This window comes from Nesterenkonia halophila, from assembly GCF_009467795.1.
GTDB lineage: Bacteria > Actinomycetota > Actinomycetes > Actinomycetales > Micrococcaceae > Nesterenkonia > Nesterenkonia halobia.
The window spans coordinates 1-56,664 of record NZ_WIAX01000018.1 but is presented as its reverse complement, the minus strand read 5'-3'; the positions used below and the strand labels follow the sequence as shown (position 1 = coordinate 56,664).

Genomic DNA, 56,664 nt, shown 5'->3' with positions numbered 1-56,664 from the left:
CGCTGCCCTCGGCGCCGGCGGCCGTCGTGGTGGGCGAGGAGTCCGGGTCCCCGGGGTCCTCGCCGCCGGACCCCGCGCTCTCCGGATCGGTCGCCGAGGTGTCGGATCCTGCCGTCGGCGAGGCGTCGGCGAGATCGGCGTCAGCGGCCGCGCGCACGCGGTCGGCGGAGGTGCGCACCGCCTCGGCGGCGGCGTCGGCGGCCTTCCGCGCGCCGGCGGCGACATCCTGGGCCGTGCGGGCGGCGACGTCGGAGGCGCGGTTCACCTGCTCCTGGACCGTCGGATCGTTCCAAGTCTCCGAGGCGGTGCGGCGGGCCTTCTCCAGGCTCTCGCCGCCGTTCTTCGAGCCGAGCACGTAGCCCACGGCCACGCCGACGCCCAGTGAGAACAGTCCCATGATGTGTTCCATCCTTCCGTCACGACCGTCGTCGGGTCGGTGTGGTCTGCAGCGCGGCCCGCGACCGGCGGGTCCGGGCCGCTGCTGTCGAACCTACGGGGCGACGTCGGCGGTGTCACCAGTGCGGGACCCGGAACCGCCCCTGACCCGTCCCTGAGCGGCCCCTGAGTCGCCCCCGCCCCGCCTCTGAAGGGGCTGCGAACGGTGGGAGATCAGCGAACGGCGGCATCGGCGACGTCGAGGGCGGCGTCGAGGATGTCGAGGCCGGCGTGCGCCTCGTCCTCCGAGACGGTGCACGGCGGCACGACGTGGATCCTGTTGAAGTTGGCGAAGGGCAGCAGGCCGCGCTCCTTGCAGGCCGCGATGACCTGGGCCATCTCCGGGCTGCTGCCGCCGTAGGGCGCCAGCGGCTCCTTCGTCTCCGGGTCCTTGACCAGCTCGACGGCCCAGAACACTCCCGTCCCGCGGACTTCTCCGACCGACGGGTGGCGCTCGGCGATCTCACGCAGCCGCGGGCCGATGGTCTCCTCTCCGAGGCGGGCGGCGTGCTCGACGATGCCTTCGGACTCCATGGCCTCGATGGTCGCCACCGCGGATGCCGTGGCCAGCGGGTGTCCCGAATAGGTCAGTCCGCCGGGATAGGGGCGCTGGTCGAAGGTCTCGGCGATGTGCGGACTGATCGCCACGCCGCCGAGCGGCACGTAGCCGGAGTTCACGCCCTTGGCGAAGGTCAGCAGGTCCGGGACGACATCGAAGTGTTCGACGGAGAACCAGCGGCCGGACCGGCCGAAGCCGGCCATGACCTCGTCGGCGATGAGCACGATGCCGTGGCGGTCGCAGAGCTCGCGGACGCCGCGCATGTAACTCGTCGGCGGGATCATGATCCCGGAGGTGCCGGGGATGGATTCGAGCACCAGCGCGGCGATGTTCTCCGGACCCTCGAGCCGGACGGTCTCCTCGAGGTGCTCCAGCGCGCGCTGGGATTCCTCCTCCTCAGTGGTCGCGTGGAAGCGTGACCGGTAGAGGAAGGGGCCGAAGAAGTGCACCACTCCGGAGTCGCCGTAGTCGTTCGGCCAGCGCCGAGGGTCGCCGGTCAGGTTGACCGCGGTGTCGGTGCCGCCGTGGTACGAGCGATACCGGCTGAGCACCTTGTATCGTCCGGTGTGCAGTCGGGCCATGCGCACCGCGTGCTCATTCGCGTCGGCCCCGCCGTTGGTGAAGAAGATGCGATCCAGGTCGCCGGGCGTGTGCTCGGCGATCAGCTCGGCGGCCCGCGACCGGGCCGGGTTCACATGCTGCGGTGCGACGGTGCAGATGTCGGCGGCCTGCCGCCGGATCGCCTCGACCACCGACGGATGCTGGTGGCCGATGTTGGTGTTGACCAGCTGGGAGGAGAAGTCCAGCAGGCGCCGGCCTTCGCCGTCCCAGATCCAGCTGCCCTCGGTGGCCAGGATGGTCATCGGGTCCAGCGAGCCCTGCGCGGACCACGAATGGAACACATGACGACGGTCCAGTTCATAGGCGTGCCGGCCCGCTTCTACGGCCTCGGCGGAGAACTCGCGGGTCGGGCCGAGGTCTTCGGCTCCGCGACGGGCTGAGGTCTCGGTGGTCATGATGATCTCCTTCGCTGATCGTCCGTTGCGGATCTCGTGCGGATCCCGCGCGGATCAGGTGCTCGGGTCGGGGCCGGTCAGCCGTTCTGCGGGAAGCCGAGCTGCAGGCCGCCGTGACTGGGGTCCAGCCAGCGGCTGGTGACGGCCTTGGTGCGGGTGTAGAAGTGCACGCCGTCGGCGCCGTGGGCGTGGGAGTCGCCGAAGAGCGAGGCCTTCCACCCGCCGAAGCTGTAATAGGCCATCGGCACCGGGATCGGCACGTTGATGCCGACCATGCCGACCTCGACCTCGTTCTGGAACCGCCGGGCCGCGCCGCCGTCGTTGGTGAAGATCGCCGTGCCGTTGCCGTACTTGTTCCGGTTGATCAGCTCCAGGGCCTCGTCGTAGCTCTCCACGCGCAGCACCGAGAGCACGGGGCCGAAGATCTCGTCGGTGTAGATGCTCATCTCCTCGCCGACGTGATCGAAGAGCGTCGGCCCCAGCCAGTAGCCGTGCTCCATGCCCTCTGCGGAGCGCCCGCGCCCGTCGACGACCAGGTGCGCGCCGTCGCGCTCTCCGGCGTCGACGTAGGCGGCGACCTTGTCGCGGTGCTCCTTCGTCACCAGCGGACCCATCCCGGGCTCGTCGGTGCCGCGACCGATGGTGATGCCACGGGTGCGCTCGGCGATCTTGGTCACCAGCTCGTCGGCGGCGTCGCCGACCGCCACGCAGGCGGAGATGGCCATGCACCGCTCGCCGGCCGAGCCGAAGCCTGCCGAGGTCATCGCGTCGGCGGCCAGGTCCAGGTCGGCGTCGGGCAGCACGATCGCGTGGTTCTTCGCCCCGCCGAGGGCCTGCACACGCTTCCCGGCCTCGGTGCCGGTGCGGTACACGTACTCGGCGATGGGCGTGGAGCCGACGAAGCTGACGGCCTTGATCGCCTCATGGGTCAGCAGCTCGTCGACGGCGGTCTTGTCGCCCTGCAGCACATTGAACACGCCGTCGGGCAGACCCGCCTCCTTCCACAGCTCGGCCATCCACAGCGACGCCGAAGGGTCCTTCTCGGAGGGCTTGAGCACCACGGTGTTCCCCGCGGCGATGGCGATCGGGAAGAACCACATCGGGACCATGGCCGGGAAGTTGAAGGGACTGATGATGCCCACCGGGCCCAGCGGCTGGTGGATCGAGTAGGCGTCGATCTTCGTCGAGGCGTTCTCGGTGTGTCCGCCCTTGAGCAGGTGAGCGATGCCGCAGGCGAACTCCACGACCTCCTGGCCGCGGCCCACCTCGCCGAGGGCGTCGGAGACGGTCTTGCCGTGCTCGCGGCTGATGATCTCGGCCAGCTCGGACTTGCGGGCGTTGAGAAGCTCCCGGAAGGCGAAGAGCACCGTCGTGCGGCGGGTCAGCGAGGTGTCGCGCCAGGCGGGGAATGCTTCGCGGGCGGCCTCGATGACTGCGCCGGCGTCGTCGACGTCGGCGAGGGAGACCTCGGCGGTGGCCTCGCCGGTGGCCGGGTCGGTGACCTCGGCGGTGCGGGCGGACCGGCCGGAGAAGGCCTCGCCGGCGCGCCAGTGGGTGACAGGGGTGGGCATGCGCTCTGCTCCTCGTGACTGGGGGCCGTGCCGGGACCCGTCGTGGGGCCTCCCGTGCGGTTCTCCGTCCAGCGTTCCAGGATCCTCGCCATGTGACCGACCGCATCCTGTATGAGCTTGTTGACACAGATTTACACTGTGTCAATGACTGTCACCGTGTCAGAGATTCTGGACCTGGATGTCGTGCAGGCGGGCGATCCGCTGGTGCTCAGCGATGAGGGGGTGGAACGTGCGGTGCGTTGGGTCCACAGCATCGACATCGAGGACGTGACCCATCTGTTGCGCGGCGGCGAGCTGGTCCTCACCACCGGCGTGGCGCTGCGCCGCGACGCCGCACGCCACCTGCGCGGCCTCGCCGAAGCCGGAGCGGTCGGAGTGCTCGTCGAGCGTCCGGTGCCCGAAGGAGGGGATCGGCGTGACGTGATGCCGGACGGGGTGCCGGAGCTGGCCCGTTCCCTGGGGCTGACGCTGGTGGCGCTGCGCCGCGAGGTGCGCTTCGTCGAGATCACCGAGCAGGTGCATCGCCGGCTCGTCGCCCAGCAGTACGAGGAAGTCCAGTTCGCCCGCCGGGTCTACGAGACCTTCACCGATCTGGCCATGCACCGCGAGCCCCCGCGGGGCATCGTCGCCACCTCTGCCGAGCTGCTCGGGGCGCCGGTGGTGCTCGAGGACCCGATGCACCGGGCTGTCGCCGTCGCAGGTGCCGGTCGGCCGCTCGATGATCTCCTGAAGGGCTGGGACGCCACGGCGCGGGAGCAGGACGGGGACGGTCGCAGCAGTTGGGCGTCCGTCGACGTCGGGCCGGTGGAGGAGCCGTGGGCACGCCTGGTCGCGGTGGATGCGGAGCTGCCGTCCGCGCGAGTCGAGATGGTCCTCGGCCGTGCCGCCCAGGCCCTGCACCTGCAGCGCATGCAGGAGTATGGCGGGCAGGAACTGGAGCACCGGGCGCACCGGGACCTCTTCGACGATGTGCTCGAGGGTCGACTGACATCCGGGGAGATAGAGGCGCGCGCCGTCGCACTGGGTATGGCACGTGCTGATCAGTACGTGGCAGTCACAGCAGTGGTGCCAAGCGGCCTGAACAGAGAGCGGCGAGGCATCGACCCGGAGCCCGACGGCGGCCTGAGCCTGCAGCACCGGATGCGCGACGTGCTGGCCGCGACCGTCCGGTCGCAGGGCCACACAGGCCTGGTGTCGCTCGGCAGGGAAGCGCGCGTGGACCTGGTCCTGGCCCTCCAGCACGGGCAGGAGGTGCCGGGCTCCGTGTTGGAGAGGCTGGGGCAGGCTATGCGGACCCAGCTGAGCCGCACCACAGGTCTCGATGGCTTGGTGGCCGGGTTCGCCGACCCCTCCGAGGATGTCTTCCGAGCGGTTCTGGCGACTCGGGTCTCTGCTCAGGCCGCCGCTGCGGCCGCCGCTCTGAGAGCGCCCGATCACGTCTGCTTCTCCTTCTCCGGACTGCGCCTGCGCGGGCTGTCCTCGCTGATTCGCGACGATCCCAGAGTCCAACGTTTCGCGGAGGCTGAGCTGGGCCCGCTGCTGTTGGACGATATTCGTCGTGAAGGGCGGTCGGTCGATGTGCTCCGCGCCTACCTGGAGTGCGGGGGCAACAAGACGGCTGTCGCCCAGCGCCTGCACATGAGCCGGCCCGCTCTCTATGCACACCTGAGACGGATCGTCGAGACGCTGGGCGTCTCCCTGGAAGACGGCGAGTCCCGCGCCTCCCTCCACGTCGCGCTGATGATCATCGATGCACGGTCTGCGCTGGACGGCCATGAACAGTCAGGGGATCTTCTGGCCGACGTGTGACCGTCGCGTTGCCGCATTCGGCGATTCCGTGTGATTCCGGCGTGTCCTTCGTGGGGGGGGCGACCGGCTGCGTGGCAGGGGCAGCGTTCATCGATGCCGTGCCCGGTGTGGAGCGGGCTTTGACATCTTGTAAAGCAGGAGGGTCATCGGGTGACAGTCTGCCCCGGACGCCCGTGAGGCGATGCGGCAGGATGGGCGCAGCAGAATGTGGAGTGAGTCACATCGCTGGACTGTCGATGTGGCCACTCTGCAGGAGTCTGGTCCCGACTATGGAGGTGGTGCAGTCACCATGTTCGGACTGCCGATGAGCACCACGGTGATCATGGGGGTGGTGATGGGCTTCTGGGTCGTCTACACCCTGGTGTTCTACCTGAGTACCCGCAGGTGGGTCGTCGAGGACGCCGATTACGACGACGCGACGTCCGTGGACGGTTCCGACGAGGGAGGCGTGCGACGATGAACATCGAGATCACGTTCCTGATCGTCTACTTCCTCGTTCTGCTGGGCATCGGAGCCTGGGTCTCGCGCATCAGCAGCTCGGATCGTGAAGGATACTTGCTCGGCGGCCGGCGCCTGGGTCCGGCTGTGACTGCTCTGCGTCTCCAGAGCACTTCGATGTCGGGCTACATGTTTCTCGGCGCCGGAGGACTCGGCTACAGCCAGGGCTATTACTCGATGTGGTACGCCCTCGGCGATCTGGGCGGCGGCGTACTCAACCTGTCGGTGCTCGGCCGACGCATGCGCAAGCTCTCGCAGCTGCTCGGCTCGATCACCTCCATCGGCTATCTGGAGCATCGGTACCCCTCGGTCTGGACGCGGGCGGTCGCCGCGCCGATCGCGTTGTTCTGCATGTTCTTCTATGTGCTGGCTCAGCTGCTCGCCGGCGGCCAGGGGTTGGCGATGGTCACCGGTCTGGACCTCGACCTGGCGCTGGTCATCGCCATCGGCGTCATCGTCGGCTACACGCTGATGGGCGGGTACCTGGCGGTCGCCTACACCGACTTCGTGCAGGCGATCATCCTGGTCATCGGGATGCTCTGGATCCTGGTGGCGACGCTGCAGCACGTCGGGGGCCTCACCGCCGGCCACGAGGCGCTGGGCGCCATCAACGAGAACCTGCTGACCATGTGGGGCGCCGACGGAGAGTTCGCCGGCCAGTGGGGGATCATCCTCGGAGCGCTGCTGGTCTTCTCGATCGGATACATGGGCTGGCCCCACGTCAACGTCAGCCACATGTCCATGCGCCGGCCCTCCGTCGCACGCCGCGCGGGTCTCTACGCGACCGGTTTCAACCTGCTCTTCATCCCGGGAGCCTACCTGGTGGGCATGATGGCGCTGCTGATCGTGCCGAACCTGGAAGACCCGGAGATGGCGATCTTCCGGGTCGCCGAGACCGTGCTGCCGGCGTACGCGGTGGGCCTGGTGATGGCCGCCATCATGGCGGCGATCATGTCCACCGCCGACGCCCTGCTGCTGCAAGCAGGCACCATCGCCTCCCAGGACCTCTGGGGCCGTTTCGTGCAGAAGAACATGTCGGAGAAGGCCTCGGTGAGGGTCTCACGGCTGACCATCCTGGTGCTGGCGGTGATCGGCCTGGTGCTGGCGATGGCCCGGCCGCCGGGCGTCTTCGACATCGTCGTCTTCGCCACGTCGGTGCTCGGCGCGGCCTTCGTGCCGGCCTATGTGTGCGCGGTCTGGTGGAAGAGCGCGAACACCGCCGGGGCCATCTCCTCCATGCTCGCTGGGACGGCAGGTGCCGTCTCCGCCGAGCTGATGGGCTCGGCCGACGCCCTCGGCGTCGACGCGATGGTCGTGGGCATCCTGTGCTCGACGGCCACCATCGTGGTGGTCTCGCTGGCCACGCGCCGGATCGCTCCGGTGCCCGAGCGGGTGCGGCGCGCCGTGGAGGAGACTTCCCGGGTCGGCCCGGTGCCGGCGCGGCTCGTGCTCGGCGAGGATCCGACGCTGGCGACCCAGCGGCCGAGTGTCGAGAGCGGGGACGCCCGTGGCTGAGAAGCTGCTGACCGACGCGGCGCCGGCCTCCGGCACGCCGGGTGCCCCGCGGCTGGCCTGGCCGGTCGCCGTCGACGCCGATCAGGCGCGGGAACGGGTGAGGGCGCGGCTCGGCCGGGCCGGCGCCTCCGCGGCCCTGCAGGCCCGGCTCTACCTGCACCCCATGCTCGCCGTCGAGCTCGCATGGCACCGTCGCCGGCGCGAGGGGGCGGCGCATGCCCTGGTCGATCTGGTCGGCGGCCGCGCCTTCGTCGTCGAACCTTGGACGGAGGTGCCCTTCGTCCCGGTCGAGGAGCTCGCGAAGCTCGATGGGTACAGCGCACGCGACGTTCGCGACGGGGCCGCGCGTTTCGGGCCGCCCGTCGCCCGCGTGACGGTGGACGAGGCCGTGGGGACCGCCCGCCGGCTGCTCACCAGCGTGCTGCTGCGGCGTCGCCGGCTCGGATCGGGGTCGTCCTTCGAGCTGCGGCGGGACCCGCTGGTGGTGGGGAAACCGAACTGGTGGGTCACCGGCTCGGTGAGCGGACGGCCGGTGGAGGTCGTCGTCGACGCCGTCTCCGGCCGGCACTACGCCTTCCGGGGCTGAGACGTGCGGCTTCCGGTCGCCCGGTCGGTGCAGAGCGCACCAGCTCGAGATCACCACTGCAGACATCGACGCAGAGACCGACGGAGAGAACGACGCAGAGAACAATACGAGGAGGGCCGAGATATGGCCGGTCGCCGACCGACTCGCACGGCCGTGACCCTGTGGACATGCATCGTGGCGGGTTTCGCCCTGATGGAGTTCCCCGGGGTCCTGTTCTTCCATGACATGGCGGAGCCGAGGATCCTCGGGATGCCGTTCATCTACGGCTTCACTGTGGTGATCTGGTTCCTCATGTGCGTGGTGCTGTACGTCGGCCACCGGACCCGCTGGGGACGCCGAGGGCCGGAGGAGGTCGACGACGTCGGCCCGGACGCGGCGACGAACGGTGGGGGGCGGTCATGACCAGCACGGAGGTCATCGGACTGCTGGTCATCGCCGGCTTCCTGCTCGTGCCCCTCGCGATGGGGGCCGTCGCCTCACGGAAGGCCACGGCCACCGCCGAAGACTTCTTCGTCCAGGGGCGCGGCATGGGATCCGTGGCGGTGTTCTTCACCGTGGCGGCCACCTGGTGGAGCGCGTTCGCCTTCCTCGGCTCGAACGCCAGCTTCTATCTGGACGGGCCGCTGTACTGGACCGCCATCGCGTGGAACATCTTCTTCGGCGTGATGTACTACCTGGTCGGCAAGCGCATCTGGTTCCACGGCAAGCGTGGAGGATACGTCACGCCGCGGGACTTCTTCGTCGGCCTCTACGGATCCCGGAAGCTGGGCACGTACATCGCGGTCATCCTGCTGGTCTTCACCCTGCCGCATCTGCAGATCCAGCTGACCGGAGGGGCCTACCTGATGGAGGTGGCCTCCGACGGAGTCCTGCCGTTCTGGCTGGCGGGCCTGCTGTTCTACCTCGTCATCATCATCTATGTCTGGTCGGGCGGTCTGCGGGCCGTGGCGTGGACGGATGTCTTCTACGGCGTGCTGCTCTTCACCGGAATGATCAGCGCCGGGATCTTCCTGGTCGGCGAAGTCGGCGGGATGGGGACGATGTTCGATCAGATCGAGCAGGTGCGTCCCGAGCACCTCATCCTCGCCGACGGCGATTGGATGGCCTGGATCTCGATGTTCGTCGTCACGCCGCTCGGAGCCTTCATGGGACCGCAGATGTGGACCCGGATGTATGCGACGAAGTCTCCGCGGCTCTTCGACCTCATGCCCTTCCTGCTGGGCCTGGCGGCGATCAGCTACGTGGGATCGATGCTGATCGGCAACGCCGCGGTGGTCCTGGATCCCGACGTCGACCAGGCCGACCAGGTCCTGCCCCGGATGCTGCTGGACTACGCGCCGATCGCGCTGGCGCTGGTGCTCATCGCCTGCGGTGCGGCGGCCGCGATGTCCACGGCCAACTCCCAGGTCCACGCGATGGCGGCGAGCTACACCGTCGACTTCCACGAGAAATACGTGCAGAAGAACCTGCCGGAGAGCCGCCGGGTCTGGGTGGGGCGCTGGGCGATCCTGGTGTTCTCCGCCATCGCCTACGTCATGACCCTCTACGTGCCGGGCCTGCTGGTCACCATCGGCCTCGTCGCCTTCGCCGGCCTCGCCCAGGTCATCGTGCCGACGCTCGGAGCCCTGTTCTGGACGCGCGCCAGCATCTCCGGAGCCGTCTCCGGACTCACGGCCGGCGTGGGATCGCTGATCCTGTTCACCGCGCTTCCGACCATGGTCCCGGCGCCGTTCGCCTCCGGCGGCGCCGGTCTCCTCTCGCTGCTGCTGAACATCGTCGTGTTCGTCGTCGTCAGTCTCCTCACCAGGTCCCGCGACGCGGGGATCATGGCCCGGATCTCTTCCCGGGCCCGAGACTTCGACGACGAACGCTGGGCGGCCGACGACGCCGACGATTCCGACGATGCGGCGGAGCGCTCCGCCGCCGACTGACCGTGCCGGGGCGACCGCGCGCCGCCGCCCCGCCGCCCCCGAGAGAAAGGGCCCGTCCCATGAACGACTCCATCTCCACCCACGAGACCGCCGGACGCGAGGACTCGCCGGCACGCTCCGCATCCGCCTTCCTCCGGGATTTCCACCACACCTCACGCTTCGGCGCGATGTCGGGCGGCGGCATCGACCGCCAGGCGGGCACGCCCGAGCATGGGGCGGTGCGCGACTGGTTCGAGGAGCGGGCGCAGGAGCTCGGATTCACCGTCGCCGCGGACGGGATCGGCACCCTGTTCGCCCGTCGGGAGTGGATCCCCGGAGCACCGTTCGTGCTTGTGGGCTCGCATCTGGACAGCCAACCGCTGGGCGGACGCTTCGACGGCACCTACGGCGTCGTCGCCGCGCTGCATGCGGCTGCCGCGGTCGACGCCGACGTCGCGGCCGGAACGCTGTCGCCTCGGCACAACGTGGCGGTGGTCGACTGGTTCAACGAGGAGGGGTCGCGCTTCGCGCCCTCCATCATGGGCAGCTCGGTCCACGCCGGCCTGCTGGACCTGGACACCGCGCTGCGGACGCGGGACCCGGACGGCACCACGGTGGCCGAGGCCCTGGAGGCGACCGGGCGGCGCGGGAGGACGCCCGGCCCGACGGCGGCGGCCTACGCTGAGATCCACATCGAGCAGGGGCGTCGCCTGGAGCGGTCGGGCATCCCCGTGGGCGTGGTGGACCGCAGCTGGCACACCCAGAAGCTGCTCGTCAGCGTGGTCGGCGAGCAGTCGCACACCGGTGCGACGCTGATGGCCGACCGACGCGACGCGCTGACGGCCGCCGCCCAGGTGGTGCTCGCCGTCGAGTCCGTGGTCGAGTCGTTCCCGCCGGAGAGCATCGTCACGTCGGTCGGGCAGCTCGACGTGGAGCCGAACTCGCCGATCGTCGTGCCGCGACAGGTGGACCTCGTCGTGGACCTGCGGGCGGATCGGGCCGAGGACGTCGACCGTGCACGGCGGCTGCTGCTCGACCGGTTCCGGGAGGTCGCCGCGGACCGCGGCGTGGAGGTCCGCTCGGAGGACTTCGACGTCCGGCCGGTGCAGCGGTTCCCTGCCGCAGGAGTCGACCTCGCGGAGAAGGCAGCTCGGGACGACGGGCTGGAGTCCGCAGTGCTGGCGACGCTGGCGGGGCACGATGCCGTGGCCATGAATCGGGTGGCTCCGTCGGTGATGCTCTTCGTGCCGTCAATCGACGGAGTCTCGCACTGCGAGCGGGAGTGCACCTCCGATGCGGACATGGTGTCCGGCCTGTCCGTGCTCACCGGAGTCCTGCGTCGCCTGGTGGTCGGCGATCTCGACGACGTCGCGCCCGGTGGGAGCGCGACGGCATGAGCGCGGCGACGGACGGAGCGCCCCGGCGACCGGCAGGGACCGGGGCAGGGGGCGAAGGGCTCGAGCGCGCCCCTGCGGTCGAGGTGCTGGGGATGTTCGCCCGCCGTGAGCTGGCACCCAGCGAGTACCTGGATCACCTGATAGCCCGCATCGATGCGGACTCCGACCACCCACGGCCGATCAACGCCTTCATGGAGGTGCTGGGGGAGGAGGCCCGGAGCGCGGCGGCCGCAGCCGACGCCCACTATGCGCGTCTCGGGCGGCGCGGTGCATCGGTGCCGGGGCGCCGACTGCTCGGGCTGCCGGTGGCGACCAAGGAGAAACATGGTCTCGCCGGGCACTCGCACAGCCAGGGGATGCGCGCCCACGCAGACGCCGTCGCCGCGCGGGATCATCCGATCGTGCGGCGCATCCGCGACCACGGAGGGGTCATCCACGGCCGCACGACCTCCCCGGAGTTCTCCTGCGCGACCTTCACACACACCGACCTCTGGGGAACCACCCGCAATCCCTGGGACCGCGGGCTGACTCCCGGAGGATCCTCGGGCGGAGCCGCGGCGGCGCTGGCGGCGGGGATGACCCCGCTGGCCACGGCCTCGGACATCGCCGGCTCCACCCGTCTGCCGGCGGCATTCACCGGCGTCGTCGGCTACAAGGGTCCCTACGGTGCGGTGCCCGGATCCGGCGTCTTCGCCGCCGACTGGTACCGCGGCGACGGAGCCATGGCCCGGACCGTGGCCGACGTCGCCCTGCTCACCGACGTCATCCGCGGCGTCCATCCCGAAGACCACGCCACGGTGCCCACCTCGTCCGTCTCCGTCCCCGGTGGCGAGGCCGCCCTCGAGAGCCTGCGCGGCCGACGGATCGCCTATGCCCCGACCCTGGGCGACTACCCCGTCCAGCGCGGAGTGCGCCGGCAGGTCGATGGTGCCGTCGCGGCGCTCGAGGGGGCCGGCGTCGACGTCGTCGTGGTCGATCTGCCGTGGACGACCGCGGAGATCCGCCGGACCACGATGGCGCACTTCGGCCACCTGCTGGCCGACGGGATGAGCCGGTTGCTGCGCGGTCGGGAGGGAACGGCCGAGGACTACACGCGACAGTTCATCGAGGATGCTCGTGCCCATGCCGCTCGCCTCTCGCTGTTCGAGACGCTCGACCGTGAACAGCGGATGCAGGCCGAACTCGCCGTGGCGATGGACGGGGCGGATGCGCTCCTGACGCCCGTCTCGGCCGTCGCCTCGCTGCCAGCGGGGAGCACGTTCCTCCGGGGACTCGACGTCCATGACGTCGCCGACGGCCCGGACCGGCGCGTGGAGCACTATTGGGAGGCCCATATGACCGTGCCCTTCAACGTGGCCAACCGGTGTCCCGCGCTCTCGATGCCGGCCGGTCTCCACGCGGGGGTCCCGGTCGGGCTGCAGATCGTCGGCCACCCGTATGACGAGGCCACGGTCTTCGCGCTCGGCGCGGCGCTCGAGACGGTTCGCCCGCAGAGTGCCGTCCCTCCCGGCTGAGACGCGACCGGAACGTCGGATCACCCTGCAGGCTGACGTGGACGGCGACGGGCGCGCATAGAATGGCCGGGTCGATCGAGGATCGACGCCGGCTCGTCCGTCGAAGCGTCAGTGAGGTTCAAGCGCAGTGGCCGTAGAGAAGACCGACGAGAGCGACCCCGCCGCCCAGCGGTCGCCCGTCGATCCTGCCGCCCTGGAGGCCCGCGGATTGAACTCGCTGCAGGTGGCGGAGCGCCAGCGGCTCCAGCTGGCCAACGTGCAGCCGCACACCACCTCGCGCTCCGTGCTGGAGATCCTGCGCACCCACCTGATGACCCTGTTCAACCTGATCATCGGCGCCTGCGCGCTGGTGATCATCCTGCTGGGCCGCTGGCTGGACCTGCTCTTCGCGATCTCCGCGGTGGCCAACGTGATCATCGGGCTCTTCCAGGAGTACAGCGCCAAGCGCAAGCTCGACGCCATCGCACTGCTGCACCAGGACGACATCCACGTCCTCCGCGACGGCATGCTGGTGGAGATCCACCGCGAACACATCGTGCTCGACGACGTGGTCGAGCTGCGCCGCGGCGACCAGATCCCCGCCGACGGAGTGATGCTCTCCTCCGCCGGCCTCGACGTCGACGAGTCGATGCTCACCGGCGAGTCCGACGCGGTGCCCAAACGCCGCGACGACCGCGTGCTCTCCGGCACTGCAGTGCTGGCCGGATCCGGGCGCTTCCAGGTCACCGCCGTCGGCGACTCTGCCCACGCGGTGCGGCTGGCCGCCGAGTCGAAGCGCTACCAGAAGATCAACTCCGAGCTGCGCCGGGCGCTGGAACGCGTGGCCTTCTGGCTGTCGATCGTGCTGCTGCCCATCGTCGTCGTCGTGCTCAACGGGCAGATGCAGGCCTTCGGCGGCTGGGGCGAGGCCTGGCGCGACGGCCAGTGGCGCGAGGCGATGGTCACCGCCGTCTCCTCGGTGACGGCGATGATCCCGGCCGGGCTGGCACTGATGACCACCATCGCCTTCGCCGTCGCAGCGGTGAAGCTCGCCCAGTCGCAGGTGCTGATCCAGGAGCAGCCGGCGGTGGAGATCCTCGCCCGGGTCGACGTCGTCGGCCTGGACAAGACCGGCACGCTCACCGACGGGACCATCGCCTTCCACGGCGCCGAGCCGCTCGACGCCGCCGGTCGTCCGGCGCCGGCGACGAAGCGATCGTCGACGGCGCTGGAGGGCACCGAGCCCTGGCAGCAGGTGCTGGCCTGGTTCGGCGCCGACGAGTCCGCCAACGCCACCGCGGCGGCGCTGAGCGGGCCCTTCCGTGCGCTGCCGCGTCACCGGGAGACCTCCCAGGTGCAGTTCTCCTCGGCACGGCGCTGGTCGGCGGTGACCTTCGCCGACGACGCCGGCGAGCTGGCCGGCCACTGGGTGCTCGGCGCGCCCGAGCTGCTGCGCGCGCCGACGACCGCCGCCGGCGTCGCCGTCGACGAGCTGCTGCACCGCACCGAGGAGGTCGCCGACCGCGGACTGCGCACCATGATCCTGGCCCACGCTCCGCTGCACGGTCCGGTGGTGCCCGGCGCGACCGGCGAGCTCGGCCGCGGCGAGCGGCTGCCCGATGAGCTGCGACCGGTGGCGCTGCTGACATTCAAGGAGAACATCCGCCCCGACGCGCGCTCGACGCTGGAGTACTTCTCCCGCCAGCACGTGGAGATGAAGGTGATCTCCGGCGACAGCCCGCGCACTGTCGCCGCCGTCGCCCGCGAAGTCGGCATGGAGGTAGACGGCCACGGCGTCGACGCCTCCGAGCTGCCCGACGACCCCGAAGGGCTGCGCCGCGCGATGGCCGCCCACCAGGTCTTCGGGAGGGTATCTCCGGAGCAGAAGCGCTCGATGGTCCAGGCGCTGCAGGCCAACGGCCACGTGGTCGCGATGACCGGCGACGGTGTCAACGACGCGCTGGCGCTGAAGAGCGCGGATCTGGGCATCTCGATGGGCAGCGGCGCCCCGGCGACCAAGGCCGTCTCGCGCATGGTGCTGCTCGACGGACGCTTCGACCGGCTGCCCGACGTCGTCGCCGAGGGCCGCAAGGTCATCGCCAACACGGAGCGCGTCGCCCATCTGTTCCTGACCAAGACGCTCTACGCGATCCTGCTGGGGCTGTTCTGCGGGCTGCTGTTCTGGGAGTTCCCGTTCCTGCCGCGGCAGTTCTCCACAGTGGACTTCCTGATGATCGGCTGCCCGGCGTTCTTCCTGGCGCTGATGCCCAACACCCGGCGCTACCGTCCCGGATTCCTGCGACGATCAGTGCTGTTCTCGGTGCCGATGGCCGCGGCGATCTGCCTGGGCGTCATCGCCGTCAGCATCGCCGGACGCATGCTCGACGAATCCGCCTCCGCCGTGCAGACGGCCTCGACGTTGGCTCTGACGGTCATCGGACTGTGGGTGCTGGCCGTGGCGCTGCGGCCGATGACCGTTCCGCGGATCGTCCTCGTCGCGGCGATGTACGGGCTGCTGGCGGTGATCCTGCTGCTGCCGGTCTCCCAGCGCTACCACCTGTTCGAGATGCCCGGCCCGGAGCTGCTCGCGGCGGCCTTCGTCGCCTCCATCCTCGGCGCCGGCGTCGTCGAGGGGGCCTGGCGCGTCCACGAGCGGCATGTGGAGCAGGATCCGCTGGACCCGGCGCCCCGGTGAGGGCGACGCTGCGAGGGCGCCGCGCCGTCGACCCGGTCGGACTCAGCCGCCGGTGACCGAGACCAGCAGGTCCTCGCCGCTGGCGCCGACCTCCACGTCCAGGCCGAAGGTCACGTCGTGGCTCTCCTCGATCGTCTCGCCGGAGTAGTAGTCCTGCGCGGTGAAGCTCACCGTCGCGGTCAGCCGGTCCGCGCCCGTCACCGACCAGCCGTCGGGGCCGAAGCTCAGCGTGAGCTCCTGCGCCTTCGGCATGCTCCACTCGATCGTGGAGGCCTCGACGCGGTTGGGCGTCTCGACGCCCATCGGGCAGCCCGAGGGCATCAGGACCTTCTGTTCGGCGCAGGAGGAGAGATACGCCTTCACCTTCTGATGCATCTGCTCGGCCGCAGCCGAGGAGGCCTCCAGCTCGATCTCGATCTCCTCGGACAGCGCCTCCGCGTCGGAGCCGTCCGAGCCCCCGGCGTCCTCCGGGTCGAGGGCGAGCACCCGGTGGGCCGAGCCGGTCAGCCACTCGCTGTCCACGGCGACGTCGAGCACCGAGGGGGCGTAGGCGGCGAGCTCGGCGGCGTCCTCCTGCAGGTTCACCGGCTCGCCGTTGACGTCGACCTGGCCGATGCCGCCGGCGGAGGCGCCGGGGACGGAGAGCGAGACCTCGGCCAGCGTCGCCGGGTCCAGCGCCCACTGGTCGAAGATGCCCCAGGACTCGTCGGTCTTGTCCATCGGCAGCCGGGAGCGGTGCTCCTCGCCGTCGACGGTGAAGACCAGGTCGGCGGCCCCGGAGCGCTCGACGACGCGCAGGTCCTCGATCTGCTCGGCCGAGTGCTCCAGCGTGCCGCCGTCGAGCAGCAGCGTGTCCACCGAGCCGGAGGACAGCCGCGGGTCCTCACCCTCGCCGCTCTCGCCGGCGGCCTCCGGGACGTCGGTGAACTGTCCGAGGAGGACCTCGCCGTCGCCGGCCTGGACGGCCTCCCACCACTGCTCGCCGAGCGCCTCGGTGGTGTAGACCTTCGTGTCCACGAGCCAGACGGCGAAGCCGCCCAGCACCAGGGCGACGATCAGCGCCGACGACCAGGCCGCCCAGGCGATCACGGATCCGCCCGTGCCTCCCGCGGCGTCGTCCGCGCCGTGGGGATCATGCTGTCCGGGAAGGGTCATGTGCTGGTGTGCCGCTCTCGTCGTGCGTGGTCGTCGGCGGCGTCGGCCGCGACGTCGGACCTGCGGCTCAGCCTAGCAACTGCGGGTCGCGGAGCCGGGCGGCGACGCCGTCGGCGGAGCGCCCCTGCTCCGGCTTCTCCGGCCCCCGTCCCGGCCTCACATCAGCAGCGCGGAGACGCCGATCATCGCCGGGATCGCCAGCACAGTGGTCACCAGCACCGTGTCGCGGGCGATGACCTCGCCGGTCTCGTAGCGGATCGCGGAGACCAGCACGTTCTGCGCGCTCGGCAGAGAGGCCATCACGACGGCGGCCAGCAGGTCGTGGCCGTCGAGTCCGAAGACCAGGTGGGCGAAGACCCAGGCCAGCGTCGGGTGCAGCACCAGTTTCAGCAGCGAGGACAGTGCGACGTCGCGGCGGCGTCCGGCCTTCTTGTCCAGGGGGCGGCTGCCGACCAGGGACAGCCCGAAGGAGAGCAGCATCAGCGGGATGGAGGCCCCGGCGACGGTCTCGATGGACTCGCGCACCGGTCCGGGGAAGGACCAGTCCTGCCAGGAGAAGACCACGCCGAGGATGGCGCCGATGATCATCGGGTTCATCAGCGACTGGCCGATGCTGCGCAGCACGGCGGTGCGCGGGGCGGGACGGACCCGGGCGCGGCTGCTCTGGCCGCCGGTCAGCCAGTCCATGGCGATGACGTAGACCGGGGTGTAGAGCGCCAGCTGGAACATCACGATCGGCGCGGCGAAGGCGACGTCGCCGAGGACGTAGGCGGCGATCGGGAAGCCGAGGTTCGCCGAGTTCACCAGCGAGGAGCTCATCCCGCCGATCATCCGCTCGCCGCCGGTGCGGCGCGCGGCGATGAGCCGGTTCAGCAGCAGACCGACGATCAGCGTGGCGAAGGCGCCCAGCGCGGCGATGAGGAACTGCGGCCCCAGCACTTCGTGCAGCGAGGCGTCGGCGACTGTGGTGAACAGCAGGCAGGGCGAGGCCACGAAGAAGGCGACGCGGGAGAGCACCACGCGGGACTCGGCGCCGAGGAGGCCGAAGCGGCCGATCAGGAAGCCCGCGCCGATGATCAGCCAGATGACGATGAAGCCGGAGAAGACGGCCGCCATGCTGCCTGCCTCCTCTCCGCTGCGGGGTGCTCATCGTGCCGGGGCGGCGGGGTGATGACCTCCCGACCCGGGTGATTCTACGCCCGTCGGCGGGCGGGCGGCGTCGATGACGTGGGGCGGAGCGGAGCGGGGCGCGGGCGGATGCGGGGTGTGGTGCGGGGGTGCGGTGCGGGACCGATGGCGCGGGGCGCCGTCCGGTGCCCCATGCACATCGAGTGGGCGATCCGTCGCGGTTCGCCGGTCGTGACCGGCTCAGAACCTCGACAGATCGCCCACTCGATGGAGAAGGGGGAGGGCGGAACCTCAGCTCACTGCTGCTGCTCGCCCTCGGCCTCGGCGGCCGGGGAGAGGAAGTCCTCGCGGATGCGGTCGACGCCCTCGGCCGAGATCTGGAAACCGTGCTCCTGGCCGGCGTCGATGATGATGCCGGCGCCGGAGAGCGACTGCACCACGGCGACGCCGGGCGCGTCGACGGCGTGCGGGGCGTGCTCGGAGTACTCCTCCGGGATGATGTCGGTGGCGCTGAACAGCGCGATCAGCGGGTTGCCCTCGTTGTCCTGCAGGGTCAGCGGGTTCACCGAGCTGGTCTCGTCGGAGATCTCATGGGGGCTCAGGAAGTAGACCGAGCTGGTCAGGAAGGCGCGGATGATGTCGCCGGGCTGGGCCTCGCCGTCCTTGCCGGCGATCAGCACCTCCTGCAGCGACTGCTGGGGGGCGGCGCCCTCGGGGTTCTCGTCGGGAGTCTGGGCGTCGGAGTTCTGGGGAGTCTCGCTCATCCCTCCACGCGATCACGTCGAGCGCCGTGTTGCCAAGTCGGGACGTCCGTGCGACGCCGCCGCGCGGGGCGGCGCTGGTACCCTCGGCCTCGTGCTGCTTTCCGACCGAGACATCCGCGCCGAGCTGGCCGCCGACCGCATCCGCCTGGACCCGCTCGACGAGTCGCTGATCCAGCCCTCCAGCGTCGACGTGCGTCTGGAGCGGATGTTCCGGCTCTTCGACAACCACAAGTACGCCCACATCGACCCCTCGGTGCAGCAGCCCGACCTCACTCGGCTGGTGGAGGTCGATCCCGATGAGCCGTTCATGCTCCACCCCGGCGAGTTCGTCCTGGGCGCGACCTATGAGCAGGTGACCTTGCCCGAGGACGTCGCCGCGCGGCTGGAGGGGAAGTCCTCGCTGGGCCGTCTGGGTCTGCTGACCCACTCGACGGCCGGTTTCATCGATCCCGGGTTCTCCGGCCAGGTCACCTTGGAGCTGTCGAACATGGCCACGCTGCCCATCAAGCTGTGGCCGGGCTCGAAGATCGGCCAGCTCTGCTTCTTCCGGCTGACCTCGCCGGCCGAGCACGGCTACGGCACGCAGGCCCACCAGTCCCGCTACCAGGGCCAGCGCGGCCCGACGGCCTCGCGCAGCCACGAGAACTTCCACCGCGCGATCATCCAGTGAGCCCCGCCGGACGGCGATGACGCCGCGGCACGGGCGGGAATGCGCGCGCTTTCCCACACATGCCGCGGAGTCATCCTGAGGTGGGGGCGGCGGACGGGGAGGCGTGGTCGCGGAGCTTCGCCGGCCCCGTGGGGTTGCGCACCAGCAGCAGCGAGGCGAGCCCGCCCAGCAGCACGAGGAAGACCCCGACGATGATGAACTTCTCGTCGTGGAAGATCCCGACGAAGATGCTGATCATCGCCGGAGTGAGGAACGACGCCGAGCGGCCGGCGGTCGCGTAGAGCCCGAACAGCTCGCCGGCCCGGTCGCCCGGAGCCAGCCGTCCCAGGAAGGCGCGGGAGGCCGCCTGGGCAGGGCCGACGAAGAAGGACAGCCCCAGGCCGAAGATCCAGAAGGCGAGGGTCGGCTGCAGGACGAACCACGGGTCCTCGGCCGGACCCAGCGCCGTCGGCTCGTCCAGGAAGAACATCACCAGCGCGATCGCCGTGAGCATCGTCAGGCACCCCGCCACCACGGCCCGCGGGCCGAGGGCGTCGTCGAGCCAGCCGCCGATGAACGCCCCGACGGCGGCGACCACGTTGGCCGCGATGCCGAAGATGATCACGTCGTCGGCGGCGATCCCGTAGACCGAGACGCCGAGGATCGCCCCGTAGGTGAACACTGCGGAGAGCCCGTCGCGGTAGATCGCCGAGGAGATCAGGAACCACAGGGTGTTCCGATCCCCGCGCCAGAGATCGGCCAGCGTGCCGAACAGCCGTCGATAGGACTCGCGGACCGAGACCTTCTCGATCCGGTCCCGGTCTGCGGTGCGCCGTTTCGAGACCAGCAGCGGGACCGCCCAGACCAGGAACCAGGCCGCGGCGGCGAGCGCGACGGTGCGGATGTTGATCGCCTCGTCCTCGCCGAGGCCGAACCAATGCGGCGGGTCGCCGGCGATGAGGCCCAGATAGACGATCATCAGGATCACGATCCCGCCCAGGTAGCCCGACCCCCACCCGATGCCGGAGATGCGCCCGATCCGCCGGTCGTCGGCGATGTCGACCAGCATGGCGTTGTAGTTCAGCTCGGCGAACTCGTTGACCATCCCCATGCCGGCGATCAGCGTCACCCCGAGCAGCAGATACCCCTCCTCGGGCTTCACGAAGAAGCAGGCGGCCACCAGCCCGGCGACGATGACGGTGTTGATCACCAGCCACAGGTGCCGACGTCCCGAGGAGTCGGCACGCTGGCCGATGACCGGGGCGGTGAGGGCGATGAGCGCCCCGGCGATCGCATTGGCCGCCGTCAGATGCTGAGTGCCCCGGCCGTCGGCTCCGAAGGCCTCGGAGGCGATGTACGTGCCGAAGACGAAAGTCGTCATCACCGCGCTGACCGAGGCGTTGCCCCAGCTCCACAGACACCAGGCGGTGATGGTGCCCGGCATGAGTCGTCGGGGCGTCTCGTCCGCGGAGGGGGAGCTCATGCCCAGCATCGTATCGGCGCGCCCGCGCCCCGCACAGAGCTGTCCCGGAACCGGCGACGACGACGTCGTCCCCCGTCACACCGGGGCTCCGGCACGGAGCCGGCCGCACCGCGCATGTTAAGCTGGGCGAGCTCCTCGCAGTGCGGCTGACGGGGCCCCTGTGGTCGCACGCGTCCCGCCCCCGCGCCGTCGGCGCACGAGCCGAGGAAGGACGCCGCCCATGCTGACCCTGCTCGCCGCGCTGTTCGCCGCGAGCCTCGTGGTCCCCTGGGTCATGCGCCGCCTCGGCCGCGCCACCTTCCATCTGCTGGCCCTGCTGCTCGCCGTCGCGCTGACGGTGCTGCTGGTCCGGACCCTGCCGCAGGCGCTCGACGCCGACCAGGCCGCCGTCGCCGGTCCGCGCGCCCCGCCGGTCGAGGTCACCGAGTGGATCCCCTCCCTCGGCGTGGACATCGCGCTGCGCGCCGACGTGCTGAGCCTGGTCATGACGATGCTGATCCTCGGCGTCGGCGCGCTGGTGATGCTCTACTGCGCCCGCTACTTCAGCGCCGCCGATCGCAGCGCCGGCCCCTTCGCCGCGGAGCTGCTGGCCTTCGCCGCGGCGATGCTCGGGCTGGTGCTCAGCGACGACCTGATCATGCTCTTCGTCTTCTGGGAGCTGACCACGGTGCTGTCCTTCCTGCTGATCGGCCACGCCTCGCACCGGATCGTCGCGCGCCGTTCGGCCATCCAGGCGCTGGTGGTCACCACCTTCGGCGGGCTGGCGATGCTGGTCGGCCTGGTGCTGCTGGGCGAGCTGGCCGGCACCTACCGACTCTCCGAGATCCTCGCCGCCGCCGGGGCCGGACAGGCCGCCGGCGCCGCCCAGCTCTCCGGCGCCGGCGTCGACGTCGCGGTGCTGCTGCTCCTGGTCGGCGCGGTCACCAAGTCTGCACTGGTCCCCTTCCACTTCTGGCTGCCGGCGGCGATGGCCGCCCCCACGCCGGTCTCGGCCTATCTGCACGCCGCGGCGATGGTCAAGGCCGGAGTATTCCTCGTCGCCCGGCTGGCCCCGGGCTTCCACGACACCGCCTTCTGGGACGCCACAGTGATCGGCCTGGGCCTGGCCACGCTGATCATCGGCGCCTGGCGCTCGCTGCGGCAGACGGACCTGAAGCTGGTCCTGGCCTACGGGACCGTCTCCCAGCTGGGCCTGCTGGTGCTGGTCAACGGCCTGGGCACCGCCGAGGCGGCACTGGCGGGGGTCGCGATGCTGCTGGCCCACGGACTGTTCAAGGCCGCGCTGTTCATGGTCGTCGGGATCATCGACCACGAGACCGGCACCCGCGACCTGCGCCAGCTCTCCGGCCTCGGCCGCGGACAGCCGGCGCTGCTGGTGACCGCAGTCCTCGCCGCGGCCTCGATGGCCGGCATCCCGCCGCTGTTCGGCTTCGTCGCCAAGGAATCGGCGCTGGAGTCGATGGTCGCCGTCGGCGGCGGGCTCGGCTGGACGGTCGCCGTCGGCGTCGCGCTGGGGTCAGGTCTGACCGTGGCCTACAGCGCCCGCTTCCTCTGGGGCGCCTTCGCGGCCAAACCCGGGGTGGAGACGACGCCGACCGGCCGACTCGGAGTCGTCTTCCTGGCCGCGCCGGCGGCGCTGGCGCTGCTCGGGCTGCTGCTGGGACCGGTCCCGCAGCCGGTCGGGCTGCTGGGCGGACCGATCAGCGCGCTCTCCGGCGCCGGAGAGGAGGCCACGACCGAGCTGGCGCTGTGGCACGGACTCGCCCCCGGCCTCGGGCTCTCGGCGGCGGCCTGGCTGCTCGGCGCAGTCCTCTTCCTGCTCAGCCGGCGCGACCTCGACTGGCCGGGCCGGGTGCCGCAGCGGCTGGAGGCCGAGCGCCTCTACCGCGGGCTGATCCGTGGGCTGGACGCGCTGGCGGTCCGGCTGACCTCGCAGACCCAGCGCGGCTCGCTGGGCTTCTACCTGTACATCATCCTGACGGTGGCCACTCTGGTGCCGCTGAGCGTGCTGCTGCTGGCCGGCCATCGGGTGCCCGCCGACTGGATCCTGGCGGAGACTCCGCTGCAGGTGGTGCTGGCCGTGGTGGTCCTCGCCGGCGCCGTCGGCGCCGTGCGGGCCCATAAGCGCTTCATGGCGGTGCTTCTCGTCTCGCTCTGCGGCTTCGGCTCGGCCGGGATCTTCGCCCTGCAGGGCTCGCCGGACCTGGCGCTGACCATCCTGCTGGTGGAGTCGGCGGTGCTGGTGGTCTTCGTGCTGGCGCTGCGCATGCTGCCGGCCGGCATCTGGACGCAGAACCCCACCGGCTTCCGCACCGCCCGCGCGCTGCTGGGCGCCGGCTTCGGGCTGGTCATGATGGCCGCCGTCGCCGCCGGCCTCGCCGCGCGCTCGTCCGACCCGGTCTCGGTGGAGTTCCCCTGGCTGGCCCACGACGTCGGCCACGGCGCGAACATCGTCAACGTCACCCTGGTCGACATCCGCGCCTGGGACACCTTCGGCGAGATCACCGTGCTGGCCTCGGCGGCCACCGGCGTGGCCTCGCTGATCTTCGTCCAGCGCCGCGACGTGCGACGGCGCAGCCTCCACGAGGTCCCCACCGGCTCGGTGGGCCGCGTGGTCGACGACGCCGAGCTCTCCCCGCAGCACGTCCAGGAGCTGCGGGTGGCCCGCTCCTTCGCGACCGTCGCCCGCGAGGCCTGGCTGGTGGCCGGCCGCACCGTCGCGCCGGAGCACCGCTCGATCGTCTTCGAAGTGGTCACCCGGCTGCTGTTCCACGCGGTCATCCTGCTCTCGGTCTACCTGCTGCTGGCCGGGCACAACGATCCCGGCGGCGGCTTCGCCGGCGGACTGCTCGTCGGGCTGGCCCTGATGCTGCGTTACCTGGCCGGCGGCCGCTACGAGCTGGAGGCCGCCGTCCCGTTCAGCGCCAGCGCGCTGATGGGCTGGGGGATGACCGTCGCCTGCGCCTCGGGGATGATGCCGCTGCTGGTGGACGGCCAGCTCTTCCAATCGGCCTATGTGGAGCTGACGCTGCCGCTGCTCGGCGAGCATGCCCTGGTCTCCTCGATGATCTTCGACATCGGCGTCTACCTGGTGGTCGCCGGGCTCATCCTGGACATCCTGCGCAGCCTGGGCGCGGAGATCGACGTGCGGTCCGAGCAGCAGAGCCTGGCCGAGGCCTCGCGGCTGCGTCGCCGCGGGCGCATGGCCTCGGCCTGGGCCGGGACGGGGGACTGAGCCATGACGATCAATCTGACGCTGCTGGTGCTGATGGGCGCGCTCTTCGCCGTCGGCGTCCACCTGCTGCTGGAGCGCTCGCTGACCCGCGTGCTGCTGGGCATCATCCTGATCTCCAACGGGGTGAACCTGCTGATCCTGCAGACCGCCGGCCGGGCCGGGCTGGCGCCGATCGTCCGCGACGACGCCGGCTTCGCGGACATGCTGGATCCGCTGCCGCAGGCGCTGGTGCTCACCGCCATCGTGATCTCCTTCGCGCTGACCAGCCTGATGCTGGCGCTGATCTACCGCTCCTGGGCGCTGGCCCGGCAGGACGAGGTCGCCGACGACGAGGAGGACCGCCGCGTGGCCGCCCAGCCCGCCCATGACCCGGAGGAGGACTCCGAGGTGCCCGCCGAGACCAGCGAGTTCTCCGAGGTCGACCCGGCGGATCCGCATCAGGCCCGCCAGCGCGGCCGGCTGCTGAATCCTCAGGCCGGCCGGGACGCGACCGCCGGCGGCGCGGTGGAGGACCAGCTGCGCCGCGGGCTGCACGAGCCCGACGACGACGCGCGGGCCCGCGGGGGATCGGCGGAGCCCGACGCCGGCGAGCACCGCCCGGCCGCCGGCCCTTCCGAGGGCCCGTCCCGACGCGGAAGGAGGCGCTGACATGGACGGCGACCTGGCCTCTCTCATCCCGCTGGCGACGCTGCTGCCGGTGCTCGGCGCGGGCTTCGGCTTCGCCTTCTACCGCCAGCAGGCCACCCAGCGCGCCGTCACGCTGGGCACGCTGACGCTGACCGTGGTGCTGGAGATCGTGCTGCTGGCCGACGTCTGGCACGGCGGGGCGCAGGCGGTCCACCTGGGCGGCTGGCCGGCGCCCTTCGGCATCGCGATGGTCATCGACCGGTTCTCCGCGCTGATGCTGGTGGTCTCGTCGATCATCACGCTGGCGGTGCTGCTCTACGCGGTCGGGCAGGGCGCCGCGGCCGAGGAACGGCGCGACGACGGGCCGGTGTCGATCTTCTACCCGACGTATCTGATCCTGGTCGCCGGCGTCTCCAACGCCTTCCTGGCCGGGGACCTGTTCAACCTCTACGTCGGCTTCGAGATCTTCCTGACCGCCTCCTACGTCCTGCTCACCCTCGGCGGCGGCGAGGCGCGGATCCGCGCCGGAGTGACCTACGTGGTGGTCTCCATCGTCTCCTCGCTGCTCTTCCTGATCACCATCGGGGTCATCTACGCGGCCACCGGCACGGTGAACCTGGCGGATCTGGCGCTGGCGCTGGGCGAGCTGGACCGCGGCATGCAGCTGCTGCTGCATGTGATGCTGCTGGTCGGCTTCGGGATCAAGGCCGCGGTCTTCCCGCTGGCCTTCTGGCTGCCCGACTCCTACCCGACGGCGCCGGCGCCGGTGACCGCAGTCTTCGCCGGCCTGCTGACCAAAGTCGGCATCTACTCGATCATCCGCACCGAGACGCTGCTCTTCCCCGGCGAGCGGCTGAACACCGCATTGATGATCGTCGCGCTGCTGACGATGCTCGTCGGAATCCTGGGCGCGCTGGCGCAGAGCGACGTCAAACGCATGCTGTCCTTCACACTGACCAGCCACATCGGCTATCTGGTCTTCGGGCTCTCGCTGCTGTCGATCACCGGGATGTCGGCGACGATCTACTACGTCGCCCACCACATCACCATCCAGACCACGCTGTTCCTGGTCACCGGGCTGATCGAGCGCCGCTCCGGGACCTCGGCGGTGGACCGGCTGGGCGGGCTGGCGCGGATCTCGCCGGTGCTGGCGGTGCTGTTCTTCCTGCCGGCGATGAACCTGGCCGGCATCCCGCCGTTCAGCGGCTTCATCGGCAAGCTCGGGATGATCCAGGGCGGCGTCGCGGAGGGCACCGTGATCGCCTGGACGCTGGTGGTCGGCTCAGTGGTCACCTCGCTGCTGACGCTGCTGGCGCTGGCCCGCATCTGGTCCCGGGCGTTCTGGCGCCGCGCCGAGGACGCCGACGATCCCGATCCGCTGCTGATGTCGAAGACGCTGGCCCACGCCCGGGCGGCCAACAAGCGGCTGCTGCCGACGTCGATGACGGTGCCGACGGCGCTGCTGGTCGGACTCTCGCTGGCCTTCACCGTCTTCGCCGGCCCGCTGATGAGCTTCTCCCGGGCGGCGGCGCAGGACATGTACGAACGCGCCCCCTACCTCGAGGCGGTGCTGGGCGAGGAGCGCGTCGACGGCGTCCGGGCCGAGCTGCGGGAGCTGGCCGCGCAGGTCGACGGGATCGATACCGGCGACGGCGGCGCGGAGGAGTTCGCCCCGGTGCACACCTCGGTGGAGCCGCGCGACGCCCCGCAGCTGGAGACCGACGACGACGCCGACGACGGCGCGGGGAATTCCGGCGACGACCCAGGAGGTGAGTCCCGATGAGACGACCGAGGACCCCGCTGCGGCTGGAGATGCCGCTGATCGCCTTCCTGGCGTTCCTGTGGATGGCGGTCTGGCGCGACTTCACGCTCGGCACGCTGCTCGTCGGCCTGGTGCTCGGCACCGCTATCGTGCGGGTTTTCTACCTGCCGCCGCTGCGCGGCACCGGGCGCTTCAACCTGTTCTGGTGGGTCGTCTTCGCCGGGCGCTTCCTGGGGCGCATGGTGTTCGCCTCCTTCCAGGTGGCCTGGCTGGCCGTCGTCCGCGGCCCTCGGGTGCGCAGCGCGATCGTGGCGGTGCAGCTGCGCAGCCACGACGACTTCCTCGTCACGATGGTCGGCCACGCCGTCGTGCTGGTGCCGGGCTCGCTGGTGCTCGACGTCGACCGCACGACGACCACGCTGTACCTGCACTGCCTGGACTTCCGCGGGCCGGAGGATGCCGACCGGGTGCGCCGTTCGGTGCTGCGCGACGAGGCGCTGCTCATCCGCGCCGGCGGGACCCCGTCGGACCTGGCCGGGATCCGCGCGGAGAAGCGTCTGGGCCGCACTCCCGGGCTCAGCCCCGCCGAGCTGCGGGCGCATCCGCCGATCGGCGGGTCCGCGACCCGCGGTGCGGCACCGGGCGGCCTCGACGCTTCCGGGGAGGGGAGATCGTGATGCTGGAGACTGCGATGCTGATCACCCAGACGCTGCTCGGCGCGGCCGTGCTCTGCGCAGTGGTCCGCGTCTTCCGCGGCCCCTCGGTGCTCGACCGGGTCATCGCCGTCGACGTGACCCTGCTGGTGGTCTCCTCGATGCTGCTGGTGGACATGATCGCCCGCGACCATCGGGACTTCGTGCTCTTCGTCATCGCCGGGGCGATGATCGGCTTCCTCGGCGCCGTCGCGATCGCCCGCTTCGTCCCGGTGCGCCGCACCGAGCAGGTCGCTCGGCCACATCCGACCGGGGCCGCCGCGGACCAGCCCAGCACGGCCCGGACGGCGGGGGCCGAGCCCTCGCGACCGACGTCGGAGGTCGTCGACGAGGAGGACCCGGCGACGTCGTGGTTCACCGCCCTGGCCCGCTCGCGGCGCGAGCAGCAGCGGCAGGACGACGCCCGGCGGGAGCACGAGGCGGACTCCGGTGCGCACCGGCGGGAGGAGGAACGATGAGCGAGCTGGATCCGATCCTCGACGGCGTCGCGGCGGTGTTCCTGGTGATCGGCGGACTGATGTCGCTGGCCGCCGGCGTCGGGCTGCTGCGCTTCCCGGACCTGCACTCGCGGATGCACGCGGCCACCAAGCCCCAGGTGCTCGGGCTGCTGATGTTCGTGCTGGCCGCCGCGCTGACCTGGCGCAGCTGGGAGCTGGTCGCCATCGCGCTGCTGACCTGGGGCGTGCAGATCCTCACCGCGCCGGTCAGCGCGCATATGGTCGGCCGAGCCGGGTACCGGAGCCGGCATGTCCGGCGCGACGTGCTCGTCGTCGACGAGCTGGCCCGCGCCGTCGACCGCATCGCCCACGAGGACACCGCCCGTCCGGAGCTCGACGAGGACCGGCCGAGCTCCTGACGGCCCCGCCGCCGCCCCGGGCGGGTCGGAGGTCCTGATGTCATCGAGTGGCCGCCGGTGACGAGAGTTCTGTGCCTGAGGAGGGGATCGGCGGCGGATTCGTCGTCACCGGCGGCCACTCGACGGATCAGCGCCGGATGGGGGCACCGTCCCAGCCCTGTCGACGCAGGGCGTCCACGATCCGGGCTATCGCCGGGGCCCAGCCGTCGTATGTATGACGCCGGGTGATCCGCACCTCGATCCACCCGTGGTCCGCGGCGAGTTCGGCGCGATGCACATCGCGCTCGACCTGGCGCGGGTCGGAGTGGTGGGTGCCCTCGTACTGCACGGCGACCCGCTGCTCGCGGAAGAGCAGGTCCGGCTGGAAGAGCCTGCGTCCCTGCGCGTCGACGACCCACTCGTTGACCTCGGGCTCGGGCAGGCCGGCCAGCATGATGGCCACGCGCAGCCGCGTCTCCTGCGGAGAATCCGCTCCGGGGCGTGCGAGTCCGGCGGCGCGGCGCACCCGTCGGATCCCGCGGCTTCCGGCCTTCGACTGCACCGCGGCGAGGAGGTCCTCGGGCGCGGCGGCCGCGACGCCGGGTCCCTCGAAGGCGATCCTCGGGCTCCTGAGCAGCGCGTCGGCGGAGACGACGGCCTCGACCAGCGACTGCGACGCCGCACGATCCGCCCAGGTCCATGCGGGCGTGGTGACCGGGATGCCGGCGACCTCGGTGATGAACTCGCCGGAGATGTCAGCCCGGTGCGGCACGATCAGTCCTGGTCGTCGGACTCGTCCGCCGTCGCGCGGCACGGTGAGGTGATGGGGCGTCCGGAGCCGTTCCTCCCAGAGCCCGAGGAGTGCGGCGGCGGTGCCATGGGTCGCCACTCGGGCGGTCCCGCGGGTCAGGCCCTGGAGCAGCGCGATCTCGCGGGCCTCAGGATGGGCGGAGTCGTCAACTCCGCGATACACGTCGGTGGCCAGCCGTTCGACGGTGCGGTGGTACTGGCCGCGGCGCACGTCACGCGCAGCGAGTCCTTCGTCGTCGAGGAGCTGGGCCCGTGTGCGGCCGGCCGTGCCGGCGCGGATCGGTGCTCCGTGCCGGCGGTCGCCGAGGACGAGGTCGTCTGTGACCGAGGGGTCGGACGGGGAGGGAGACATGGCCCCATCCCAGAGGGCGGCTCGCGCTCCCGCCAGCGCTACGAGGGTCGCTGTGGATGACGCGGCGCGTCGTGCGGCAGGGCCTCGACGCTGTGCAGGAACCTCCCGCGTCCCGCCTCGGGCCCGCGTCGGGCCCGCATCGAGTGGCCGCCGGTGACGAAAATTCTGCGCCTGACGAGGGGACCGGCGGCCGATTCATCGTCACCGGCGGCCACTCGATGCCGGGGAGGAGGGCGGAGCGGGGCCTCAGACCTCCGAGGGGTCCTGATAGGCGCCCTTGATCTTGCGCATCGAGGCCTTCGCCCCGCGCTGGGAGAGCACCTGCACGCCGGCCGAGATCGCCGAGGAGCTGATCGCGAAGATCAGCGCCTTCCGCAGCGAGATCTCGTCCTCGTCGGCGCCCTTCGGGGTCTCCTCGCCGGTGGCCTGCTTCCAGACGAACTCGAAGGCCTTCGTGGCCGCGAAGCCGCCGGCCAGCGAGATCCCGGTGGTCAGCAGCTTGTCCATGATCTTGTCCATCGGCACTCCTCGCCGCTCGGTCTCTGTGCGCACCCGGCCGACGCCGCGCGGACCGCGGGCGGCCGACCTGGCCCCCAGCCTAGCCCAGCCGTGGCAGGCGTGGTCATCTCCCCGGCCTGCCCGTGCCCGTCGCGCCGGTCGTGGGGTACGGTGGGCCACGTCATTCGAGACACGACAGGGGAGCGCCCCTCGGCACGCACGTGCCGGAAGGCGCTGAGAGTGGGCTGAAGGCCCAGACCCTCGAACCTGATCAGGCCAGCACCTGCGAAGGAAGTCGAGACTCGTCCTCGGATGCCGGATCGCCGACGACGGCGGCACCCGTCCGCACCTCTGCGGATCCGCCGCGCCGTCGCCTCCGGCTCTCTCCTGCGTGCTCGTGGTCCATCACTGTCACGACCAGGGAGCATCATGAGCAGCACCGCCGCATCGACGTCAGCCTCCACGACGATCCAGGGCGCGAGGACCGCGCGCTGGTCGGTCTCGGACATCGTCGTCGCCTCCACCCTCGCCGTCGCCGCCGGCGTCATCTTCTGGGGATGGAACCTCAGCTATCAGGTCGTCGGCGGCCTCTTCGCCGCATATCCGCCGGCGGCCACCATCGTCCACGGCATGTGGCTCTTCCCCGGCGTGCTCGGCGCGCTGGTCATCCGCAAACCCGGCGCGGCGATCTACTGCGAGCTCGTCGCCGCCGTCGTCTCCGCCCTGCTGGGCTCCCAGTGGGGGCTGACCGTGCTGTCCTCGGGCTTCGTGCAGGGGCTGGGCGCCGAGCTGGTCGTGATGGCCTTCCTCTACCGTCGCTTCACCCTCGACGTCGCCGTGCTCGCCGGCGCGCTCTCGGGCTTCTTCGGCGGAGCCACCTACCACTGGGTCATCCCGATGTACGCCTATGCGCCGCTGGAGACCGTCGTCCACATCGGCTGCTTCGCCCTCTCCGGGGCGATCATCGCCGGAGCGCTGATGTGGGCCGCGACCCGCGGGCTGGCGGCGACCTCGGTGCTCGGGCCGCTGGCCTCGCGGCGGGCCCACCGGGAGCCCGTCGTCGGCGCCGGAGCGGGCCGATGAGCGCGACGTCGACGCCCCGGGAGATCCTCGACGGCGCCCGGCGCGGGACGGCGCCGGGCGTCTCCGGGCCGTCCAGGCCGTCCGCGTCCCGCTCGTCCGCGCGTCCGGCCGGCGTCGAGGTCCGGGCAGAGGGCTGGACGTTCCAGCACGCCGACCGTCCCGCCCCGGCGCTGGAGGACCTGGACCTGCACCTCGCCCCGGGGGAGAAGGTCCTGCTGGCCGGTCCCTCGGGCGCGGGGAAGTCCACGCTGCTGCACGGGCTGGCCGGAGTGCTCCATGACGAGGACGCCGTCTCGGCCGGCACGCTGCGCCTCGACGGCGCGGCCCCCGACGCCGCCCGCGGCCGGGCCGGGCTGATGCAGCAGGACCCCGAGTCGCAGGTGGTGCTCTCGCGGATCGGCGACGACGTCGCCTTCGCCGCGGAGAACCTCGCGGTGGAGCGGGAACAGATCTGGGAGCGGGTGCGCGAGGTGCTCGCCGCCGTCGGCCTTGGACCCGGTGCGGAGGATGCGGACGAGACCGCCCTGCTGCTCGACCACCCCACCGCCGAGCTCTCCGGCGGGCAGAAGCAGCGCCTCGCGCTGGCCGGGATCCTGGCGATGCGCCCGGGGCTGCTGCTGCTCGACGAGCCGACGGCGAATCTCGACCCGGCCGGCGTCGCCCAGGTCCGCGACGCGGTCCTCGCCGCCGCCGCGGCCACCGGGGCGACGCTGGTCGTCGTCGAGCATCGGCTGGGCGTTTGGGCCGAGCACTGCGACACGCTGGTCGTCCTCGAAGCCGGCGGCGGGGTGCGCCGCCGCGTCGACGCCGCGCGGGTCGCCGAGGACGAGCCGCTGCGCGAGGAGCTCGCGGCCATGGGGCTCTGGGTCCCCGACCGGCCGCCGCAGCTGCCGACGTGGTCGCCGCGCCGCGGCGTCGCCGACGACGGGCCGGCGGGGGCAGCCGACGAGACGCTGCTGTCCGCCGCGGGGCTCGCCGTCGGGCGCACCGCCCCGCGCCGGGCCCGAGGCGAGGGGCGACGGCGCGGTCGAGGACCCGGCCGGCGGCGCAGACCGCGCGCCGGATCGGCGCCCCGGCCGGTGCTCGAGGGCGTGGACCTGACGCTGCGCCGCGGTCGAGCCCTGGGGCTGACCGGGCGCAACGGCGCGGGGAAGTCCACGCTGCTGCTCAGCCTGGCCGGACTGCTGCCGCGCCATGGCGGCCGGCTGGTCGCCGGGACGGGGCTGATCAGCGGCTCCGGCGACGCCGGCGCGGCGGCCGGCCGGGAGCGGCTGGGCGAAGACCCGGGCAGCTGGCGTGCGGCCGATCTGGTCGCCCGCCTCGGGATGGTCTTCCAGGAGCCGGAGCACCAGTTCGTCCGCTCCACCGTCCGCGAGGAGCTCGCCCTCGGCGCGCACCAGGCCCGGCGGCCGGGCACCTCCGAGCCGCTGTTCACCGCCGAGCAGGTCGAGGCGCGCGTGGCCGAGCTGCTCGAGCGGCTGCGGCTGACCGAGCTGGCCGAGGCCAACCCCTTCACCCTCTCCGGCGGGGAGAAGCGCCGGCTGTCGGTGGGCACTGTGCTCTCCGCCGGTCCGGCGGTGCTGCTGCTCGACGAGCCGACCTTCGGCCAGGACGCCCACACCTTCGCCGAGCTGGTCCGGCTGCTGCGCGAGCACCTCGACGCCGGCGGGGCGCTGATCGCGGTCACCCATGACGTCGCCTTCCTGCAGGCCCTGGACGCCGAGGAGCTGCGGCTCGGCGAGGAGCCGGCGAGCCCGGAGCGGCGGGAGGACGCCGACGCCGAGCCCGCCGCCGGCTCCACCGTCCCGATGCTCTCCGGCGTGCGCAGCGAGTCGGCCCTGGGCCGCCGCGGCGCGCCGGCCAAGCTCGCCGCCGTGCTGCTGGTGACCGTGGCCCTGGTGGCGACGATGGACTGGGTCAGCTCGGCGGTGGTGATCGTCGCAGGCCTGCTGCTCGTCCCGGCCGCCGAACTTCGGCTCGGCCAGTTCCTGAAGCGCCTGTGGCCCTTCGCCGTCGGCGCCGTCGTCGCGGTCTGGGGCACCGCCGTCGCCGCCGAGGCCTCCGGAGAGATGCTGCTGGACCTCGGCTTCACCACCGTCTCGGCGGGTTCGCTGGAGCTCGGCGCGGCCATGGGCGCCCGCGCGCTGGCCATCGTCATCCCCTCGGTGCTGGTCTTCTCCACTACGGATCCGACGGATCTCGCCGACGGGCTGGCCCAGCAGCTGCGGCTGCCGGCGCGCTTCGTCCTCGGCGCGCTGGCGGCGATGCGGCTGCTCGGACTGCTGGCCCAGCACTGGACGACGATCGGCCATGCCCGCCGCGCCCGCGGAATCGGAGCCCACGGCGGGTTCGTCGCCCGCGTCGGCGCGACGGCCTCGCAGGCCTTCGGGCTGCTGGTGCAGGCGATCCGCATCGCCACCCGGCTGGCGGTGACCATGGAATCCCGCGGCTTCGGCGCCGGGCCGCGCACCTGGGCCCGGCCCGCGCGGACCGACGCGGCCGACGTCGGACTGATCCTCGGCGGGCTGGCGCTGGCGGCGCTCGCGACGGCGGTCTCGATCCTGGTCGGGGCCTGGAACCCGGTGTGGTGAGGTGGGGCCCGTCCCCGCGCCCTCGCCCGGGCGCCCAGCCTTGACCGGCGTCGTGCCGCGGCCGGACGCTCGACGGTGAGGGCGGTCGCTGTCGGCCGCCGGAGGCGCCGCATCAGGAGGGAGCCCCGATGTCCGAGGCCACGCTGACCTGCACCACCTATATCCGCGCCGCCGACCACCAGGTCTGGGACGCGCTGACCGATCCGGCGGCGACGTCCCGCTGGTGGGGCGTGCGCTTCGAGACCGACTGGCGCCCGGAGTCCTCGATGACCTGGTCCGAGGAGACCCCGCGGGGCACTGTGCGCACCGCCGGACCGGGCCAGAAGGTCCTGGAGGCCGAACGGCCGCGACGGCTGGCCTACACCTGGCATGTCTTCACCGCCGAATGGGCGGCGGCCCAGGGAGTGGACGAGGCGCTGCACGACCGGCTCGTCCACGAGGGCGCCTCCCGCGTCACCTTCACCGTCGATCCGGCCGGCGGGCCGGTGCGGCTGCAGCTGGTCCATGAGTTCGACGTCGACGGCGCGCTGCGCTCGATGGTGGGCCGGGGATGGCCGGCGCTGCTGGCCAGCCTGAAATCGCAGCTGGAGACCGGCGAGCCGCTGGCGGATCTGGATCCGTCGGCGGCCGATCGCTGACGCCCCGCAGACTGCGGCCGGGAGCAGGTCGTAGGCTGGAGGCATGCGCATCGCAGCAGCTCAGCTCGTCACCGGCGAGGACCCGCAGCAGAACCTCGAGCTCGTCCGCGAGTGGACGCAGCGGGCCGCCGAGGCCGGCGCCGACGTCGTCGTCTTCCCCGAGGCGACGCAGCGCGCCTTCGGACACAGCCTGACGGCGATCGCCGAGCCGACCGACGGGCCCTGGGCGACGGCCGTCCGGGAGATCGCCTCAGACCACGACGTCGTCGTGGTGGTCGGCATGTTCACCCCCGCGCCGCCGAGTGACCAGGGCCGCGAACGGGTGGCCAACACGCTGCTGGCCGTCGGCCCCGGCGTCGAGGCCTCCTACGACAAGATCCACCTCTACGACGCCTTCGGCTTCCAGGAGTCCGCCACAGTGGGGCCGGGGGAGGCCCCGGCGCGCGTCGACGTCGACGCGGCCACCTTCGGGCTGGCGACCTGCTACGACATCCGCTTCCCGGACCTGTTCACCGCCCATGCCCGCGCCGGCGCGATCGCGACGATCCTGCCGGCCTCCTGGGGCGCCGGGCCGGGCAAGGTCGACCAGTGGCGGCTGCTGGCCCGGGCCCGGGCGCTGGACTCGACGCAGTACGTCATCGCCTGCGGCCAGGGACTGCCGTCGGCGGCCGGCGTGGAGCCCGTCGACGGCGCGCCGACCGGCGTCGGCCACTCGATGATCATCGGCCCGACCGGCGAGGTGCTCGCCGAGGCGGGCGAGGCTCCGCAGCTGCTGGTGGCCGACCTCGACGTCGACGCCGTCGCCTCCGCGCGCGAGCGGCTGCCGGTGCTGGCCAACGCCCGGGAGATCCCGCAGCGCTGAGACCTGCGCAACATGCCGCCCCGCCGCGCGCGGGTGTGGTTCCATAGTTCCGTGACACGGGGTGCCGCGATCTGCGGCTGAGATGACACCCGTCGAACCTGATCCAGTTCGCACTGGCGAAGGGAATGTCCGTCACGGTGCGGCCCGCCGTCGCACCCGGAGCGCAGCGGTCGACTGAGGCCGTCGACGCGCGCATCCGCCCGGCGCATGCTCCTTCGCCTCGAGACGAGAGGCACATATGAGCACCGACCCCCAGCATCACGGGACCGCCGACGTGGACACCTCCGCCAATCCGGCCCCGCCGCTGGCCGACCAGCTCGTGCTGGTCACCGGCGGCGCCCGCGGCCTCGGGGCGGCGATCACCCGGGCCTTCCTCCGCGAGGGGGCCGGCGTGGTGATCAACTACCACCGGTCCCGCGGGGCCGCCGAGGCGCTGGCCGCCGAGCACCCGCAGCAGGCGCTCGCCGTCGCCGCCGACGTCCGCGACGCCGCCCAGGTCCGGGCGCTGGTCGAGACGGCGCGCGAGCACTTCGGCCGACCGATCACCACAGTGGTCAACAACGCGCTGGTGGACTTCGCCTTCACCGGAGACGCCCGATCGACGGCCGCCGAGATCACCGCCGCCGAGCTCTCGACGCAGTTCGCCGGCTCGGTGCAGGCTCCGCTGCAGGTCATCCAGGCCGCGCTGCCCGGGATGCGCGAGGCCGGCGTCGGCCGGATCATCTCAGTGGGCACCAACCTCTTCCAGCACCCGGTGGTGCCGTACCACGACTACACCGCCGCCAAAGCGGCGCTGCTCTCGCTGACCAGGACCCTCGCCGAGGACCTGGGGCCGGAGGGGATCACCGTCAACATGATCTCCGGCGGGCTGCTGCGCAGCACCGACGCCTCCGCGGCCACGCCGACCGAGGTCTTCGACGCCATCGTCGCGTCCACGCCGCTGCGCCGGGTCACCACCCCGGAGGAGCTGGCCGACGCCGCGGTCTTCTTCGCCTCGCCCTGGGCGCGCGGGGCGACGGGGCAGAACCTGATCGTCGACGGCGGGCTGGTGAAGGGATGAGCCCGAAGCCGGCACACCTCAACCTCTTCCTCCACGGCGCCGGCCACCACAAGGCCGCCTGGCGGGCGCCGGACTCGTCCGCCGACCAGCTGGCCGACCTGGGCTGGTACGAGGAGATCGCCCGCATCGCCGAGCGCGGGCTGCTGGACGCGGTCTTCCTGGCCGACGGGCAGTCGATCAGCATCACCGGCGTCGAGGACGGGCCGATGTGGCACTTCGAGCCGCTGACCCTGCTGACCGCGCTGAGCCGCGCCACGGAGCGCATCGGGCTGGTCTCCACAGTGTCGGCGACGTTCTACACGCCCTTCCACGCCGCTCGACTGCTGGCCAGCCTGGCCCGCATCTCCGGCGGGCGGCTCGGCTGGAACGTGGTGACCTCCATGTTCGACGCCGAGGCGCAGAACCACGGGATGGAGGCCATGCCGCCCCATGACCTCCGGTACGGCCGGGCCGAGGAGTTCGTCGACGTCGTCTCCCGGCTGCTCGACTCCTGGCCGGAGGACTCGCTGGTGGTCGAGCGCGACGGTCGCTACGTCGACGGCTCCCGACTGGCCCCGCTGGAGCACGCCGGCGAGCACTTCGCCGTCCGTGGGCCGCTGAACGTCCCCCGCCCGCCGCAGGGACCGCCGGTGCTCTTCCAGGCCGGCTCCTCCGAGCAGGGCCGGGATCTGGCCGCGCGGCGGGCGGAGGCGATCTACGCGGTCGCCTACGACCTCGCCGCCGGGCAGGAGTACCGCGGCGATGTGCGCGCCCGGATCGCCGCGGCGGGTCGAGACCCGGACACTGTGGCGGTCATGCCCGGACTGGTGACCTATGTCGGCTCGACCATGGCCGAGGCCCGGGCGAAGCAGGCCGCCCTCGACGAGCTGCTGCCGGTGGAGGACTCGCTGCGCCAGCTGGCGGTCTTCACCCAGCAGGACACCTCAGACTGGGAGCTCGACGCCACGGTGCCGGAGCTGCCGCCGCTGGAGGATTTCACCGGGCCGCAGGGCCGCTATGCGACGATCCTGCGGATCATCGAGTCGGAGCGTCCGACGGTGCGGCAGCTGCTGGGTCGGCTCGCCGCCGGGGGAGGACACTGTACGATGGTCGGCACGCCGGAGTCCGTCGCCGACGAGATCGAGCGTTGGCTCGACCACGGCGGCGCCGACGGATTCAACCTCATGCCGCCGGCACTGCCGGCGAGCCTGGAGGACTTCGTGGACCTGGTGGTCCCGGAGCTGCAGCGCCGCGGCCGGTTCCGCACCGCGTACGAGGCGACGACGCTGCGCGGGCATCTGGGGCTGGAGGTGCCGGAGCCGGTGCGGGTCAGTCGTCCAGCGGGCGGCCCACCGGCAGATCCTCCGCCAGCAGGGCGGTCAGCTCGGCGGTGAGATCGTGGTCGACGGGCACCTCGACGTCGTCGATCCGGGAGACCGGCGAGACCAGCCGCACCGAGGACGCCAGGAAGACGTGGTCGGCGGCGTGCAGCTCCTCCGGGGTCAGCGGGCCGTAGCCCAGCTCCCACCCGGCGCGCTCGGCGGCGGCGAAGATCGCCCCCTGCGTGGTGCCGGGCAGGATGCCGGACTCCCGCTCCGGGGTGGACAGCCGGGGCGGCGAGCCCTCGGCCCCGCGGTGCACCAGCAGCACCGTCGACGTCGGGCCCTCGAGCACCTGTCCGTCGCTGGTGCGGAAGATGACGTCGTCGAAGCCGTGCTGCTTCGCATGGCGCAGTGCGGCCATGTTGACCGCGTAGCTCAGCGTCTTCGCGCCCAGCAGCAGCCAGGGGGCGCGCTCGGCGGCGGTGGAGTCATGGCCGCGGTCGAGCAGGGTGACGGCGATCGGCTCGCCGCGGGAGGCCAGCAGCGCCTCCGGGGCGGGGGTGAGCAGCACCCAGGCGGTGCCGGCGAAGGCCGGGTCGTCGGCGGCCGGCTCGCCCTCGACACCGCGGGTGACCACGAGCTTGATGGTCAGATGCTCCGGCAGCGTGCCGCGGGTGCTGAACTCCTCGATGCCCAGGTCGACGGCGGCCCGCCAGGACTCCGCCGGCGGCAGCGGCAGCTCGCAGATCCCGGCCGAGCGCGCCAGACGGCGCAGGTGGGCGTCCAGCTTCCGGATCTCGCCGCCGAGGCAGTACATCGTCTCGAAGACGCCGTCGCCGCGGATCGCGCCGAGGTCGGTCACCCGCAGCTGGGGCTGGTGCGGGTCGAAGATCATCCCGTGGGGGTGCTCGGCATCGATGCGCACGCCGACGGCCGCGACGGAGTCCTCCTGAAAATGCTCAGCCATGCTGGCCAGCATAGGCCCTGCCTCCGCCTCGCGGGCACCCGCACCGCCCGGTCAGCGGCTTCAGGGCCGTAGGATGGGGGCGGCGTCGGACGGCCGACCGGAGGGGGTGAGCAGTCACTGTGCTGTGGCCGCTGAGCGTGCTGGGCCTGGAGGGCCTCGCCGACTGGATATTCGCGATGCTCGTGGTCCTCGAGATCGTCGTGCGCCTGGCGGTGCTGGGCATCGTGCCGGACGACCGGCGTCCCAACACGGCCATGGCCTGGCTGCTGGCCATCTTCTTCATCCCGGTGGTGGCCCTGCCGCTGTTCCTGCTGATCGGCCGCAACAAGCTCTCCGCCAAGCGTCAGGAGCGCCAGGCCTGGATCAATCGGGAGCTGCTGGAGATCACCAGCCACATGGACCTCTCCGACCAGCTGCGCGCCGACGACGCGCAGCTCGGCGCCACCGCCGCGCTGAACCGCAATCTCGGAGCCTTCCCGCTGCAGGAGGGCAATCGGATCCGGCTGGTGCCCGACTACCGCGAGGCCTTCGAGTGGATGGTCGCCAGCATCGACGCCGCCGAGGACTATGTCCATGTGCTCTTCTACATCGTCGGCGACGACGAGGAGTACGCCGGCCCGGTGCTCGACGCGCTGGAGCGTGCCGCCGAGCGCGGCGTCACCGTGCGGCTGCTCTACGACCACCTGGGCACCATGCGCGTGCACGGCTACCGGCGGCTGGTCCGTCGGCTCCGGAGATCACAGATCCAGTGGCACCGCGTGCTGCCGGTGCGGCCGTTCCGGGGTCGGTTCTCCCGGATCGACCTGCGCAACCACCGCAAGATCGTCGTCGTCGACGGCAGGACCGCGCTGACCGGCTCGGCGAACCTCATCGAGCCGCACTACCAGCGCCCGGCGGCCGCGCGGATGGGCCGCCGCTGGGTGGAGATGACCGCAGTGCTCACCGGTCCGGCGGTCACCGGTCTGGACATCGTCTTCGCCTCCGACTGGTACGCCGAGACCGGCGAGAGCCTCGGCGACATGCTGCGCGTCGACGTCGCGGCCGACGAGCGGGCCTCGGGCGGCTCGCTGGTGCAGGTCGTGCCCTCCGGTCCCGGCTTCCCCGACGAGAACAACCTGCGACTGTTCAACGACCTCATCTACCAGGCCACCGAGCGGGTGATCATCTGCACCCCCTACCTGGTGCCCGACGACTCGCTGCTCTACGCGATCACCAACGCCGCCCACCGCGAGGTCGACGTGACGCTGATGGTCTCGCGGAAGGCCGACCAGTTCATGGTCCAGCACGCCCAGCAGTCCTACTACCAGCAGCTGCTCGAGGCCGGAGTGCGCATCCACCGGTATCCGGATCCGGACGTGCTGCACGCGAAGTTCATGATCATCGACGACGACGTCGCCGTCATCGGGTCCTCGAACATGGACATGCGGTCGTTCTCGCTGAACCTCGAAGTCACGCTGATGATCGTCGATCCGGAGAAGGTCCGCGAGCTGGAGACGGTCTTCGCCCGATACCGCTCGGTCTCCTCGTTGCTGACGCTGCACGACTGGACGAACCGCCCCTGGCACGTGCGCTACCTGGACAACGTCTTCCGACTGACCTCCGCCCTGCAGTGAGCCCCGCCCCCGCCTCGGGCGCAGCCCTCCGGCCTGCGACGATGGGCTAAGCTGGACGGGATCGCCGTCGCGCCGCACCGGGCGCCGGCGCTCCGCATCACCGCACTGCATCCCATCCGGAGAGACGATGAGCACAGACCCGCGCTCGGGGGGCGACTCTGCTCCGTCGCGGCGACGGTTGGTGTGCGCGGTCGCGCTGACCTCGGCCCTCGCGCTCTCCTCCTGCTCCGCCGTCGCCGGGGACGACTCCAGCACCGGCTCGCGCGACCCGTACGCCGCAGTGGCCACCGATGCCTCGGGCGGGGTCGCGCGCGACGCGGCCGCCTCCGGCGACGAGGACGTCGCCGCGGTGCGGCTGGACCGGGAGGAGATGCAGGAGGTGCTCCTCGGGGAGGGGGAATACCCCTTCGCCGCCGACGAGATCGTCCGGCGCGCCGGCCTGGAGTACTTCGAGGAGAACATCGGCATCACCGGAACGGCCTATCGCCGCAGCTTCGGCGAGGACGAGGCCTGCGCCCGGCAGATGGACACGGTCAACGAGCGCCTGGTCGGGGAGGCACCGGTCGACGGCGTCTACCGCGAGGCCACAGTGACCGACGACGCCGGCGAGCACACTGTCCACGTCTGGATGCTCGCCTACGACCGTCCCGTCTCCCGGGGCGAGGTCTGGGACGAGGTCCTGGCCGCCTGCGACGGGACTTCGCTGGAGAGCCGCCACGACGGCGTCAGCTTCAGCGCGCTCGCCGAGGGACCCTTCCGCGGCCTGTCGATGTCCATCGACGACCGCGGCCGCGCCGTCCAGGCCCCGGAGCGGGGGGCCGACGGCGAGTCCCCGGCCGCGTCGACGGACGGGACCGTCTCCTCCCGGGTGGACGGCTTCTCCGTCACCGCGGACCTCGGCCACCACGTGCTGAGCATCTCCAGCGTGGGACTGAGCCGCGAGTCCTTCGACCAGGCCCTGGAGGTCCAGCGGGCGGCCCTGGAGGAGCACCCGGGCCTGCTCGGCTGAGCACGCCCCCGCTCCCGCGCCGGCCCGCTCCGGTCACCCGGGGAAGTCCACCCCGAGCGTGCCGAGCACGCCCGCGGCCTTGGCGACGATCTCCTCCCATTCCGCGGCGGGATCCGAATCGGCGACGATGGCCCCGCCGAGGCCCAGATGCATCCGCGCTGATCCCGGTGCGGAGTCGTGCTCCAGCACCAGCGTGCGGATCAGCACGGAGAGGTCGGCGGCGCCTGTGGTGCTGAAATACCCCGCCACCCCGGCGTAGGGGCCGCGTCGGCCGGTCTCCAGCCGCTCGAGGATCTCCAGCGTGGAGAGCTTCGGCGCCCCGGTCATCGAGCCGGGCGGGAAGGCGGCGGCGACGACGTCGGCATGGGCGACGCCCGCGGCCGCGCGGGCGCTGACCGTCGAGACCATCTGATGCACCGTCGGGTAGCTCTCGATCGCGCAGAGCCGCTCGGTGCGCAGCGTGCCCGGCTCGGCGTGGATCGACAGGTCGTTGCGCGCCAGATCGGTGATCATCACGTTCTCCGCGCGGTCCTTCGGGTGGGCGGCCAGCTCCTCGGCCAGCGCTGCGTCCTCGGAGGCGTCGACGCCGCGCGGCCGCGTGCCCTTGATCGGCTCGGTGCGCGCGGTGCCGCCGGCGGAGAGGCTCAGGAAGCGCTCCGGCGAGGTGGAGAGCAGATCCACCGCGCGGTCGGCGCCGGGGAAGCGCAGCATCTGGGTGAACGGCGCCCGGTTGGCCGTGCGCAGCCGGCGATACAGGCCCAGCACGTCCAGGGTCCCGTCGGCGCCGGCGGTCAGGCGGCCGGTCACCGCCGTGGTCAGGCAGACCTCGTACGTTGTGCCCTCGCGGATCTCGGCCAGCGCCGCGTCGATCGCGGCCAGATGGCGGGTGCGCGCGTCGCGGACGGCGAGCTCGGCGACCGTCGGCGGCACACCGGGCGCGTCGTCCCCTCCGGGGCTGCGGTCGGCGGGCCGCGCCGCGGCGACGGCCTCGGCGACGGCGGCGTCGACGGCGGCCGTCCAGTCGGGGTCCTCGCCGAGGCTCTGTCGCTCCACAGTGCCGGCGGCATGGTCGACGACGACGGCGTGCGTCGCGCGGAAGAGCCGGGCGTCGTCAGCGTCGGGCTCGGGCTCGGCCGGAGCCCCGGAGGCGGCCTCGGCGGAATCTTCGGCGGAGGGCGCGGCGGAGCGTCCGGCGACGGCGGGAGTCGGTCCGTGCCCGGGCCGCGGGGCGAGCTCGTGCCAGAGCTCGTGGCCCAGCCAGCCGACCCAGCCCAGGGCGAAGTCCGGCGAGTCGTCGTCGGCGCCCCCGGGGTCCCCGGCGTCTCCGGCCTCCTCGGCGGCTGTGCGGGCGTGCGGCCAGCGACGGCGCAGCCAGGCGAAGAAGCCCTCCTCGGTGCGGTGCTCGCCGTCGGGGGTGGTCTCGACGGTCACGCCGTCGCGGTGGCGCATGTCGACGGCGTGCGGGCCGCGGGAGAGCGCGATGATGCTGCGCCGGCTGCGCGGCCCGGCCCCGGAGGTCGCGTGGTCGCTGCTGTCCAGCAGCGCCGCCGGCGTCGCCTCCGCGTCCGTCGGGCGGAGTCGGGCGAAGAGCGCCACGGCGAGGTCCTCGGGCAGTCCGTCGGCCCCGAGATCGGCGGCGGCGACGGGCGCGCGGACGACCGGCGGCTCACCCATCGACGGCTCGCCCCTCGCCGAGCAGTCGGCGCCGGCGGATCAGGTGGCGCACGCCGTCGGCGGTGATCGCCGCGCCGATGAGGATCTGGACGATGGAGATCCACACCGACCAGCCCTCCGGATCGATCAGCAGGACGCCGGTCAGGGCGATGCAGAGGCCCGCGACGACGGTGCCCCAGGAGGCGCGGCGCGGCTGGACCACGACGTCGTGGGCGGATCCCTCGTCGGAGGCTCGAGGATCTCGTGGATGCGGCATGGATCCAGTCTAGGGCGCAGTCGCCGGCGAGCGCCGGGCGAGGCTGCCCGTGGCGGCTCTCCCCGCGGCGGTACGATGGCCGGCGTGACCGACCACAGCACCGAGACTCGAGACCCGGACCCGGCCGCGTGCGCCGGCTCCTCCGCCCCCGACGCCGTGGACGCGGAGCAGGCTCCACGTCGCGGCCGTCCGCGCAGCGTCGCCTCGCATCAGGCGGTGCTCACCAGTGTCGCCCGGCTGCTCGACGTCGAGCAGGTCGGCTACGACTCGCTGACCATCGAGCGGATCGCCGCCGAGGCCGGCGTGGGCAAGCAGACCATCTACCGCTGGTGGTCGAGCAAGGCCGCCGTCGTGCTGGAGGCCCTGCTGGCCGGGCATATGCGCATGGAGTTCGCCCCGCTGCCGGACACCGGGGACCTCCGCGCGGACCTGCACCAGTGGATGGACGACACGCTGGAGCTGGTCTTCACTGAGGAAGCCGTCGGGATGGCGCGCAGCATCATGCAGGCGCTGGTCACTCCGGGCGCGGCCGACGAGGAGCTGCTGGCCACCACGCGGTTCTGGGAGGACACCCCGCTGGTCGAGCGGATCGCCGCCGAGCGCGCCGCCGGACGGCTGCGGGAGGAGACGGTGCCGGAGGCGATGTCCGCGGCGCTGACCGATCCGCTGCTGCTGCGCATCGTCTCCACCGGACGCCCCGGCGACAACTGGGCGCATTCGCTGGTCGACACGGTGCTGGACTCCACGCTGCGCTGAGCGGCGCGGGGTCGCGGGATCCCGAGGCACGGGGCGCGGGACGGCAGGAGGGTCTCGCTGCTCCGCGGTGCGGCGGTGTGATCTCTCTGACATTGATTTCCGAGACGCATCGGGCCGTATTAGGCTGGGTGCGGCGGTCGCTCGACCGTCCCGTTCCGTGCCTCAACCTCGTCCCCGGAGGCTGCCGCCCATGGCTGCTCTGCTGCATCGACTCGGACTGCTCGCCGCCCGTCGCGCCAAGACCGTCATCGCGGCCTGGCTCGCGGTGCTGGCGCTGGCGGTCACCTCCTTCCTGGCCTTCGGCGGGCAGCTGACCGATCAGATCTCGCTGCCCGACCTGGAGACCACCCGCGTCACCGACCGGCTCGCCGACGAGCTGCCCGACGTCTCCGGCGGCTCGGCCACGGCGGTGCTGCGCACCGACGACGGCGAGGCCTTCACCGACGCGCAGCAGGACGCCGTCGCCGACCTCGCCGAGGAGGTCGAGTCCGTCGAGGCCGTGGACGGCGTCACCGATCCCTTCGCCGCCGCGCAGGACCGTCAGGAGCAGCAGGGCCAGCTCTCCGAGTCGCGCACCGAGATCGAGGACTCGCGCGAGGAGATCTCCGACGGCCGCGAGCAGATCGAGCAGGGCCGCGAGCAGCTCGACCAGGCCCAGGAGGAGCTCGACGCCGCGATCGACGGGGCGCAGCAGCAGGGCTCCTACGAGGCCATGCAGTCGCAGTTCGCCCAGCAGCAGGAGGAGCTCGACGCCCAGCGCGAGGAGCTGGACTCCCGTGCGGAGGAGCTGGACTCCGGCGCCGAGGAGCTGGCCGACGGCCAGGACGAGCTGGCGCGCGGCGAGGCCATGATGGACCTGGCCTCCGGCGTGTCGATGGTCTCCGACGACGGCGACGTCGCCGTGCTGAGCATCAGCTTCACCGAGGCGATGGCCGAAGTCGGCATGGGGGACCTCTCCGACGTCGCCGACGTGCTGACCGCCGCCGACATCGAAGGCGTCGAAGTGCTGCCCTCGGGCGACCTGGACATGGAGATGCCGGCGCTCTTCGGTCCCACGGAGGCGATCGGACTGATGATCGCCGCGGTGGTGCTGCTGGTCATGCTGGGCACCTTCGTCGGTGCGGGGCTGCCGCTGGTCAACGCGCTGATCGGCGTGGGCATCGGCGTCGCCGGGGCGCTGTCGCTCTCCGGCTTCGTCGAGATGATGTCGGTGACCCCGATCCTGGGCCTGATGCTCGGCCTGGCAGTGGGCATCGACTATGCGCTGTTCATCCTGCACCGGCATCGCACCCAGCTGAAGGACGGCCTCGAGCTGCGCGAATCCATCGCGCTGGCCACCGGCACCGCCGGCAACGCGGTGCTCTTCGCCGGCGCGACGGTGATCATCGCGCTGCTGGCGCTGAACGTCACCGGCATCGGCTTCCTGGGCCTGATGGGCTCGATCGGCGCGGCGTGCGTGGCCGTGGCGGTGCTGATGGCGATCACCATGACCCCGGCGGTGCTCTCGCTGGTGGGCCGGCACATCCTGCGCCGCCGTGAGCGTCGCAGCATCGGCACGCGGCGTCGGACGCCGATCACCGCCGCCATGCCGACCGGCCGGGCCGCGCTGATCAGCGTCGTCGCCGTCCTCGCGCTGGCCGTCATGGCCATCCCGGTGGGCTCGATGCGTCTGGGGCTGCCCGACGCGAGCTCCGACCCGGCCGAGTCGACCTCCTACCAGGCCTACAGCGCCATGGAGGAGGCCTTCGGCGAGGGGCGCAACGGCCCGCTGCTGACTGTCGCCGACCTGCCCGACGGTCTCGACGAGGCCGGAGCGCAGGAGCAGCAGATCGCGATCGGCGAGGCGCTGCGCGCCGACGACCAGGTCGCCGCGGCGGTCCCGGCCGCCGTCGACGACGACCACGCGGTCGCCGCCTTCCAGGTGATCCCGGAGAAGGGCCCGGCCTCCGAGGAGGTCGAGCAGCTCGTCCACGACCTGCGCGACGGCGTGCTGCTGGACGGCTCGGACGTCTCCGGCGTCGAGCTCTCCGTGGCGGGCATGACGGCGGCGAACATCGACATCTCCGAGGTCATCGCCGACGCCCTGCCGCTGTACCTGGGCCTGGTCGTGGGGCTGTCGCTGGTGCTGATGGTGGTGGTCTTCCGCTCGCTGCTGCTGCCGGTGCTGGCGACGCTCGGCTTCGTCGGCTCCTACGCCGCCGGGCTGGGCGGCGTCGTCGCGGTCTTCCAGTGGGGCTGGATGCAGCCGGTCTTCGGCATCACCGAGCCCGGCCCCATCCTGACCTTCCTGCCGATCCTCACCGCCGGCATCCTCTTCGGCCTGGCGATGGACTACCAGCTGTTCACCGCCTCGGGGATGCGGGAGGCCTATGTCCACGGCGCCTCGCCGAAGGTGGCCGTGCGCCGCGGCCTGCACGCCGGCCGCTCCGTGGTCACCGCCGCGGCGCTGATCATGGGCTCGGTCTTCGCCGGATTCATCTTCACCGACGACCCGATGGTCAAGTCCATCGGACTCGGCCTGGCGCTGGGCGTGCTGCTCGACGCCTTCGTCGTCCGGCTGCTCCTGCTGCCGGCGCTGCTGACCCTCTGCGGCCGGGCGGCCTGGTGGCTGCCCCGCTGGCTGGATCGGCTGCTGCCCGACGTCGACGTCGAGGGGGCGGCGCTGGAGCGTCGTGCGCTCGACGCCGACGGCGACGGCGGCTCGCCCGGATCCGGCGGCTCGGACGCCGACGGCGGGCCGCAGGCTCCCGGCGCGGGTCCGGAGGCCGACGAGGAGCGGCGGGAGCCGGAGTATGCCGGGATCCCGGCGCTGACCTCCTCCGGCTCCGCGGCGCGGGACTGATCCGCCGCCGGTGAGCGCGCCGGGTCAGGCGGCCGGACTGCTGAGCGGACGGCGGGTCGGGCGGGGCCTCAGGCCGAGCCGCGCGGGTCGACGTCGTCGTCGGCGCCCAGCGGCTCGTCGAGGAGCTCGTGGACGCCGTCGATGATGCGGTTCGGGCGGAACGGGTACTCGGCGATGCTCGCCCGGTCGGAGAGGCCGCTGAGCACCAGGATGGTGTGCATGCCCGCCTCCATGCCCGCGACGATGTCGGTGTCCATGCGGTCGCCGATCATCGCCGTCTGCATCGAGTGTGCGCCCAGGTGGTTCAGCGCCGACCGGAACATCATCGGGTTCGGCTTGCCGACCACGTAGGGGTCGCGGCCGGTGGCCTTGGTGATCAGCGCGGCGATCGCGCCGGTGGCCGGAAGCACGCCCTCCGGGCTGGGGCCGGTGGCGTCCGGATTGGTGAGGATGAAGCGGGCGCCGGAGTTGATCAGCCGCACGGCCTTGGTGATCGCCTCGAAGCTGTAGTTCCGCGTCTCGCCGACGACGACGAAGTCGGGGTCGGTCTCGGTCATGATGAACCCGGCCTCGTGCAGCGCAGTGGTCAGCCCGGCCTCGCCGACCACGTAGCAGCTGCCCTGGGCGTTGTGCTCATGGTCGATCTGTCCGGCGAGGAAGGTGGCCGTGGCCAGCGCGGAGGTCCAGATCCGGTCCTCGGGGACGACGAGGCCGGAGTGCCGCAGGCGGGCGCTGAGGTCGCGGGCGGTGAAGATCGAGTTGTTGGTCAGCACCAGGTACGGGAAGTCCTGGCGGCGCCACTGCTCGAGCAGCTCGGCGGCGCCCGGCAGGGCGTCGTTCTCCCGGACGAGCACGCCGTCCATGTCGGTCAGCCAGCATTCCACAGAGTCACCGTTCATGCCGTTCATCCTACGCAGGCGCGATGACTCTGCACAGGACACGGATCACGTCCGCCTCGCCGTCGCGGGCCCCGGCGTCGAGTGGCCACTTGTGACGACGTCCGAGCCTCCGAACGCGGCCTGAATCGTTCCACTCTCGTCACGCGTGGCCACTCGATCCGCGAGCGGAACAGAGGAGTGTTGACGCCGTCGGACCTCTGTGGTTCATTAGTGGAGTAATGAACCACAGAAGGTGGTGGAGTCGAGCGATCGGAGGGTCGGGTCCGTGGACGAGGGGCGGGCACTCTTCGTGCAGATCGCCGAGCAGGTCGAGGCCTCGGTGCTGGACGGGACGCTGGAGGAGGGCGAGCGCGCCCCCTCGACGAACGAGCTCGCCGCCTTTCACCGGATCAACCCGGCGACGGCGGCGAAGGGCATCAATCTGCTCGTCGACCGCGGCATCCTCGTCAAGCGGCGCGGGCTGGGCATGTTCGTCGCCGACGGCGCCCGCGAGGTGCTCCGCGCCGAGCGGCGCCGGCAGTTCGCCGACCACCACATCGCGCCGATGCTCGCCGAGGCGGGAGTCCTCGGCCTCGACGTCGAGACCGTCGTCGAGCTGATCCGGGCGCGCGGAGTGCCCGGTCGGGGAGCCGGCTGACCGGCAGGGACAGTCACGACGCCGAGACGCGGCGTCGTACAGGAGGGGAGGGGAGATGAACGCCGTCATCGAGGTCGACGGGGTCACTCGTCGATACCGCAGCACCACGGCGCTGGACGCCGTCTCGGTGCGCTTCGAGAAGGACGTCATCCACGGTCTGCTCGGCCGCAACGGGGCCGGCAAGACCACGCTGATGTCGATGATCACCGCCCAGGAGTGGCCGAGCTCCGGGGGCGTGAGAGTCTTCGGCCAGCACCCGCATGAGAACGAGCAGGTGCTGCCGCGGATCTGTTTCGTCCGCGAGGAGCAGCAGTACATCGACGACGCGCGGGCCTCGCACGCCTTCGCCGCGGCGGCGATGGCCTTCCCGCGCTGGGACCAGGAGTTCGCCGAGCAGCTCGCCGCGGACTTCAAGGTCCCGGAGAAGACCCGGATCAAGAAGATGTCGCGCGGGCAGCGCTCCGCCGTCGGCGTGATCATCGGACTGGCCTCGCGCGCCGAGGTGACCTTCTTCGACGAGCCCTACATGGGGCTCGACGCCGTCGCCCGGCAGCTGTTCTACGACCGGCTGCTGGCCGACTATGCGGAGCATCCGCGGACCATCGTGCTCTCCTCGCATCTGATCGACGAGATCGCCCACCTGATCGAGCATGTGGTGCTCCTCGACGAGGGTCGGGTGGTGCTCGACGAGCCGGTCGAGCAGCTGCGCGATCGTGCAGTGACGCTGGTCGGCCGCGCCGACGCCGTCGGCGAGCTCACCGCGGGTCGGACGGTCCTGCAGCACGAGGCCATGGGGCGCACGGCGCGGACCACCGTCCTCGGCGGGCTCGACGACGGCGAGCGACGGCGCGCGGGCGAGCTGGACCTGGACCTGCTGCCGGTCTCGCTGCAGCAGCTGGTGGTGCACCTGACGTCCAAGGCGGAGCAGCACGGGCAGAGCGGGCAGCGCGAGCAGCACGAGAGGAACGCGTGATGACTGTGGAGATGGCCTCGCAGACCGCATCGGCGGAGAGGGCGACCGAACACCGCTCCTCCTCCTTGGCCCGGGTGCCGGCGGCCTTCCGCCTGCACCTGGTCAACCGGCAGCTCATCTGGATCCCGCTGATCGTCTTCGGGGGCGCCTGGGCGCTGTCGCTGGGCATCGGGCTCTGGGCCGCACAGCTGGAGCCGGCCGGGTCCGGCCCCGATGATCCGGTGTACACCGGATCCGGTCAGGCCGCGCTCTGGTGTCTGGCCTTCATGGCCGCCTACTCCGGCTCGCACACCTTCCCGTTCGCGCTGGCGCTGAGCTTCAGCCGGCGGGTCTACCTGCTCGGCACGCTGCTGGTCTTCCTGATGATCGCGGTCTGCTACGGTCTCCTCTTCGGCGCGGCGGCCGCTCTGGAAGAGGCCACCGACGGTCTCGGAATGCACACCTACAGCCATGCGCTGCCGTTCCTAGTCGCCGACGGTCTCTGGGTCGCCGGGCTGACGGCCGCGGCGGTCGCGCTGATGCTGATGCTGATCGGCTTCGGGGCGACGATGCTGTACCGGCGGTTCGGCGTGGTGGGCTTCTGGGCGGTGCTCCTGACGCTGACGGTGCTGACCGTCGTCGCCGTCCTGCTGACCGTCCAGGCGGTCGGGTGGGACGGCTTCTGGGGCTGGTTCGGTCGACAGACCCCGCTGAGCGCGGCGGGCTGGTCCGGACTGGTCGCCGTCGTGATGGCCGGCGTCGACTACGGGCTCATCCGCCGCGCGACGCCGTGATGCGAGGGGCGGGCTCATCGCCGGGGGCGGGGCTCACTGCAGCAGGCTGCGGGCGATCTCCCGGGCTTCGGTGATGAGCTGGCGGCCGCGCACGCCCTGGTGGGCGAAGGCTCCCTCGAGCAGCAGGAACAGGTGTCTGCCGAGCTGGTCCGGGGTCGGCTCCTCCGGGCTGTCCTCGCGCACCAGACGGGCCAGCAGCTCCTCGATGGAGGCCTTGTGGTGCCGGATGACCGCGAAGGCCGGGTGATCGGTCGGCAGCTCGGCGGCTGCGTTGAGGAAGGCGCAGCCGCGGGTCACGTGCAGCGCGTCCTCGGCGTAGACGTCGAAGAGCGCCAACGCGCGCGGCGCGGCGGCGTCATCGATCCGTTCCTGCAGTCGGGGCCACCAGGAGGAATGGCGGTGCTGCAGATAGGCCGTGACCAGCGCGTCCTTGGACGCGAAGTTGTTGTACAGAGTCCGTTTGGTGACTCCGGACTCCTCGGCGATGCCGTCCACGCCCACGGCATGGATGCCGTGCTCATAGAACAGCCGGGAGGCCGCGTCCAGGACCTGGCGGGCCCCCGGGGTGAGCTGGTCGACGTCGATCGTCTGGTCGTTCATGGATACCTTGACTTCACTGATCTGTATACCTACGCTGATCGCGGAACTTCACAGATCGGTATAGGGGGTTGTCATGTCCGTGATGCGGTCCATTCTGCACGGTCTGCGCGAGATCGGGCGCGGCGTCGACGCGGCGAGCGCGACCTGGCTGGGGATCCCGACGGCGCACCGGTCGGCCGGGAAGCCCGGGAGCCGCGGATCCCGGGCGGTGCGGCGATGAGCGGGGCGGTCGAGACGCGCGTCGTCAGCCGTGCGGCCGGCCGTGCGGTCGGGCGCGCCTCGAGGCACGACAGCTCGGCCGGACCGCTGGACGCCGCCGCCACCGCGCGACTCGCCGGATCCGGGCTGGCGATCATCGCGGTGACCTACGGGCTGGCGCGCTTCGCCTACGGACTCTTCGTCCCGGCCTTCCGTGCGGAGTTCGGCCTCGACGCGGCGCAGGTCGGGGCCGTCGGGTCGGCCAGCTACGCCGCCTACTGCGCGGCGATCTACCCGGCGATGATGCTCGCCCCGCGGCTCGGCGGGCGGACGGTCGCGCTGGCGGCGGGGTGCTGCGCCACGCTGGGCCTGCTGCTGATCGGGCTGGCTCCCCACCCGTCCGTGCTCGCCGTCGGGGTGATCCTCGGCGGACTGAGCACCGGGATGATCTCGCCGGCGATGGCCCAGGCGGTGTCCTCGCGGGTCGCGGCCTCCCGTCGCGACCGCACCCAGGTGGTGGTCAACGCCGGCACCGGGCTCGGCGTCGCGCTCTCCGGGCCGGCGGCGCTGCTCGCCCTCGACCAGTGGCGCGCGGCCTGGCTGGTCTTCGCCGTCCTCGCCGGTGCCGCCACCGTCTGGGTGGCTCGCGATGTGCCGCAGGGTCGGAGCCACGGCCGCGCTGGGGCCGCCGCCGACGTCGCCGCGCCTGCGGGTCGTCGCGCCGTCGAACGCCTCACGGGACTGCTGCCGCGTCCGCTGCTGCCCGCCGGCGCGCCGCGCCTGCTGGGCACCGCCGCCGTCGTCGGAGCGACGACGGCGGCGGTCTGGGTCTTCGGCCGCGACGTGCTCACCCAGGCCGGGGGTCAGGACGAGGCGACCACCACGCTGGCCTGGAGTCTGCTGGGGCTCTGCGGGCTGCTCGGCGCCGGTGCGGAGGATCTGGCGCGGCGCGTCGGCGTCGGACGCGCCTGGACGGGCACGGCCCTGGCGCTGGGGGCCGCCACGGCGGTGCTCGGGATGCGGCCGGACTCGCCGCTGCTGGCCTGTTTCGCGACGGCGGCCTTCGGCGTCGCCTATATCGCGATGAGCGGGCTGCTGCTGGTCACCGGCGCCCGGGTCTACCCCTCGCATCCCTCGGCCGGCGTCGGGCTGTCCTTCCTGGCGCTTGCCGCCGGACAGACGATCGGCGGATCCGCGCTCGGGGCGATCATCGAGGCCGCCGACGCCCGCACGGCCTTCCTCGCGGCCGCCGGCTGCGCGCTGTTCTCCGCGCTGCTGGTCCCGCGGGTGCCCGCGGCGCCCCGGCGTCGCCGTCTCCCGCGGCGTGACGGCGGGGTGACTCGGCGGGACGGGTGGGAATGCGCGTCCATTCCCACGCTTTCCACGGAGTCATCGTCAGGAGGGCGTCGTGGCCGGGCGGCCGCAGGACCCGGGCAGAAGAGAACCCCCGGGTCGACCAGCGTGAGGGGGACGCTTCAGAACGGTCGGCCCGGGGGCTCTCGGATCACTCGCACCTTGATGAGGTGATCACTACTGTAGGCGCCGACCTTGACGGGAGGCATGACGCAACCTGGGAGTTTCCTGGGAATCATCGCCCCAGGTCAGGAAGATTAGAACGGTCTCGCTCGGGCAGGTCTCTCAGCTCGTGTGAGCTTCCGGATGCGGGACTCCCGGGTACAGGACGAGCCGGCCGTCCTCGACGGCGACCAGGTGGGTCTTCACCGGAGTCAGCGCCGGCGGCGTCTCGGGCTTGCCGGTCTTCAGGCAGAACGCGGAGGCGTGCATCGGGCACTCGAGCGTGTCCTCCTCGACGAAGCCGTCGGAGAGCGAGACGGACTCGTGGCTGCACTCGTCGTCCAGTCCGAAGAATCCTCCGTCCTCGGCATGGACGACGGCGATGTCGCCGTCGTGGCCGCTGTCCTCGGCGTCGACGCGCATCACCTCGCCCTCGGGCAGCTCGTCGGCGGGGCCGATGTCGAGGCGGGGGGCGTCGTCGGGGATCTCGGGTGCAGGCATGAGGTCAGCCTTCCTGCCCTGCGCGAGGGCATCGGGGAGTGGAGAACGGGAGCGGTGCCGGTCGCCGGGCCGGGCGGGGTCAGAAGTCGCCGCGGAGCCGGTCGAGCTGGCGCCGTTCGCGCTTTGTCGGCCGTCCGGCGCCGCGCGGGCGCACCGGCAGGCCGACGTCGCGCGGACGGATCCGTTCGGGGGAGTGGTCACGGTAGGCGCGCTGCGCGACCGGGGCGCCCACTCGCTTGGCGTGGGTGTGGACGACCTCCAGCACGATCTCATGGCCGGGGCGGCGGACGCGCACTGTGGTGCCGGGGCTGATCTTCAGCGAGGCTTTCGCCGGGTCGCCGCCGATGGTCACATGGCCGGCGCGGCAGGCCGTCGTCGCCTCCGATCGGGTCTTGAACACCCGCACCGACCAGAGCCAGGCGTCCACGCGGACCGGCGACGTCGGGGCTGTCTCGGGCATGTCTCCAGTCTAGGCGACAGGCCCCGGGGCCTGTCCCGCGGACGGAGGATCAGAGGCGGCGGAGCAGCCAGTAGTCGGCGCCGCCGTTCTCCAGATACGGCGCATTGATCAGCTCGCTGACGATCTCGACCAGTCCCTGCTCGGCCAGCTGGGCGACCCGCGCCGGGTAGCCGTCCTCGAGCGAATGCGTCCGGCGCACGCTGACGGCGAGGTGCCCCTCGGGCTCGGTCAGGTCCAGCAGGGCGTCCAGCCCCTCGATGCCGATATGGCCCAGCGTCAGCGTGCCCGAGCAGAGCACCAGCGGGAAGTGCGGCGAATCCTCGGCCGCGGCGTAGTCCAGCAGGTCGACGCCGCCGGCGACGGTGGCGTAGGCCCCGGTCTGCTCGGCGCGTTCGGCCATCTCCGGCGAGAGGTCGACGCCGTGCAGCCGCACCTCGGGGCGACGCTGTCCCAACATCCGCCCGACCAGGCCGGTGCCGCAGCCGGCGTCGAGGGCGTCGAGGCCGGTCTCGGCGGAGACGGCGAGGGCGGCCAGCCCGGCGACGATCATCGGCGAGACGTACCCCTCGGACATCACGTCATGGTCATAGTCGGCGGCCCAGTCACGGTAGTAGGCGGCGATCCGCTCGTGGTCGCCGTCGAGCCGCAGGGCGCCGTCGGCGTGGGCAGCGGAGTCGGTCATGGGGGCCTCCCGGGTCGTTCGACGGATGCTCCGGGGTGTGCTCCCGGGCGTGCGCCGACGCACGCGTCGCGTCGGTCCGCTTCGACCGTACCCGGAGCGCGGCCGGTGCGGTCAGCCTGCGTCACCTGCGTAGCCGACGTCGTGGGACGCCGACGGCGCGAGGCCCTGCGGCTAGGCGCCGGCTCGGCTGGGGAGTCGCACCCGGCGCGGCGTCCGGCACAGCACAGGCCCCGCGCCACGAGGACGGAGGGGAGCATCCTCGTGACACGGGGCCTGCCGTATCACTCGCACCTTCGAAGAGGCACTTTCCACAGTAGGTCGAGGGACTGGACGCCGAGTCCATGCGTACTGGGCATGCTCTGCGACTTTCCTGGGATCTCGCGCAGAATCCCGCGCTGGATCCGGGGTCGGAGCCGGAGTCAGGGCTCGCCGCGTCCGTCGATCGGGATGGTCAGCTCTGCTGGTCCTGCACGACGCCCCCATCCTGCGAAGGGTGGTCGCCGTCGCAGGTCCGGTCCATCCACTCCTCCACCGGCTCGAGCTCGGAGAGGACCGCCTGCCGGTCCAGCGAGTCCGGATCCTCGCCGAGCGCCGCGTCGACGGCGGCGAAGGGGTCGCGCAGCGTCGCCGGGACCATCCGGTAGGTCTGCTCGACGGCCTCGTGCGCTCCGGCCAGGTCCTCGGCGGACTGCAGGCCCCCGTCCATGTCGGCGCGCAGTCCGTCGAGCGTGGAGCCGACGGCCATGCAGGCCTCGTCCCGGGAGAGGTAGGCGCCCAGCTCCGCGGAGCGCTGCCGGCCGTCGGTCTCGAGCTCCTCAGGCGCGGGCAGTCCCGGCTCGCCGGGGTCTGCGGAGGGGTTCCCGCCGTCGTCGACGGCGCCGGAGCCGTCCGATCCCGGCGCGTCGGCGGAATCGCCGGGGCTGGTCGAGTCGTCGCCGGACGAGGAGGGCGCGGCGGAGGAGGCCGCGGACGAGGAAGCCGCGGACGAGGAGGCCGCGGACGAGGAAGCCGCGGACGAGGAAGCCGCGGACGAGGAAGCCGAGGCCTCGGCGGAGGGCGACTCGGGCTCCTCGACGGCGCAGCCGGCGGCGGCCAGCAGCGTCGCCACCAGTGCAGCGGGGAGGACCGTCCGGCGAGCGGTCGACGACCGGCGAGGACGAGGTTCCGGGTGCTGGATGAGATGCATCGTTCTGCCCTTCTCCTGTGGTGGACTGCGGCGCGATCAGCGCGGGCCGCGGTCACGGGTCACGTTCCGGTCACGATATCGCCGGCGTGCCGAGCTGAGGCCACGACGGGCCGGAGCCTGGTGGAATAGTGGTCGACCGCAGGGGGTGGCGCGGCTCCGACGACGGGGGTCCCGCGGTAGTGGCGTCCGGCTCGACCGCGTCACCCTCTGGTCTTCTTCCTCCCGGTCAGCGGCCTGCTCCAGGGTGGGGCGTCCGGAGGCGCCGGGCCGGATGTCCGGCCTGGGATGCGGCGTCGTCGCTCGGCCGCCGCGGCGGCCGAGGGTTGAACCCGAGGTCGAACGTTGCGCAGATTCTCCTTGCCGTGACCTTGTCGTGACCCGGTACAGTGAGTCACGACTCGCCGGGGTTCGGCCTTGTCTCAGGTGTTCCATCGTGCTGCAGGGACCGCCGGACGAGTCACGCAAGCCCGCGAAGCGGGGGCTCCGAGCCCGCGCCGCCACTCATCGCCGGCCGCCTCCCGCGGCGGCCGCCGGGGCTCCCATCCCCGGCGACGACCAGCACTGGTCGCGACGAGGTCCGGCGGAGCGGGTCGTCCGGAGACCGCAGCTTCAAGGGGACGGGGACGCGCGCCGCGCGTACGTCTAGTGAGGAATCTGCTGTGCCGAATAAGCTCTCGACGGCCATCGTCGGCTCTCTCGCCGTCGGCCTGACCATGCCGCTGAACTCTGTGGCGGCGCAGGCGATCCCTGCCGCGCCGTCGACGCCCTCCACCGGCGACGGGTCCCAGCGCTCCGCCGGCGACACCGCCACGGCGGCCCCGGGCGTCCTCGACGGCGTCGCCCTGCGCACCAGTCGCGAGGCCGGACAGTTCCACCGTCCGCTCGACGCCGGATCCTACCGCTACACCTCCGAGTACGGAGCGCGCTGCATCCCGGTGCAGGGCGGCTCCACGTACCACCACGGCCAGGACATGGGCGCCGAGGAGGGCAGTCAGATCCGCGCCGTCGCCGACGGCACCGTCGTCCGGGCCTCCAGCGGGACCCGCTACACCTCCGGCTATGTGGTGCTGCGCCACCAGGTCGACGGCGAGACGGTGCACAGCGCCTACTACCACATGTGGGACGCCACGACGCACGTCCAGGTCGGCCAGCAGGTCAGCGGCGGCCAGACCGTCGGGCTGGTCGGCAACTCCGGCCCGTCGACCGCGCCGCACCTGCACGTCGAGATCTGGGAAGGTGATTGGCTGACCGGCGAGTCGCAGGACCCGACCCAGTGGCTGGCCCAGCGGGGCGTGAGCCTCAAGGGCGACGCCGGGCAGGTCCAGAACATCTCCACTCCCGGCTCCTGCGGGTACTTCACCGCCCAGGACACCCCGCTGCGCTCCGGAGCGAGCAGCACGGCGCCGGTGATCGATCAGCTCTCCGCCGGCACGGAGATGACCTCGGTGCCCGGCGACATGGTCAACGGCATGGTCCGGGTGACTGTGGAAGGACAGACCGGCTGGGTCCGCCACCCGCACGTCACCCCGTCGCGACCTGCCGGCACCGATTCCTCCGAATCGGCGGCCGCGAGCCCGGGCGACGGATCGGCCTCGGGGCACCACCTGGGCCAGTACCTGCCGGGAACCCGCGGGCTGGTGGAGGAGCTGGCCTCGCTGCTGGGGCAGTCGCCGGAGCAGACCTTCCAGGACCTGGCGTCGCAGGATAAGTACACCGACGCGAACGGCGTCTTGGACCACATGGCTGTTCAGGGCCGTGTGGATGAGGTCTCCGGCGGGGGCTCCTCGACCGGCGGCTCGGAGTCCTCGTCCTCGGGCTCTGATGCCGACGCCTCGGGCGAGTCTTCTGCAGCGCCTGCCGGCCATCACCTGGGCCAGTACCTGCCGGGAACCCGCGGGCTGGTGGAGGAGCTGGCCTCGCTGCTGGGGCAGTCGCCGGAGCAGACCTTCGGCAACCTGGTCTCGCAGGATAAGTACACCGACTCGAACGGGATTCTGGATCATATGGCGATCCAGTCGCGGGTGGATGTGCTCAGCGGTGGGGATGCCTCGCGCCAGTCGCAGGGGTCCTCGGCCGGTACCTCGTCGCAGGCT

General features: G+C 72.0%; 49 protein-coding genes and 2 riboswitches (1 of these 51 only partly in view). Of the genes, 31 read left to right on the top strand and 18 right to left on the bottom strand.

Annotation, left to right across the window (positions count from 1 at the left end):
• The 3 genes from GCL72_RS09170 to GCL72_RS09160 all read right to left on the bottom strand — a co-directional run.
• Positions 1-397 carry the 5' portion of a hypothetical protein gene (locus tag GCL72_RS09170; RefSeq protein WP_153144417.1) on the bottom strand. Its footprint begins 101 nt before the window's first position, so only the first 397 of its 498 coding nucleotides appear in the window; the start codon lies at positions 395-397; its stop codon lies beyond the left edge, outside the window.
• Between the two features lie 212 nt (positions 398-609).
• A complete protein-coding gene (locus GCL72_RS09165; RefSeq protein WP_153144416.1) occupies positions 610-2,010 on the bottom strand; it encodes an aspartate aminotransferase family protein in 1,401 nt (466 codons plus the stop codon).
• Positions 2,011-2,087: 77 nt separating this feature from the next.
• Complete coding sequence (locus GCL72_RS09160; RefSeq protein WP_153144415.1) at positions 2,088-3,581, bottom strand: CoA-acylating methylmalonate-semialdehyde dehydrogenase; 1,494 nt, start codon at positions 3,579-3,581, stop codon at positions 2,088-2,090.
• Between the two features lie 144 nt (positions 3,582-3,725).
• Between GCL72_RS09160 and GCL72_RS09155 the strand changes: the two genes are divergently transcribed.
• The 9 genes from GCL72_RS09155 (at position 3,726) to GCL72_RS09115 (ending at position 15,484) form a co-directional block, all read left to right on the top strand.
• Entirely contained in the window at positions 3,726-5,390 is a 1,665-nt protein-coding gene (locus GCL72_RS09155) for a PucR family transcriptional regulator (protein WP_170289609.1), read from the top strand.
• Between the two features lie 238 nt (positions 5,391-5,628).
• Positions 5,629-5,850, top strand: coding sequence for a hypothetical protein (locus GCL72_RS09150; RefSeq protein ID WP_153144413.1), 222 nt, complete (start codon positions 5,629-5,631; stop codon positions 5,848-5,850).
• Positions 5,847-7,403 carry a sodium/proline symporter gene (locus GCL72_RS09145; RefSeq protein WP_153144412.1) on the top strand — a complete coding sequence of 519 codons (1,557 nt, stop codon included), beginning with the start codon at positions 5,847-5,849 and terminating at the stop codon, positions 7,401-7,403. The genes GCL72_RS09150 and GCL72_RS09145 overlap by 4 nt, the downstream gene beginning before the upstream one ends.
• On the top strand, positions 7,396-7,989 hold the full coding sequence (locus GCL72_RS09140) for a hypothetical protein (protein ID WP_153144411.1): 594 nt from the start codon (positions 7,396-7,398) through the stop codon (positions 7,987-7,989). Before GCL72_RS09145 ends, GCL72_RS09140 begins: the two co-directional genes overlap by 8 nt.
• 174 nt (positions 7,990-8,163) lie before the next feature.
• Positions 8,164-8,391 (top strand): hypothetical protein, encoded by a 228-nt coding sequence (locus tag GCL72_RS09135; RefSeq protein WP_153144410.1) that lies wholly within the window; start codon positions 8,164-8,166, stop codon positions 8,389-8,391.
• Positions 8,388-9,920 (top strand): sodium:solute symporter family protein, encoded by a 1,533-nt coding sequence (locus GCL72_RS09130; protein ID WP_153144409.1) that lies wholly within the window; start codon positions 8,388-8,390, stop codon positions 9,918-9,920. Before GCL72_RS09135 ends, GCL72_RS09130 begins: the two co-directional genes overlap by 4 nt.
• A gap of 59 nt (positions 9,921-9,979) precedes the next feature.
• Positions 9,980-11,296, top strand: coding sequence for a M20 family metallo-hydrolase (locus GCL72_RS09125; RefSeq protein ID WP_153144408.1), 1,317 nt, complete (start codon positions 9,980-9,982; stop codon positions 11,294-11,296).
• Positions 11,293-12,810 (top strand): amidase, encoded by a 1,518-nt coding sequence (locus tag GCL72_RS09120; RefSeq protein WP_153144407.1) that lies wholly within the window; start codon positions 11,293-11,295, stop codon positions 12,808-12,810. The genes GCL72_RS09125 and GCL72_RS09120 overlap by 4 nt, the downstream gene beginning before the upstream one ends.
• Positions 12,811-12,937: 127 nt before the next feature.
• On the top strand, positions 12,938-15,484 hold the full coding sequence (locus tag GCL72_RS09115; protein WP_153144406.1) for an HAD-IC family P-type ATPase: 2,547 nt from the start codon (positions 12,938-12,940) through the stop codon (positions 15,482-15,484).
• A 42-nt stretch (positions 15,485-15,526) separates the two neighbouring features.
• Here the strand turns inward: GCL72_RS09115 and GCL72_RS09110 are convergent, their stop codons facing one another.
• The 3 genes from GCL72_RS09110 to GCL72_RS09100 form a co-directional block, all read right to left on the bottom strand.
• The gene (locus tag GCL72_RS09110) at positions 15,527-16,639 is read right to left on the bottom strand and encodes a hypothetical protein (protein WP_153144405.1); all 1,113 of its coding nucleotides are present in this window, start codon (positions 16,637-16,639) and stop codon (positions 15,527-15,529) included.
• A gap of 156 nt (positions 16,640-16,795) precedes the next feature.
• Positions 16,796-17,755, bottom strand: coding sequence for an AEC family transporter (locus GCL72_RS09105; protein WP_153144404.1), 960 nt, complete (start codon positions 17,753-17,755; stop codon positions 16,796-16,798).
• A gap of 308 nt (positions 17,756-18,063) precedes the next feature.
• Positions 18,064-18,531, bottom strand: coding sequence for an SseB family protein (locus GCL72_RS09100; protein WP_153144403.1), 468 nt, complete (start codon positions 18,529-18,531; stop codon positions 18,064-18,066).
• A gap of 91 nt (positions 18,532-18,622) precedes the next feature.
• Here GCL72_RS09100 and dcd point away from each other — a divergent pair, with 91 nt between their 5' ends.
• Entirely contained in the window at positions 18,623-19,201 is a 579-nt protein-coding gene (dcd, locus tag GCL72_RS09095; RefSeq protein WP_153144402.1) for a dCTP deaminase, read from the top strand.
• A gap of 70 nt (positions 19,202-19,271) precedes the next feature.
• Here dcd and GCL72_RS09090 read toward each other — a convergent pair whose 3' ends face one another.
• Positions 19,272-20,663, bottom strand: a complete 1,392-nt coding sequence (locus tag GCL72_RS09090) for an MFS transporter (protein ID WP_153144401.1) — start codon at positions 20,661-20,663, stop codon at positions 19,272-19,274.
• Between the two features lie 220 nt (positions 20,664-20,883).
• On the opposite strand from GCL72_RS09090, the gene GCL72_RS09085 reads away from it, so the two are divergent.
• Genes GCL72_RS09085 through mnhG form a run of 6 tightly spaced genes read left to right on the top strand, consistent with a single transcriptional unit; the run spans position 20,884 to position 27,856 of the window.
• Positions 20,884-23,898: a Na+/H+ antiporter subunit A gene (locus tag GCL72_RS09085; RefSeq protein ID WP_153144400.1), complete on the top strand. Its 3,015-nt coding sequence runs from the start codon at positions 20,884-20,886 to the stop codon at positions 23,896-23,898.
• A gap of 3 nt (positions 23,899-23,901) precedes the next feature.
• Positions 23,902-24,546: a Na(+)/H(+) antiporter subunit C gene (locus GCL72_RS09080; protein ID WP_153144399.1), complete on the top strand. Its 645-nt coding sequence runs from the start codon at positions 23,902-23,904 to the stop codon at positions 24,544-24,546.
• Position 24,547: 1 nt separating this feature from the next.
• Positions 24,548-26,308 carry a Na+/H+ antiporter subunit D gene (locus GCL72_RS09075; protein ID WP_153144398.1) on the top strand — a complete coding sequence of 587 codons (1,761 nt, stop codon included), beginning with the start codon at positions 24,548-24,550 and terminating at the stop codon, positions 26,306-26,308.
• Positions 26,305-26,964, top strand: a complete 660-nt coding sequence (locus GCL72_RS09070) for a Na+/H+ antiporter subunit E (RefSeq protein WP_153144397.1) — start codon at positions 26,305-26,307, stop codon at positions 26,962-26,964. The genes GCL72_RS09075 and GCL72_RS09070 overlap by 4 nt, the downstream gene beginning before the upstream one ends.
• A complete protein-coding gene (locus GCL72_RS09805) occupies positions 26,964-27,458 on the top strand; it encodes an MrpF/PhaF family protein (protein WP_211365017.1) in 495 nt (164 codons plus the stop codon). Before GCL72_RS09070 ends, GCL72_RS09805 begins: the two co-directional genes overlap by 1 nt.
• Positions 27,455-27,856, top strand: a complete 402-nt coding sequence (gene mnhG, locus GCL72_RS09060; RefSeq protein WP_153144396.1) for a monovalent cation/H(+) antiporter subunit G — start codon at positions 27,455-27,457, stop codon at positions 27,854-27,856. Before GCL72_RS09805 ends, mnhG begins: the two co-directional genes overlap by 4 nt.
• Before the next feature lie 127 nt (positions 27,857-27,983).
• On the opposite strand, the gene GCL72_RS09055 is transcribed toward mnhG, so the two are convergent.
• Complete coding sequence (locus tag GCL72_RS09055; protein WP_153144395.1) at positions 27,984-28,997, bottom strand: hypothetical protein; 1,014 nt, start codon at positions 28,995-28,997, stop codon at positions 27,984-27,986.
• 246 nt (positions 28,998-29,243) lie between these two features.
• Entirely contained in the window at positions 29,244-29,516 is a 273-nt protein-coding gene (locus tag GCL72_RS09050; RefSeq protein WP_246161115.1) for a DUF4235 domain-containing protein, read from the bottom strand.
• Between the two features lie 166 nt (positions 29,517-29,682).
• Positions 29,683-29,806, top strand: a riboswitch (TPP riboswitch).
• Positions 29,807-29,924: 118 nt separating this feature from the next.
• Here GCL72_RS09050 and GCL72_RS09045 point away from each other — a divergent pair.
• The 6 genes from GCL72_RS09045 to GCL72_RS09020 all read left to right on the top strand — a co-directional run bounded on the left by GCL72_RS09045 (position 29,925) and on the right by GCL72_RS09020 (position 37,102).
• Positions 29,925-30,578, top strand: coding sequence for an ECF transporter S component (locus GCL72_RS09045; RefSeq protein ID WP_246161113.1), 654 nt, complete (start codon positions 29,925-29,927; stop codon positions 30,576-30,578).
• Positions 30,575-33,169, top strand: coding sequence for an ATP-binding cassette domain-containing protein (locus GCL72_RS09040; protein WP_211365016.1), 2,595 nt, complete (start codon positions 30,575-30,577; stop codon positions 33,167-33,169). The genes GCL72_RS09045 and GCL72_RS09040 overlap by 4 nt, the downstream gene beginning before the upstream one ends.
• Positions 33,170-33,297: 128 nt before the next feature.
• Positions 33,298-33,807 carry an SRPBCC domain-containing protein gene (locus GCL72_RS09035; RefSeq protein ID WP_153144394.1) on the top strand — a complete coding sequence of 170 codons (510 nt, stop codon included), beginning with the start codon at positions 33,298-33,300 and terminating at the stop codon, positions 33,805-33,807.
• Positions 33,808-33,850: 43 nt separating this feature from the next.
• A complete protein-coding gene (locus GCL72_RS09030) occupies positions 33,851-34,669 on the top strand; it encodes a carbon-nitrogen hydrolase family protein (RefSeq protein ID WP_153144393.1) in 819 nt (272 codons plus the stop codon).
• Positions 34,670-34,716: 47 nt separating this feature from the next.
• A riboswitch (TPP riboswitch) is annotated at positions 34,717-34,812 on the top strand.
• Between the two features lie 95 nt (positions 34,813-34,907).
• A complete protein-coding gene (locus tag GCL72_RS09025; RefSeq protein WP_153144392.1) occupies positions 34,908-35,729 on the top strand; it encodes a 3-oxoacyl-ACP reductase in 822 nt (273 codons plus the stop codon).
• Positions 35,726-37,102 carry an LLM class flavin-dependent oxidoreductase gene (locus GCL72_RS09020; RefSeq protein WP_246161111.1) on the top strand — a complete coding sequence of 459 codons (1,377 nt, stop codon included), beginning with the start codon at positions 35,726-35,728 and terminating at the stop codon, positions 37,100-37,102. Before GCL72_RS09025 ends, GCL72_RS09020 begins: the two co-directional genes overlap by 4 nt.
• Here the strand turns inward: GCL72_RS09020 and GCL72_RS09015 are convergent.
• Entirely contained in the window at positions 37,038-37,997 is a 960-nt protein-coding gene (locus tag GCL72_RS09015; protein WP_246161110.1) for an aminodeoxychorismate lyase, read from the bottom strand. The genes GCL72_RS09020 and GCL72_RS09015 overlap by 65 nt on opposite strands.
• Positions 37,998-38,116: 119 nt before the next feature.
• On the opposite strand from GCL72_RS09015, the gene cls reads away from it, so the two are divergent.
• A complete protein-coding gene (cls, locus tag GCL72_RS09010) occupies positions 38,117-39,610 on the top strand; it encodes a cardiolipin synthase (protein WP_153144390.1) in 1,494 nt (497 codons plus the stop codon).
• Between the two features lie 127 nt (positions 39,611-39,737).
• Entirely contained in the window at positions 39,738-40,619 is an 882-nt protein-coding gene (locus tag GCL72_RS09005; RefSeq protein ID WP_153144389.1) for a hypothetical protein, read from the top strand.
• Positions 40,620-40,652: 33 nt separating this feature from the next.
• On the opposite strand, the gene GCL72_RS09000 is transcribed toward GCL72_RS09005, so the two are convergent.
• Together GCL72_RS09000 and GCL72_RS08995 are read right to left on the bottom strand one after the other, a co-directional pair.
• Positions 40,653-42,293 carry an anthranilate synthase component I family protein gene (locus GCL72_RS09000; protein WP_153144388.1) on the bottom strand — a complete coding sequence of 547 codons (1,641 nt, stop codon included), beginning with the start codon at positions 42,291-42,293 and terminating at the stop codon, positions 40,653-40,655.
• The gene (locus tag GCL72_RS08995; RefSeq protein WP_153144387.1) at positions 42,286-42,549 is read right to left on the bottom strand and encodes a hypothetical protein; all 264 of its coding nucleotides are present in this window, start codon (positions 42,547-42,549) and stop codon (positions 42,286-42,288) included. Before GCL72_RS08995 ends, GCL72_RS09000 begins: the two co-directional genes overlap by 8 nt.
• An 84-nt stretch (positions 42,550-42,633) precedes the next feature.
• On the opposite strand from GCL72_RS08995, the gene GCL72_RS08990 reads away from it, so the two are divergent.
• Positions 42,634-43,305: a TetR/AcrR family transcriptional regulator gene (locus GCL72_RS08990; RefSeq protein ID WP_170289608.1), complete on the top strand. Its 672-nt coding sequence runs from the start codon at positions 42,634-42,636 to the stop codon at positions 43,303-43,305.
• Positions 43,306-43,495: 190 nt separating this feature from the next.
• Entirely contained in the window at positions 43,496-46,147 is a 2,652-nt protein-coding gene (locus tag GCL72_RS08985; protein WP_153144385.1) for an MMPL family transporter, read from the top strand.
• A 68-nt stretch (positions 46,148-46,215) separates the two neighbouring features.
• On the opposite strand, the gene GCL72_RS08980 is transcribed toward GCL72_RS08985, so the two are convergent.
• Positions 46,216-47,046 (bottom strand): HAD-IIA family hydrolase, encoded by an 831-nt coding sequence (locus GCL72_RS08980; protein ID WP_153144384.1) that lies wholly within the window; start codon positions 47,044-47,046, stop codon positions 46,216-46,218.
• A gap of 265 nt (positions 47,047-47,311) precedes the next feature.
• On the opposite strand from GCL72_RS08980, the gene GCL72_RS08975 reads away from it, so the two are divergent.
• Genes GCL72_RS08975 through GCL72_RS08965 form a run of 3 tightly spaced genes read left to right on the top strand, consistent with a single transcriptional unit; the run spans position 47,312 to position 49,429 of the window.
• Positions 47,312-47,683, top strand: a complete 372-nt coding sequence (locus GCL72_RS08975; RefSeq protein WP_153144383.1) for a GntR family transcriptional regulator — start codon at positions 47,312-47,314, stop codon at positions 47,681-47,683.
• Positions 47,684-47,738: 55 nt separating this feature from the next.
• Positions 47,739-48,656, top strand: a complete 918-nt coding sequence (locus GCL72_RS08970) for an ATP-binding cassette domain-containing protein (RefSeq protein ID WP_153144382.1) — start codon at positions 47,739-47,741, stop codon at positions 48,654-48,656.
• Positions 48,656-49,429, top strand: coding sequence for a hypothetical protein (locus tag GCL72_RS08965; RefSeq protein WP_153144381.1), 774 nt, complete (start codon positions 48,656-48,658; stop codon positions 49,427-49,429). Before GCL72_RS08970 ends, GCL72_RS08965 begins: the two co-directional genes overlap by 1 nt.
• Positions 49,430-49,462: 33 nt before the next feature.
• Here GCL72_RS08965 and GCL72_RS08960 read toward each other — a convergent pair whose 3' ends face one another.
• Entirely contained in the window at positions 49,463-50,029 is a 567-nt protein-coding gene (locus tag GCL72_RS08960; protein WP_153144380.1) for a TetR/AcrR family transcriptional regulator, read from the bottom strand.
• A 216-nt stretch (positions 50,030-50,245) separates the two neighbouring features.
• Between GCL72_RS08960 and GCL72_RS08955 the strand changes: the two genes are divergently transcribed.
• Complete coding sequence (locus GCL72_RS08955) at positions 50,246-51,754, top strand: MFS transporter (RefSeq protein ID WP_246161108.1); 1,509 nt, start codon at positions 50,246-50,248, stop codon at positions 51,752-51,754.
• A 111-nt stretch (positions 51,755-51,865) separates the two neighbouring features.
• Here GCL72_RS08955 and GCL72_RS08950 read toward each other — a convergent pair whose 3' ends face one another.
• From GCL72_RS08950 to GCL72_RS08935, 4 genes are all read right to left on the bottom strand, one after another.
• A complete protein-coding gene (locus GCL72_RS08950; RefSeq protein ID WP_153144379.1) occupies positions 51,866-52,243 on the bottom strand; it encodes a non-heme iron oxygenase ferredoxin subunit in 378 nt (125 codons plus the stop codon).
• A gap of 79 nt (positions 52,244-52,322) precedes the next feature.
• Positions 52,323-52,703 (bottom strand): RNA-binding S4 domain-containing protein, encoded by a 381-nt coding sequence (locus GCL72_RS08945; RefSeq protein WP_153144378.1) that lies wholly within the window; start codon positions 52,701-52,703, stop codon positions 52,323-52,325.
• A gap of 49 nt (positions 52,704-52,752) precedes the next feature.
• Entirely contained in the window at positions 52,753-53,385 is a 633-nt protein-coding gene (locus GCL72_RS08940; RefSeq protein WP_153144377.1) for a class I SAM-dependent DNA methyltransferase, read from the bottom strand.
• 451 nt (positions 53,386-53,836) lie between these two features.
• Positions 53,837-54,571: a hypothetical protein gene (locus GCL72_RS08935; protein WP_153144376.1), complete on the bottom strand. Its 735-nt coding sequence runs from the start codon at positions 54,569-54,571 to the stop codon at positions 53,837-53,839.
• A 659-nt stretch (positions 54,572-55,230) separates the two neighbouring features.
• On the opposite strand from GCL72_RS08935, the gene GCL72_RS08930 reads away from it, so the two are divergent.
• On the top strand, positions 55,231-56,664 hold a 1,434-nt coding region (locus GCL72_RS08930; RefSeq protein WP_153144375.1), incomplete at its 3' end, for a peptidoglycan DD-metalloendopeptidase family protein.

Coding starts and splice junctions, on each gene's coding strand:
- GCL72_RS09165 (WP_153144416.1), bottom strand. CDS start 2,010: ATGACCACCGAGACCTCAGCCCGTCGCGGAGCCGAAGACCTCGGCCCG.
- GCL72_RS09160 (WP_153144415.1), bottom strand. CDS start 3,581: ATGCCCACCCCTGTCACCCACTGGCGCGCCGGCGAGGCCTTCTCCGGC.
- GCL72_RS09155 (WP_170289609.1), top strand. CDS start 3,726: ATGACTGTCACCGTGTCAGAGATTCTGGACCTGGATGTCGTGCAGGCG.
- GCL72_RS09145 (WP_153144412.1), top strand. CDS start 5,847: ATGAACATCGAGATCACGTTCCTGATCGTCTACTTCCTCGTTCTGCTG.
- GCL72_RS09130 (WP_153144409.1), top strand. CDS start 8,388: ATGACCAGCACGGAGGTCATCGGACTGCTGGTCATCGCCGGCTTCCTG.
- GCL72_RS09125 (WP_153144408.1), top strand. CDS start 9,980: ATGAACGACTCCATCTCCACCCACGAGACCGCCGGACGCGAGGACTCG.
- GCL72_RS09120 (WP_153144407.1), top strand. CDS start 11,293: ATGAGCGCGGCGACGGACGGAGCGCCCCGGCGACCGGCAGGGACCGGG.
- GCL72_RS09110 (WP_153144405.1), bottom strand. CDS start 16,639: ATGACCCTTCCCGGACAGCATGATCCCCACGGCGCGGACGACGCCGCG.
- GCL72_RS09105 (WP_153144404.1), bottom strand. CDS start 17,755: ATGGCGGCCGTCTTCTCCGGCTTCATCGTCATCTGGCTGATCATCGGC.
- GCL72_RS09100 (WP_153144403.1), bottom strand. CDS start 18,531: ATGAGCGAGACTCCCCAGAACTCCGACGCCCAGACTCCCGACGAGAAC.
- GCL72_RS09090 (WP_153144401.1), bottom strand. CDS start 20,663: ATGAGCTCCCCCTCCGCGGACGAGACGCCCCGACGACTCATGCCGGGC.
- GCL72_RS09085 (WP_153144400.1), top strand. CDS start 20,884: ATGCTGACCCTGCTCGCCGCGCTGTTCGCCGCGAGCCTCGTGGTCCCC.
- GCL72_RS09080 (WP_153144399.1), top strand. CDS start 23,902: ATGACGATCAATCTGACGCTGCTGGTGCTGATGGGCGCGCTCTTCGCC.
- GCL72_RS09075 (WP_153144398.1), top strand. CDS start 24,548: ATGGACGGCGACCTGGCCTCTCTCATCCCGCTGGCGACGCTGCTGCCG.
- GCL72_RS09070 (WP_153144397.1), top strand. CDS start 26,305: ATGAGACGACCGAGGACCCCGCTGCGGCTGGAGATGCCGCTGATCGCC.
- GCL72_RS09805 (WP_211365017.1), top strand. CDS start 26,964: ATGCTGGAGACTGCGATGCTGATCACCCAGACGCTGCTCGGCGCGGCC.
- mnhG (WP_153144396.1), top strand. CDS start 27,455: ATGAGCGAGCTGGATCCGATCCTCGACGGCGTCGCGGCGGTGTTCCTG.
- GCL72_RS09055 (WP_153144395.1), bottom strand. CDS start 28,997: ATGTCTCCCTCCCCGTCCGACCCCTCGGTCACAGACGACCTCGTCCTC.
- GCL72_RS09050 (WP_246161115.1), bottom strand. CDS start 29,516: ATGGACAAGATCATGGACAAGCTGCTGACCACCGGGATCTCGCTGGCC.
- GCL72_RS09045 (WP_246161113.1), top strand. CDS start 29,925: ATGAGCAGCACCGCCGCATCGACGTCAGCCTCCACGACGATCCAGGGC.
- GCL72_RS09040 (WP_211365016.1), top strand. CDS start 30,575: ATGAGCGCGACGTCGACGCCCCGGGAGATCCTCGACGGCGCCCGGCGC.
- GCL72_RS09035 (WP_153144394.1), top strand. CDS start 33,298: ATGTCCGAGGCCACGCTGACCTGCACCACCTATATCCGCGCCGCCGAC.
- GCL72_RS09030 (WP_153144393.1), top strand. CDS start 33,851: ATGCGCATCGCAGCAGCTCAGCTCGTCACCGGCGAGGACCCGCAGCAG.
- GCL72_RS09025 (WP_153144392.1), top strand. CDS start 34,908: ATGAGCACCGACCCCCAGCATCACGGGACCGCCGACGTGGACACCTCC.
- GCL72_RS09020 (WP_246161111.1), top strand. CDS start 35,726: ATGAGCCCGAAGCCGGCACACCTCAACCTCTTCCTCCACGGCGCCGGC.
- GCL72_RS09015 (WP_246161110.1), bottom strand. CDS start 37,997: ATGGCTGAGCATTTTCAGGAGGACTCCGTCGCGGCCGTCGGCGTGCGC.
- GCL72_RS09005 (WP_153144389.1), top strand. CDS start 39,738: ATGAGCACAGACCCGCGCTCGGGGGGCGACTCTGCTCCGTCGCGGCGA.
- GCL72_RS09000 (WP_153144388.1), bottom strand. CDS start 42,293: ATGGGTGAGCCGCCGGTCGTCCGCGCGCCCGTCGCCGCCGCCGATCTC.
- GCL72_RS08995 (WP_153144387.1), bottom strand. CDS start 42,549: ATGCCGCATCCACGAGATCCTCGAGCCTCCGACGAGGGATCCGCCCAC.
- GCL72_RS08985 (WP_153144385.1), top strand. CDS start 43,496: ATGGCTGCTCTGCTGCATCGACTCGGACTGCTCGCCGCCCGTCGCGCC.
- GCL72_RS08980 (WP_153144384.1), bottom strand. CDS start 47,046: ATGAACGGTGACTCTGTGGAATGCTGGCTGACCGACATGGACGGCGTG.
- GCL72_RS08970 (WP_153144382.1), top strand. CDS start 47,739: ATGAACGCCGTCATCGAGGTCGACGGGGTCACTCGTCGATACCGCAGC.
- GCL72_RS08965 (WP_153144381.1), top strand. CDS start 48,656: ATGACTGTGGAGATGGCCTCGCAGACCGCATCGGCGGAGAGGGCGACC.
- GCL72_RS08960 (WP_153144380.1), bottom strand. CDS start 50,029: ATGAACGACCAGACGATCGACGTCGACCAGCTCACCCCGGGGGCCCGC.
- GCL72_RS08955 (WP_246161108.1), top strand. CDS start 50,246: ATGAGCGGGGCGGTCGAGACGCGCGTCGTCAGCCGTGCGGCCGGCCGT.
- GCL72_RS08950 (WP_153144379.1), bottom strand. CDS start 52,243: ATGCCTGCACCCGAGATCCCCGACGACGCCCCCCGCCTCGACATCGGC.
- GCL72_RS08945 (WP_153144378.1), bottom strand. CDS start 52,703: ATGCCCGAGACAGCCCCGACGTCGCCGGTCCGCGTGGACGCCTGGCTC.
- GCL72_RS08940 (WP_153144377.1), bottom strand. CDS start 53,385: ATGACCGACTCCGCTGCCCACGCCGACGGCGCCCTGCGGCTCGACGGC.
- GCL72_RS08935 (WP_153144376.1), bottom strand. CDS start 54,571: ATGCATCTCATCCAGCACCCGGAACCTCGTCCTCGCCGGTCGTCGACC.